We start from the raw sequence: 57,671 nt of genomic DNA, 5'->3' as shown, positions 1-57,671 counted from the left end.
GCAGCGAGGCCGAGGTGGACACCTTCGACCTCAACGAGGACGTGGCGCGCGGCCTCCAGGCCAAGACGTACGGCTTCGCGGTCGACCAGCAGCCCTACCTCCAGGGCTACGAGGCTGTCGACCTCCTGTGGCTCTACCGCTACAACGCGAACGTGCTCGGCGGCGGCAGGCCCGTCCTGACCGGGCCGCAGATCATCACCGAGAAGGACGCGGGCGCGCTGCTCGAGTACACGCAGCGGGGGACGCGATGAGCATCGTCCGTACGGAACGGGGGACCCGATGAGCACAGCGACCGTCGACGAGCGGCTGCTGAGAACGTCCGTGTGGAAGAAGCTCCTGTCCCGGCCCGAACTGGGCGCGGTGATGGGCGCCGTCGCCGTCTTCGTCTTCTTCTCGTTCGCCGCGGACAGCTTCCTGCGCATGTCCTCGCTGAGCACCGTGCTCTACGCGGCCTCCACGCTCGGCATCATGGCGGTGCCGGTGGCGCTCCTGATGATCGGCGGCGAGTTCGACCTGTCGGCGGGCGTCTTGGTGACGTCCTCGGCGCTCGCGTCCTCGATGTTCAGCTACCAGATGACCGCCAACGTCTGGGTGGGCGTCTTCGTCTCGCTCCTGGTCACGCTGGGCATCGGGATCTTCAACGGCTTCATGCTGACCCGGACGCAACTGCCCAGCTTCATCGTGACGCTCGGCACCTTCCTGATGCTGACGGGCCTGAACCTCGGCCTGACCAAGCTGATCAGCGGCACCGTGCAGACCAAGTCGATCGCCGACATGGAGGGCTTCTCCTCGGCGCAGACGGTCTTCGCCTCGGAGATCTCCATCGGCGGGGTCAACTTCAAGATCACGATCCTGTGGTGGCTGGCCCTGGTGGCCCTCGCCACCTGGATCCTGCTCCGCACCCGCTGGGGCAACTGGATCTTCGCGGTGGGCGGCAACGGTGACGCGGCCCGCGCGGTCGGCGTCCCCGTCACGAAGACCCGTATCGGCCTCTACATGGCCGTCGCGTTCGGCGCCTGGATCTCCGGCCAGCACCTGCTGTTCTCCTTCGCACGCGTGCAGTCCGGCGAAGGCGTGGGCAACGAGCTGATCTACATCGTCGCGGCCGTCATCGGCGGCTGCCTGATCACCGGCGGCTACGGCTCCGCGATCGGCTCGGCCTTCGGCGCACTGATCTTCGGCATGGTCAGCAAGGGCATCGTGTTCGCCGAGTGGAACGCCGACTGGTACAAGTTCTTCCTCGGCGCGATGCTGCTGCTCGCCACGCTCCTGAACCACTGGGTACGCAAGCGGGCGGAGGCCACGAAATGAGCGAGGCTCCTGCGGTGACGGAGACGTCTCCGGCCACGGCCGGCAAGGCGCTGGTCGAGCTCGACGACGTCAGCAAGTACTACGGCAACATCCGCGCCCTCGAAGGCGTCTCCTTGGAGGCGCACGCCGGGGAGGTCACCTGCGTCCTCGGCGACAACGGCGCGGGCAAGTCCACCCTCATCAAGATCATCGCGGGTCTGCACCAGCACGATGCGGGCACCTTCCGCATCGAGGGCGAGGAGGTACGCCTCGGCAAGCCCCGCGAGGCCCTGGACCGCGGCATCGCCACGGTCTACCAGGACCTGGCGGTCGTCCCGCTGATGCCGGTCTGGCGCAACTTCTTCCTCGGCTCGGAGCCGACGAAGGGCGCGGGCCCCTTCAAGCGCATGGACGTGGCCTTCATGCGCGAGACCACCCGCGCGGAACTGCTCCGCATGGGCATCGACCTGCGCGACGTGGACCAGCCCATCGGCACGCTCTCGGGCGGTGAGCGCCAGTGCGTGGCGATCGCCCGCGCGGTCTACTTCGGCGCGAAGGTCCTCGTCCTGGACGAGCCCACGGCGGCGCTCGGCGTCAAGCAGTCGGGTGTCGTCCTCAAGTACGTGGCCGCCGCACGCGACGCGGGCCTCGCCGTGGTCCTCATCACGCACAACCCGCACCACGCGTACCTGGTCGGCGACCGCTTCGTCCTCCTCAAGCGCGGCACGATGGCGGGCAGCTACACGAAGGACGCCATCACCCTGGACGAACTGACCCGCCAGATGGCGGGCGGCTCGGAACTCGAAGAACTGAGCCACGAACTGGAACGCGCTCCGAAGCCGTTGCATCTGGGCGGGGAGCGGACGGACGAGTCCTGAGGGTGCGGAGGGGTGCAGGGGCGGTGAGCCCCTGCACCTCCGGGCCCCCACATCCGGGCTCTGGCTTGCGCGGTATTGGGCGCGGCGGCGGTTGCTCGGAGCCCCCGCCCCCCGCACCATTCGTCGCGAGGGTCGCGAGGGTCGCGAGGGTCGCGAGGGTCGCGAGGGTCGCGAGGGTCGCGAGGGTCGCGACGCCGCGGTGACGGGGGTCCAGGGGGCGGAGCCCCCGACGCGAGGCGCGGGCGCGGAGCCGAGGGGCGTGGGGGCCGTCAGGCCCCCACACATACCCACCGCCGCGGAGCGGCGGAGCTCCGGCGGGGGGCAGGGGGCGGAGCCCCCGAACGGTGGCTGAGCCGCGGCCAGGGGCGCGGGGGCCGTCAGGCCCCCACACGTACCCACCGCCGCGGAGCGGCGGAGCTCCGGCGGGGTCCAGGGGCGGAGCCCCGGAATGGGGGCGGTGGGGGCGTCAGCCCCCGACCACAACGCCGCCGCGGAGCGGCGGAGCAGGGTACGGGGCGCGCCCCGGACAGCCCGCCCGCCCGGGCCAACCGTCCAGACGCCCCGCACCCCCATAGAATCGCCCCCGATGAGCACCTACCGCGATCTCGCCCACCGAGGCTCCGCGCGAGCAACCCTCCGCACCGTCGGCACGCGCGAGCGCCGCTCGCACCTCACCGCCCCCCGCGTGCCCACCGTCGGCATCGACATCGGCGGTACGAAGGTGATGGCCGGCGTCGTCGACGCGGACGGCGTCATCCTGGAGAAGCTGCGCACGGAGACCCCGGACAAGTCCAAGAGCCCCAAGGTCGTCGAGGACACCATCTGCGAACTGGTGCTCGACCTCTCCGACCGCCACGACGTGCACGCCGTCGGCATCGGCGCCGCCGGCTGGGTGGACGCGGACCGCAACCGCGTCCTGTTCGCCCCGCACCTCGCCTGGCGCAACGAACCCCTGCGCGAAGCCCTCGAGGGCCGCCTCGCCGTCCCCGTCCTCGTCGACAACGACGCCAACACCGCCGCCTGGGCGGAGTGGCGCTTCGGCGCGGGCCAGGGCGAGGACAACCTCGTCATGATCACCCTCGGCACCGGCATCGGCGGCGCCATGCTGGAGAACGGCCAGGTCAAGCGCGGCAAGTTCGGCGTCGCCGGCGAGTTCGGCCACATGCAGGTGGTCCCCGGCGGACACCGCTGCCCCTGCGGCAACCGCGGCTGCTGGGAGCAGTACAGCTCGGGCAACGCCCTGGTCCGCGAGGCCCGCGAACTGGCCGCGGCCGATTCCCCCGTCGCGTACAACATCGTCGAGCGCGTCGGCGGTCAGATCTCCGACATCACCGGCCCCCTCATCACCGAGCTCGCCCGCGAGGGCGACGCGATGTGCGTGGAACTGCTCCAGGACATCGGCCAGTGGCTCGGCGTCGGCATCGCCAACCTCGCCGCCGCGCTCGACCCCTCCTGCTTCGTCATCGGCGGCGGCGTCAGCGCGGCCGACGACCTCCTGATCGTGCCCGCCCGCGACGCCTTCCGCCGCCAGCTCACCGGCCGCGGCTACCGTCCGGAGGCCCGTATCGCCAAGGCACAGCTCGGACCCGAGGCCGGCATGGTCGGCGCGGCCGACCTGGCCCGCCTCGTCGCCCGCCGCTTCCGCCGGGCCAAGCGCCGCCGCGTCGAGCGCCACGAACGCTACGAGCGCTACGCCCAGGCGATCCGCAACGGCCGCATCCCCCCGCTCGGCGACACACGGGACCTGGACACCGACCCACGGAAGACGGCCGGAACCGCGGAGACCGGCACAGGCGTTACCTCTACGGAAGCACCCGCCCCGCAGACCACCGACACCGCCCCGCGCCCCGCAGACACCGCCGCCCCCGGCAGCGACCCCAGCACCACGCAAGGAAACCCGTAGATGCCGTCCGTGCCCCGCCAGTCCCCGCCGCCGGACGAGCCGCCGCGCCGGCCGGAGGAGGACCGCCGGCACATGATCCGGCGCCGCTGGCTGACCGCGATCATCATCGTGCTCCTGATCGGCGTCCCGGCCGGCTATCTGGCCATCTCAGCCGGCCAGAGCCGCGACAGCGGGCGCGACAAGGAGGCGAGGTACTCGGCGACCGGCCTCACCGAGGGCTGGCCGACGCGTCTGCAGCGGCGGATCTACGAGGTGTGGCTGCCGTGGGACGCCGCCAAGACGGCGTACTACGAGACGAACAACTGGCGCACGAGCCGGCTCTACGTGCAGTTCGAGACGACGCCGTACGGGCTGAAGCGTTTCCTCGCGAAGCTGGACCGCAAGCCCTCCGACCTGGAGGCGGGCGAGATCACGATCAGTGAGCGCGACCAGGGTGTGGCGGGCTGGGACTTCAGCGCCCCCGGCCAGTGGTCGGGCCTGACCCACAAGCAGAAGGACCCGCGCCCGACGCAGGACGTCGTGGTCGACAGCGCGGACCCCGAGCGGCCCCGGGTGTACGTGGTGTCGACCGCGACCCCGTAGACCAGTCCACCGGCCCACCGGCCCACCGGACCGTAGACCGCATGCCCACCGTCCTGCTGCACGGACGACTCGTCAGAGGGGGCGGCCTCCGGCGCCACGGCTTGCGGACACGGCGCTGACCTGCGCGGACCGTCGATTGTCAGTGCCGGTCCGTAAAGTCGTCGGCACATGACCGGACCAGGTCGTGCGGCCCGCGGACCAGACGAGGAGGTGCGCCGCGATCATGCCCGCCGACGCGCTCGCGCGCCTCGCCCCCGTCTTCCTGCCCGCACCGCTGCCCCGCGACGGACGTATGGCCTTCTGGTCACCCGAGGACGCGCCGCTGCCCGCCGGCCTCGCACCGCAGCCGACGGATCTCGCGGTCGTACGGAGAAGGGGTGCCGTAATCCGCACGGTCCAGGTGCCCGCCCTCGCACTCGACCTGGAGCAGGCACTCCCGGCCCTGCTGCACGCCCGCACCGCACCGCGGGCCCACCCCGCTGCCGCCGCCTGGGGCGCTGCCGCCCACTTCGCCCTGCACCTGGTGGCCCGCGGCCGGCTGCTGCCCGGACTCACCGGCGACGACCTCGACGCCTGGCGGGCCGGACCGCTCGAAGCGGAGGACATCCGCCACCTGCGCGCGGTCGCCGCCGCCCTGCCGTACGAGGGCCACGCGAGCCCGCTGCCCGGCAGCAAACCGCTCCAGCTCCCGGCTCCCGAAGCCTTGATGCGGGCCTTCCTCGACGCCGTCGCCGACACCCTGCCCCGCACCCCCGCGGCCGGCCATGCGGTGGGCGCGCCCTTCGCCGCCCGTGCCCCGCAGCGGCTGCCCGAGGCGAGAGACTGGGCGGCGGAAGCGGCAGCCGGCATGGACACCGGGGTGCGCATCTCGTTCCGCCTCGACCTCAGCGGCTACCACCTCTTCGACCGCAGCGAGGACGAGCAGGCCCCGGGCGCCGCTGCGATCGTCCAGGTGCACAGCCTCGCCGACCCCACCCTCGTGATCGACGCGGCGGCGCTGTGGGCGGGCGAGGGCGACGCGGTGTTCGGGCCGCGCGCCCGGGTGGACGCGGCCCTCGCGCTGCGCCGCGCCGCCCGCGTCTGGCCCCCGCTGGAGCGCCTCACGGAGCGGGACACCCCCGACGTACTGGCCCTCACCGAGGAGGAGTTGTACGAGCTGCTCGGCACCGCCGCCGCCCGGCTGACCGCCGCCGGGGTGGGCGTGCACTGGCCGCGCGACCTCGCGCAGGACCTGTCCGCCGCTGCGATCGTCCGCCCGGCACCGGGCTCGGCCACGGACGGCACCGGCTTCTTCGAGGCGGACCAACTCCTCGAATTCCGCTGGCAGCTGGCGCTCGGCGGCGAGCCGCTCAGCGAGGCCGAGATGGACCTGCTCGCGGAGTCCCATCGGCCGGTCGTCCGGCTGCGCGACTGCTGGGTCCTGGTCGACCCCGCGCTCGTCCGCAAGGCACGCAAACGGGAGCTGGGCCTGCTCGACCCGGTGGACGCCCTGTCGGTGGCGCTCACCGGCGAGGCCGAGGTCGACGGCGAGCAGGTCGAGGCCGTGCCCGTCGGCGCGCTCGCCGCCCTGCGCACCCGCCTGACCACCGCCCTGGCCCCGGCCGAACCGCCGCCGGGCCTGCGGGCCACCCTGCGCGACTACCAGCTGCGCGGCCTGACCTGGCTCGACCAGATGACCTCGCTCGGCCTCGGCGGCTGCCTCGCCGACGACATGGGCCTGGGCAAGACCATCACCGTCATCGCCCTGCATCTCAAGCGCGCCCGCAGCGAGCCCACCCTCGTCGTGTGCCCGGCCTCGCTGCTCGGCAACTGGCAGCGCGAGATCGAGAAGTTCGCCCCGGGCGTCCCCGTGCGCCGCTACCACGGCACGGGCCGCACCCTCGACGACCTCGAAGGCGGCTTCGTCCTCACCACCTACGGCACGATGCGCAGCGCGGCGCCCCGCCTCGCCCAGCAGGCCTGGGGCATGGTCGTGGCCGACGAGGCGCAGCACGTGAAGAACCCGGTGTCGGCCACCGCCAAGGCGCTGCGCACCATCCCCGCACCCGCCCGCGTGGCCCTCACCGGCACACCGGTGGAGAACAATCTCTCGGAGCTCTGGGCCCTTCTCGACTGGACGACGCCCGGGCTGCTCGGACCGCTCAAGGCGTTCCGTTCGCGGCACGCGCGCGCGGTCGAGGGAGGCGAACACCCGGACGCCGCCGAGCGGTTGGCGCGCCTGGTGCGGCCCTTCCTGCTGCGCCGCAAGAAGTCCGACCCCGGCATCGTGCCCGAGCTGCCCCCGAAGACCGAGACCGACCACCCCGTGCCCCTCACGCGCGAGCAGGCCGGGCTCTACGAGGCGGTTGTCCGCGAGTCCATGGCGGCGATCGAGGCAGCGGAGGGCATCGCCCGGCGCGGCCTCGTCCTCAAACTCCTCGGCGCCCTCAAACAGATCTGCAACCACCCGGCGCAGTACCTCAAGGAGGGCGGCGGCACGGAGCTCGGCGGGGTGCGGCTCGAGGGGCGCTCGGGCAAACTCGCCCTGCTCGACGAGCTGGTGGACACGATCCTCGCGGAGGACGGTTCGGTCCTCGTCTTCACGCAGTACGTGGGGATGGCCCGGCTCATCGCCGCACACCTCGCCACCCGCGCCGTACCGGTCGAGATCCTGCACGGCGGCACCCCGGTCGCGGAGCGCGAGAAGCTCGTCGACCGCTTCCAGGCAGGCGCGACCCCGGTGCTGGTCCTGTCCCTGAAGGCGGCGGGCACGGGGCTCAACCTCACCCGGGCCGGCCATGTCATCCACTTCGACCGCTGGTGGAACCCGGCGGTGGAGGAGCAGGCCACCGACCGCGCGTACCGCATCGGCCAGACCCAGCCCGTCCAGGTGCACCGCCTGATCACCGAGGGCACGGTGGAGGACCGTATCGCCGACATGCTCGCCGCGAAGCGGGAGTTGGCCGAGGCGATCCTGGGCTCCGGAGAGTCCGCCCTGACCGAACTCACGGACCGCGACCTGGCCGACCTGGTGTCGCTGAGGAGGTCGGCATGAGCAGCACACCGAAGGGCAGCCCAGCAGACCGAGCCCGCGAGGCGCTGCGAGCGGCGCGCGCGGAGCGGGAACGGGAGCGGGCGGCGGGGAGGACGGCCTCGGTCGGGTCGGGTTCGGATGCGGCCTCGGTCGGGTCGGGCGCGGATGGGGAGCCGAGCACCGCGGCTCCGGGCTCGGCACCCGGGCACGGCTCGGCGTCCGGCGCGTCGCCGGACTCCGGTACGTCGTCGGAGGCCGGTACGTCGGCTGATGCGTCGAACTCCGGTACACCGTCCGCGGATGCGGCGTCGAGCTCCGACGGTTCGGCCGAGGAGTCGGACCCCACACCCCAGCCCGCGCGCCAAGCAGGGGCGCCGGAGACGTCGGCCACGAGCCGGGACGCGACCGCACGTCCCGCGGACGCGGCACGGGCCGCGCTGCGTGCGGCACGGTCGGCCGCGACGGTGGTGCCCTCAAGTGCCCCTGCTCCCGAGGGCGTTGACGATGCGACTGACCCTTCGCTGAAGAACTCCGATGCCGACGATGAGTCGGCGCAGGAGCGCCGCGCGAAAGGGGCGCCTCCGCAGGATGAGTCCCCCCAGGGACGGCGTGAAGGCCACGAGGCCGATGAAGCCCGCGCGGCCTTGCGGGCGGCGCGGGCGGCGGCGCGCCAGGAGGAGCGTTCGACGCGCCCGAGCCGGACCGGGCAGACGTCCCGCCGGGCCAAGCCCCAACGGGACCGGCCTCAGGGGGAGTCGGCGCGCGCGGACGGGACCGGCACGCGCCGTCCCCGTGCCGCAGCCGCGGATCTTGCCGGGCTCCTGCAGAGCATCGGGCGCGGGGGCACAGGCGACGCCCCGGCTCTGGGCGCCAGGGGCGACGCATCAGGCGAGGCGCGTACGCATGGGGTCGAGCGTCCGCGTGCGGGCGCACCCGTGGAATCAGGTGCGGGCGCCCCCGAGGGGCCATGTGCGGGTTCGCTTGAGAGGCTCCGCGCGGACGCTCCCCAGCCGCCTCGCACGGACTCGCCCGAGACGCCCCGTGCCGGCGCACCCGAGACGCTTCGCACGGACGCCGCGAAGTCGCCCTCTACGGACTCGGAAGAGACGCCTTGCGCGGGCCTGTCCGGGGCATCTCCTGCGGACTTCAGCAGCCCGGCCCGCCGCAAGGCGGCCGGGCGGGGCGAGCTCGGCGGTGTCGACGCTTCCGCGGTCAGGGCGCCCGATACCTCCGCGGTCACGGCGCCCGATACCTCCGCGGTCAGGGCGATCGATACCTCCTCGAGCAGAGCGATCGATGCCTCCGCGAGCAGGGCAGCCGACACCTCCCGTAGGTTCGAGCGCGACCTGCGTCGTACGTTCTCCGCGCTGCCCCAACGCCCCACCCGCGAGGGAGAGTTCGCGGACACCTGGTGGGGCAACGCCTGGGTGCGGGCCCTCGAAGAGGTCGCCGCGGATCCGGCGCGGCTCAAGCGGGGGCGTGGGTACGCGGATCAGGGGCATGTCGAGGCGATCACCGTGACGCCCGGCAATGTGCTCGCGTATGTGCAGGGCAGCCGCCAGCGCCCGTACCGGACGCGGATCAGGCTGCGCACGCTGGACGACGCGGACTGGGAACGGTTCCTGGACGCCGCCGCCGACCACCCGGGGCACCTCGCGGCGCTGCTCGACCGCGAGCTGCCGCAAGGCCTCGTGGATCTCGGCGTTGACCTGCTGCCCGGCCCGGGCGACCTCCAACCCGACTGTTCCTGCCCGGACTTCGGCCACCCGTGCAAGCACGCCGCCGCCCTCTGCTACCAGACGGCACGCCTCCTCGACGCGGACCCGTTCGTGCTCCTGCTGCTCCGCGGCCGGGGCGAGCACGGGCTGCTCGACACCCTCGCGCGCCGCAACGCCCATCGCGCCGCCCGCGCGGAACCGGCCGCGCCGCCGATGCCGGGCGTCCGCGCGGCGCAGGCCATGGAAGCGCGGGCGCAAGCGCTCCCGCCGCTGCCCGCACCCCTGCCGAGGCCCGCGCAGCCCGGCCCGCCGCCCGCCTACCCGGCGGCGCCCGGGGGGCCCGACCCCCTGGCCCTCGATCAGTTGGCGACCGACGCGGCCGCCCGCGCCCACGCACTCCTGGGCACCGGCGAGGACCCGCTCGCCGGACTCACGCTCTGGCAGGACGCGGTGCGCATCGCCGCCTCCCAGCCGGGATCCGGGCTCACCGGCCAGACCCGCGCGCTGTATGCGCGGCTTGCCGAGGCGACGGGCCGTTCGACCACCGACCTCGCGCGCGCCGTGGCCGCCTGGCGGCAGGGCGGCCTCGACGGACTCGCCGTCCTGGAGGAGACCTGGAATCCTCCGGCCGGCCCCTTCGACCAGGCGCGCCCGGCGCTCCTCGCGGCCGAACACCCGCCGTTCCGCCCCTCGCACAACCGCCTCACCCACCCCGGCGGCCACCTCCAGCTGCGCTACGGCAGGGACGGCTACTGGTACCCGTACGAGTCGGAGCCCGGCCGTGACGACTGGTGGCCCCGCGGCACGAGAGACCTCGACCCCGTGGGCGCGCTGACCGGCTGACGCAAGCGAGCACTGCACAACCCCAGCCCCCAGGCCGCCCGCCCCGCCCTACCGCAACCGCGTCACCACCAGCAAATACTCCTTGCGGTGCAGCGGGTTGTGGTCCGTGCGCGGGCGCGCGGGTGGCTCGCCCGTCACCGGGCGGTAGCCCGCGAACGACGACTCCACCACCCCTTCGCCGCGGGTCAGCCCCGGCAGCAGCTGACCCAGGCGGTGCAGGCTCGCCGCCGGGATCTCGGCCTCCACCGAGCACACCGCACCCCGGATCTCCGGCGTCCCTGGCACGGCACGCAGCCGTCCCAGCAGGGAGAGCACCGGGCTCAGGGCGTCCGCGGGAAGGTCGAGGCGGACGTGGTGCACCGGTTCCTCGACCCGCGTGCCCGCCCCCCGGAGCGCGTCCATCAGGACCAGCGGGGTGAGCTGCCGGAAGTCCCGCGCCGTACTCGACATGCTCTTGTCGAAGGTCGCATGCGCGTGGCTCTGCCGCGGCCAGTACCCCGAGTGCGTCATCGTCACCTTGCAGTCCAGGACCCGCCAGCCGCGCAGCCCTTGGCCGAGCGTTTCGTGCACCGTCTCCTCGACGGCCTTGAAGAACGCGTACGGCATGGAACCGAGTTCGACCTCCAGGCCGAAGGCCACGCCGCTGCCCGGGGGAGCGGGTTCGACGCGCAGCCCCACCGTGCCGAGGAAGGGCGGCAGGTCCTTCTCGTAGCCGTGCCCCACGCCGACCGGGCGTTCCACACAGATCGTGGTGGTCTCGCGGAAGGCGACGTCGAGGCCGAACTCCTCGGCGAGCGTGGTCTGGATGACCTCCTTCTGCACCTCGCCGTAGAGCGACAGGTACACCTCGCCGCGCACGTCGTCCTGGCGCAGGCCGATCAGCGGGTCCTGCTCGGCGAGTTGGGCCAGTGCGAGGTGCAGCGCGCCGCGGTCCGTCTCCGTGCCGGGGACCACCACCGTCTCCAGGGTGGGCGGCGCGAAGTGCGCGTCCGGGGAGTCCTTGCGGGCCTCGCCCACCCAGTCCCCGATCCGTACCTCGCCGAGCCCCCACACCTTCGCGATCTCGCCGGCCCGCACCTCGGAACGCCGTTCGACCGCGCCTTCGTGGAAGACCTCGACCGCGGTCACCTTGCTCTCGTACGGCCCGTGCCCGGGCTCCCGGTCCGCACCCCGCTCGCCCACGAGCCGCCCGCTCGCGTACGCCGATCCGTCCGGCCCACCGGGCACCCGCCCCACCGGCACCCGCTCCCGCACCCGCAACGCACCGGAGAACATCCGCACATACGCGATCTTCTCGCCCGCCCCACCGCGCTCCACCTTGAACACCGTGCCGGACAGCGGCCCGCGTCCGCCGCCCTCCCGCACACGCGGCAGCAACGTGCGGATGCCGTCCATGAGAGGGGACACGCCGGCGCCCGTCACCGCCGAACCGAAGAACACCGGGTGCACCAGGCACGCCCGCGTCTGCTCGGACAGGCCTCGGATGAGCCGCCGGTACGGCACGGACGCGCCCTCGACGTAGGCCCCGAGCAGTTCGTCGTCCTGCTCGGCGAGCACCTCGGCCAGGCGCCGGCGGAAGCCGTCGTCCCCGGGTCCGTGGGGGAGTGCGCGCGCCTGACGGGTGCCGATGCCGTGCACCGTTCCCATCGCGGGCGCGGCCGGGGTCAGGCGCTGGGTGATCTGGCGCAAGGTGGCGTCGAAGCGCGCACCACCACGGTCGATCTTGTTCACGAAGATCAGCGTCGGGATGCCGAGCCGGCGCAGCGTGCGCAGCAGGATCCGCGTCTGCGCCTGGACCCCTTCGACGGCCGACACGACGAGCACCGCGCCGTCGAGCACGCCGAGCGCCCGCTCCACCTCGGCGATGAAGTCGGGATGGCCGGGGGTGTCGATGAGATTGACGGTCACCCGGTCCCCGGGCGGACCGATCGGGAACGAGACCACCGCCGACTTGATGGTGATCCCGCGACGGCGCTCCAGAGCGAGCGAATCCGTCTGTGTGCTGCCTTCGTCGACGCTCCCGGGAGCGTCGATCACACCGGCGGCGTGCAGCAGCCGCTCGGTCAGACTGGTCTTACCTGCGTCGACATGGGCCAGAATGCCCAGATTCAGCGACGGGGTGTGGGAGAGCACGAAGCGTCATGTCCTTCGAGGAGAGGGTCGGGGTCAGCGAGCGGGACATGGACGTCTGGCGCATTTTCCGATTCCTCCTCGTATCGCCGCTTCGTCGCGGCGTTCGGCGGGTGTGAGTACAGCAGCGGGTCCGGGGGCGGGGCAAGCGATTAATTCCCGGCCCGGGGAGGTGCTGCTTCGCTACGGGGAGGACCGCTCCGCCGGCGGCGAGCCCGGCCGTGGCCTGGCAGTTCATCGAACGCTCGCCGCCGTGCGCCCCAAGTGGCCGCTGTCGCCTGCCCGTTGAGACGGCGTTCGTGGCCGAAAAACCTCGGCGCAACCGTCTTGACGCACCCCCGTAACGACTCTACTTTCCTTGGTCATACGTAGAAGCAGCCGCCCGAGTGCCGTCCGCATCAGCGCTCATACGTATGAGCACCTCCTTCAGCGCCCCGCACAGCGATCACGAAGAGCAGGAGTCAGCCATGCCCACCAGACGAGACTTCCTAGTGCGCGCCACCGCGGCGGCCCTCGCCGTCCCGCTCGGGGCGAGCGCCTGCACGGCGGGGACCGGTGCGGGCGCGGCCGGCACCGGCGGGGGCAAGGCCGTGGACACGCTCGTGTTCGGCAAGACCGACGCGGGGACCACCTTCGTCCGCAACTACAACATGTTCACGCCCGCCACCCAGAAGACCCCGCACGGCGAGCTGATCTACGAGTCGCTGCTCCGGGTCGACTACAGCGACGGCGCGAAGGTGAAGCCGTGGCTGGCCGAGAGCGCCGAGTTCGACGAGGCGGGCACCACGCTCACCGTGCAGCTGCGCGACGACGTGACCTTCTCCGACGGCAAGCCCCTGACCGCCGACGACGTCGTCTTCTCCCTCGGCGTCCCGCTGAAGGACCCGTCGTTCAACACCGGCGGCATCACGTACGAGAAGGTCGAGAAGCAGGACGAGCGGACCGTCACCGTCCGCTGGCCGCGCCCCGCGTTCAGCGAGTCCAGCCAACTCGCCTCCATCCAGGTCCCGATCGTCCCCAAGCACATATGGGAGGGCAAGGACCTCAAGAGCTGGACCAACCCCGACCCGGTCGGCACCGGCCCCTTCACGCTGGAGCGCTTCGCGGCACAGCAGCTCACCCTGAAGGCGCGCGAGGACTACTGGGGCGGCGCGTTCGAGCTGAAGACGCTGAAGATCGTCCCGACCAGCCCGGACACCGTGAAGGCGCAGCTGCTGCGCGGCGAGGTCGACTGGACGCTCCAGGCCTGGAACGGGGCCGAGAAGGAGTACGTCGCGAAGGACCCCAAGCACCACCTGTACGAGAAGTACGCGACGGGCGGCGCCTATTCGCTGTTCTTCAACACCGCGCGGGCACCCTTCGACGACGTCCACGTGCGGCGCGCGCTCGCCCTGACCATCCCGCGCAAGGACATCGTCACGACCCTCCAGCGCCCGGGGACCGAGGCGGGACCGACCGGCCTGGTCGACGAGATCTTCGCGGATGTGATCCTGCCCGAGTACCGGGGCAAGGTGCAGCAGGTGGACGTGGCGGCCGCGCTCAGGGAACTGGAGCAGAGCGGCTACGAGATCAAGGGCGGCAAGCTCGTCAAGGACGGGAAGTCGTACACGCCGAAGATCTCGTTCAACCAGGACTTCGGCTGGGACGCCTACGCCAACCTCATGATCCGCAGCTGGCAGAAGCACCTCGGACTCACCGTGAAGTCCACGGGCGCTCCCGGCGCCAACCTCTTCGAGCAGCAGCAGACCGGCGACTTCGACCTCACGATCTCCACCACGGGCGGCGCCGGAGTCGCCGGCCTCTACAGCGCGCTCAGCAGCCGTGCGTACCGGCCGCTCGGCGAGAAGGCGGCCACCAACTTCGGCCGCTGGAAGGACGGGAGGACCGAGGCCGCGATCGCCCGCATGCAGGGCACGAACGATCCGGCCGTGATCGAGAGCGCGGCGCACGAGCTGCAGAGGATCGTCGCCGAGCAGGTGCCGTTCTCGCCGATCTACAACAGCTACTGGTTCGTCGCCGTCAACGCCAAGCGCTGGACCGGCTGGCCCACCCCGGAGAACTTCACCGCCGTCCCCATGCTCGGCCTCGGCCCCGATGCCACACGCACCCTCCAGTCCCTGAAGCGGGCGGCCAAGTGACCACCATGACCCTGGAGAAGACGGATCCGGCGCCCCCTGCGCGCCGGGCCCGTGCTCCTCGCCGCTGGGGGTTCCTGGGGCGCCGCCTCGGCTTCTACCTGGCCGCCGCCTGGTCGGCGCTCACCCTGAACTTCTTCCTGCCCCGCCTGATGCCGGGCGACCCGTCCGCCGCGATCGTGGAGAAGCTCCAGCGCGCCAGCGGCCAGCAGCTCTCCCCGAGCGCCCTGGAGTCCATCCAGAAGATCTTCGGCGACCCGGGCGCCAACCTGGGCCGCCAATACCTCGACTACCTGGGCCAGTTGGCGCGCTTCGACCTCGGCGTCTCGGTGAGCAACTACCCCGTGCCGGTCAGCGAACTGGTCTGGCAGGGCCTGCCCTGGACGCTGCTCCTGGTCGGTTCGACCACCGTGGTCGCGTTCGTCCTCGGCACCGGCATCGGTGCGGTGGCGGGCTGGAAGGCGGGCGGCCGCTTCGACACCGTCGTCAGCCCGCTCACCACCTTCGTCTCCGCGGTCCCGTACTTCTGGATGGCGCTGCTCGGCCTGTGGCTGTTCGCCTTCGTCCTCGGCTGGTTCCCGCTCTCCGGCGGATACGACGCCGACCTGGCCGTCGGCTTCTCGCCGGCCTTCCTCCTGAGCGTCCTGCACTACGGGGCGCTGCCGGCCGCGACCATCGTCTTCTCCGCGTTCGGCGGCTGGCTGCTCGGCATGCGCAACATGACGGTCACCACCGTCCGCGAGGACTACGTGCTGCTCGCCCAGGCCAAGGGCCTCTCCCACCGCCGGGTGCTGCTGCGGTACGCGGCCCGCAACGCCGTGCTGCCGAACTTCACCGGCTTCGCGCTCGCCCTCGGTCACGTGGTCGGCGGCGCCCTGCTCACCGAGGTGGTCTTCAACTACCCCGGCATCGGCTATCTGCTCTACACCTCGCTCCAGCAGCGCGACTACCCGGTGATGCAAGGGGTGTTCTTCCTGATCATGCTCACCGTGCTGCTCGCCAACCTGCTGGCCGACTCGGTGTACGCCCTGCTCGACCCCCGTATCAGAGAAGGAGGGTGACGGCCTTGAGCACCGGGTTCCTCGCGAGCTGGAAGGTCCGCACCGGCCTCGCCGTCCTGACCTTCTTCATGCTGCTCGCCCTCCTCGGCCCTTGGCTGACGGAACTGCTCGGACTCGATCCGCGCGCCAACGACACCAGCGCCATCGCCCAGCCGCCCGGCGGCGAACACCTCCTGGGCACCGACCAGTTCGGGCAGGACGTGCTCGCCCAGGTCGTCGCGGGCGCCCGCGGTTCGATGTACGTGGGCCTGGTCGGCGCGCTGGTCGGCACGGCCATGGCGATCCTGGTCGGAGTGCCCGCCGGCTACTACGGCGGGCGCGTCGACGGCGCGCTGAACTTCCTGACCAACCTCTTCCTCGTCCTGCCGGTGCTGCCGCTCATCCTGATCGTGGCCGGCTACCTCCAGGGCACGGGCCTGACCACCATCGCCCTGATCATCGGCTTCTTCGGCTGGTCGGGCGGCGCCCGCACGCTGCGCGCCCAGGCGCTCAGCATCGCCCACCGCGACTTCGTCCGGGCGATGCGCATGCTCGGCGAGAAGGGCCGCCGCCTGGTCTTCTTCGAGGTGCTGCCACACCTGACCGGCCTGATCGCCTCCATGTTCCTGCACGCGATGATCGGCGCCGTGATGGCCGAGGCGGGGCTCGCCTTCCTCGGCATCTCCGACTCCTCGGCGATCAGCTGGGGCACGATGATCCAGTCCGCCCAGCAGCAGAGCGCCGTACTGCGCGGCCTGTGGTGGTGGTTCGTGCCGCCCGGCCTGTGCATCGCCCTGATCGGCACCGCGGCCGCGCTGGTCAACTTCGGCGTCGACGAACTCGCCAACCCCAAGCTCCGGGCGGCCCGCCCTGTATCGGTGCGGCGTGCCAAGCGCCTGGCCCGGGCCGCCGCCACGACCGGAGGAGGCTCCCGATGACCGTACGAACCGCGGGCCAGGAGAAGCGCTCGCAGACGACCGCGGGGACCACCGTCCTGGACGTGCGCGGCCTCACCGTCGAGTACGCCACGGGCGGCGCCCCCGTCCGCGCCTGCTCCGATGTCTCCTTCACCCTGCGCCGGGGCGAAATCCTCGGTGTGGCGGGCGAGTCGGGCTCCGGCAAGTCCACCCTCATCACCGCCCTCACCCGGCTCCAGCGCCCGCCCGCCGTCACCACCGCCGGGAAGATCCTCTTCCACGGCCGCGACAACGCACCGCCCGTCGACCTGGCCGCGCTCGACGGCCGGCAGCTGCGCCGCTACCGCTGGTCGGCCCTGTCGATCGTCCTTCAGTCCGCGATGGACGCGCTCAACCCGGTGATGCCGATCGGCGCCCAGTTCGCGGACGTGCTGCGGGCCCGCGACCGTACGCTCGACAAGAAGCGGGCCTGGGCGCGCGCCGCCGAACTCCTCGCCCTCGTCGGCATCTCCGCCGACCGGGTCCGCGCCTACCCGCACCAGCTCTCCGGTGGCATGCGCCAGCGCGCCGCCATCGCCCTCGCGCTGGCCTGCGGACCGGAACTCGTGGTGATGGACGAGCCGACCACGGCCGTGGACGTGGTGATGCAGCGCCAGATCCTCGCCCAAGTCCTCAGGCTGCGCCGCGAGTTGGACTTCGCGGTCGTCTTCGTCACGCACGATCTGTCGCTGCTCCTGGAGCTCGCCGACCGGATCGCCATCATGTACGCCGGGCGCATCGTCGAGGTGGGCGAGGCGGCCACGCTCTACCGCGATCCGCGGCACCCGTACACCCAGGGCCTGCGCGACTCCTTCCCGCCGCTGCACGCCCCGCTGCGCACCCTGCACGGCATCCCCGGCACCCCGCCCGACCTGCGCAACCCGCCCCCGGGCTGCCCGTTCCACCCGCGCTGCGGGCAGCGCACCGCAGGCTGCGACGAGCGGCTGCCGGCCCTGCTGCCGGTGGCGGCCGGGCCCGGGCACGAAGTGGCGTGCCTGCTCGGTGAGCAGCGGAACCACGGCCTCTCCGAGCAACGGGGCCAGGCGCTCGGTGAACAGCGCCCCCACGACGAGACAGAAGGAGGCGGAGTCCGATGAGCGACCTCCTGCACGGGGTGACGGGCGAGGAGGCGGGCGAGGAGGTGTCCGTGACCGATCGGCACGGCGCACCCTCGCCCGACGAGGGGTACGTCCTCGAAGCCCGCGACGTCTCCAAGCACTTCACCGTCCGCGGCACCCTCGGCCGCACCTCCGTCGTACGGGCCGTGGAGCACGCGACCGTACGGCTCAAGCCCGGCCGGATCCTCGCGCTTGTGGGGGAGAGCGGCAGTGGCAAGACCACGCTGGCCAGGATGCTTGCCCGGTTCCACGAGCCGACCGAGGGCGAGATCCTGCTGCGCGGCGAGCCCGTGCGCGGCAGCCGGCGCGAGCGGCGGGCCTACCACTCCGAGGTGCAGCTGATCTTCCAGGACCCCTTCGGCTCCCTGAACCCGCTGCACCGCGTCCGCTACAACCTCGACCGCGCCCTGCGCCTGCACCAGCCGCAGCTCGACCGGGCCGGACGGGACCGCCGCATCACCGAACTCCTGGAACGCGTGAGCCTCACGCCGGCCGCCGAGTTCGCCGCCAAGTTCCCGCACGAACTCTCCGGCGGACAGCGCCAGCGCGTGGTCATCGCCCGCGCACTCGCCGTGGAACCCAAGGTGCTGCTCGGCGACGAACCCATCTCCATGCTCGACGTGTCCATCCGCCTGGAGATGCTCAACCTCCTTCAGCGGCTGCGCGCCGAGGACGGGCTCGCGCTCCTCTACATCACGCACGACATCGCCAGCGCCCGCTATCTCTGCGACGAGATCGCCGTGATGTACGCGGGACAGATGGTGGAATCCGGCCCCAAGGAGGAGGTGATCGCGGCGCCGCAGCACCCGTACACCAAACTGCTCATAGAGTCGTCGCCGGACCCCGAGCGCGGGGTGGAGGACCGGGAGGCGCTGTTCGCGGGCGCCGACGAACTCGGCGAACCGCCCAGCCTGATCGATCCTCCGGCCGGCTGCCGGTTCCATCCGCGCTGCCCCTTCGCGATGCAGGAGTGCCGCGAACAGGAGCCGCCGCGCACGGAGTTGGGCGGCGGGCACTGGGCCAAGTGCTGGCTGCACACCAAGGGCCGGGCCGGGGAACTGGCCGCGACCACCCATGCCGAGGCGACCGCCGCCCGGCGCAGGACACCCGAGGGGGCATCGTGACAGCACGACGGCGCGGCAAGGCGCCCAGCCAGGCGGACGTGGCGCGCCTGGCCGGGGTCTCCCAGTCGGCGGTCTCCCGGGTGATCAGCGGGAACGCGGCGACGGCCCGGATCCCCGAGGACACCCGGCAGCGCATCTTCCAGGCGGTACGGGAGCTCGGCTACGTCGCCAACCCCGCAGCCCGCGCGATGCGCGGCAAGCGCACCAACCTCCTCGGCGTGCACACCTTCGAGCGGGTCTTCCCGCACGCACGCGAGGACTTCTACTTCGAGTTCCTGCTCGGCATCGAGGAACGGGCCGAGGAGACCGGCTTCGACCTGGTCCTCTTCACCTCGACCGGCTCCGGCGGCAGCGGCGAACGCGGCGAGCGCAAGATCTACAAGGACGGCACCAACCGGCTCAACATGGCCGACGGCAGCATCCTGCTCGGTGTCTCCACCGACCGCGGCGAGCTGGCCCGGCTCTGGTACGAGGGCTACCCGTTCGTGCACATCGGCCGCCGTGAGGTGCCCGGCGCGGAGATCCCGCAGGTCGTCCCCGACTACCGCGGGGCGAGCGGGGCAATCGTGGACCGGCTCGCGGAGCTCGGCCACCGCCGTCTCGGATACGTGCGCGAGTGGCTGGAGATGGAACCGTACGAGGACCGGCGCGCCGGCTACGCGGAGGCGGTGGAGCGCCTCGGCCTCACCGATGAGTCCCCGGGCTTCCGCGGCGCCCACGGCATCGAGGCCGACTGGCTGGACGAGGTGGCGGGCGGTGCGGCCACCGCGATCGTGGTGGAGAGCGTGCGGCTCGCGGAGTCCCTGCGCGACCAACTGGCCGCCCGGGGACGGAAGATCCCCGACGACGTGTCCGTGGCCGTGCTCGAAGCGGCACCCGCCGACCTGTCCGGCCAGTGGGACTCGCTGGTGATCCCGCGCACCGAGATCGGCCGGATCGCCGTGGACCGTTTGCAGGCCATGCTCGACGACCCCGACCAGCGCACCGGAAGCCTCCTCGTGCCCTGCCCGCTGATCCCGGGCACGACGGTGGCTGCCGTGGGCGACTAGCAGCCCGCACACCCCATCCCGGCGCCATCAGGGCGCGCCGCCCACGCGAGCGGCGCCGTCCGCCGCTCCCGCCTGCCCCGGAACGGCGTACGGCCCGTCCGCCCTGCCCCGTCTCGCCCCCGTACGTCCGATGAGACCTCCCCGAACGGCAGTCCCACGCCCCCGTACGCCCGATGCGACCTCCCCGAACGGCAGTCCGGCAGCACCGGCAGAAGGAACCAAGCCCCATGAGAGAAATGCGTACCGAGCTCCTCGTCGTCGGCGGCGGGCTCGGCGGTGTGGCCGCGGCGCTCACCGCTGCCCGCCTCGGCCGCACCGTGGTCCTCACCGAGACCACCGACTGGCTCGGCGGCCAGCTCACCGCCCAGGCCGTGCCGCCCGACGAGCATCCCTGGATCGAAGGGTCCGCCGCACCGCCGGGCTACGCGGAACTGCGCCGCCGCGTGCGCGCGTACTACCGCCGCAACTACCCCCTGCTGCCGGCCGCCGCCGAGGATCCGCGGCTCGACCCCGGACTCGGAATCGTCAGCCGCATGTGCCACGAACCGCGCGTGGCGGTGGCCGTCATCGAGGAGATGCTCGCGCCCTGGCGGTCCTCCGGCGCGATCACCGTCCTCACCGGTTACGAGCCCGTCGCCGCGCACACCGACGGCGACCGCATCGAGGCGGTCACGCTGGCCGGCCGGGACGGGCACGAGCTCACCGTGCACGCCGCCTACGTGGCCGACGCCACCGAACTCGGGGACCTCCTCGAACTGGCCGGTGTGGAGCACGTGTTCGGCGCCGAGGGGCGGGACGAGACCGGGGAGCCGCACGCGCCCGAGACCGCCGACCCCCTCGACCAGCAGGCCGTGTCCTGGTGCTTCGCCCTGGAGCACCGGCCCGGCGAGGACCACACGATCGACCGGCCGGCCGCCTACGGCCACTGGAGCAGCGCCGTCGCCCCCTTCTGGCCCGGACCCCAGCTCTCCTTCACGGACGTCGTGCCGATCACGCTGGAGGAGCGGACCTGGAAGCTCATGGACGCGGACCGGGAGGCGGGGGAGCACTTCGACCTCTGGCAGTTCCGCCGCGTCCTCGCCCGCGAGCAGTTCGCCGCCGGTGCCTTCGCCTCCGACATCACCGTCGTCAACTGGCCCCAGATCGACTACTGGGAGGCGCCGCTCCTCGGCGTCGGACCCGAGCAGCGCGCGGCCGCCCTCGACGCCGCCCGCGGGCTCTCCCTCTCCTTCCTGCACTGGCTTCAGACCGAGGCGCCCCGCCCCGACGGCGGGACGGGCTGGCCTGGACTGCGGCTCCGCCCCGATGTCACGGGCACGCCGGACGGCCTCGCGAAGGCGCCGTACATCCGCGAATCCCGCCGTATCAAGGCCGAGTTCACCGTCCTCGAACAGCACGTGGGCGTCGCGGCGCGGCCGCCGGGCGCGGGCTGCGAGGTCTTCCACGACAGCGTCGGCCTCGGCAGCTACCGGATCGATCTGCACCCGAGCACCGCGGGCCGCAGTTACGTGGACATCGAGTCGTATCCGTTCCAGATCCCGCTCGGCGCGCTGATCCCCGTACGCGTCGACAACCTGCTGCCCGCCAACAAGAACATCGGCACCACGCACATCACCAACGGCTGTTACCGCCTGCACCCCGTCGAGTGGGCCATCGGCGAGGCGGTCGGCGCGCTCGCCGGCCACTGCCTCGACCGGGCCCTGCCGCCCCGCAAGGTCCGCTCGGACCCCACGCAACTCTCCGACTACCAGCGGCTGTTGAGCCACACCCTCGGCATCCGGCTCGCCTGGCCCGAGGAGATCCGCAGCCGCCCGCACCACTACTGACAGGCTCACCGCGCCCACGCCCGCAGCCCCGCGCCGAGCTCCCGCGCCCGCGCCCGCAGCCGCGCCGAGCTCCCGCGCCCCCGGCACCTGACCCCGGGGGCGCGGGCCCGATCCGCACACGAGAGGACCCGCCATGAGCGGCCACGACCACCAGAACTCCGTCCGGAACGACCACGATCACGAGTCCCGTATCGCGGACCTCCTCGCCCAGATGACCGTCGAGGAGAAGCTCGGCCAGCTCCAGCAGCTCGCCTGGGCCTGGGACACCGGGCCCGGCGGCGGCGACACCGCGGCCGCCGAGGCGGCGGCCCGCAAGGGGCTGCTCGGCTCGGTGCTCAACGTCGTCGGGGCCGAGGCGAGCAACGCCCTCCAGCGCATCGCCGTGGAGGAGTCGCGCCTGGGCATCCCGCTCGTGTTCGGGCTCGACGTGATCCACGGCTACCACACCACGTTCCCGATCCCGCTGGCCCAGGCCGCCGCCTTCGATCCCGCCGTGACGGCGGCCGATGCCGAGGTGTCCGCCCGCGAGGCCCGCTCGAACGGCATCCACTGGACGTTCTCGCCGATGATGGACGTCACCCACGAGCCCCGCTGGGGCCGCATCGCCGAGAGCATCGGCGAGGACCCGTATCTGACCTCCGCGTACGCGGCGGCGAAGGTGCGGGGCTACCAGGGCGATGACCTCGCCGCCTCCGACCGTCTCGCCGCCTGCGCCAAGCACTTCGCCGCGTACGGGGGAGCGGAGGGCGGCCGGGACTACAACACCGTGGACGTCTCGGAGCAGCGGCTGCGCAACCTGTACCTGCCCCCGTTCAAGGCGGCCGTGGACGCGGGCGCGGCCACCGTCATGGCCGCCTTCAACACCATCAGCGGGGTACCGGCGCACGCCAACTCCCATACGCTCAGCGGGATCCTGAAGGAGTCCTGGGGCTTCGACGGCGTGGTCGTCAGCGACTGGACCGGGGTCCAGGAGCTGATCGCGCACGGCAGCGCGGCCGACGAGGCCGAGGCGGCTCGACGCTCCCTGACCGCCGGGGTCGACATGGAGATGGTCTCCACCACCTTCGTCGACCACGGCCGCGAGCTGCTCGCGTCGGGCGCGCTGACCGAGGAGCGGCTCGACGACGCGGTGGCGCGGGTGCTGCGTCTGAAGCTGCGCCTGGGGCTTTTCGAGCGCCCGTACGTCGAGGAGTCCGCGGCCATCACCGGGCCGACCCTTGCGGCACGGGCCGCGGCCCGCGAGGCGGCCGGGCGCTGCATGGTGCTCCTGCGGAACGAGGCGGGCACCCTGCCGTTCGATCCCGCCGCCCTGCGCTCCCTCGCCGTGGTCGGGCCCTTCGCCGACTCCGGTGATCTGCTGGGGACTTGGACGCTGCCGGGCGCCCCCGAAGCGGTCACCGTCCTCGCCGGACTGCGCGAGGCGCTGCCGGACACGGAGATCACCCACGCCGAGGGCGCCTCCGCTGAGGGCACGGACCCCTCCGGCATCGCGGCGGCCGTGGCCGCGGCCGAAGCCGCCGACGCCGTGGTCCTCGTGGTGGGCGAGGCGCCCGCGCTCAGCGGGGAGGCCGCCGTGCGCAGCGAACTCGGCCTGCCCGGCGCCCAGGAACGCCTCGTCGCCGAGGTCGCCGCGACCGGCACCCCCTGCGTGGTGCTGCTCGTCGCCGGGCGGCCCCTGACCATCGGCGCCTGGGCGGATCAAGTGCAGGCGGTCGTCATGGCCTGGCACCCCGGCATCGAGGCGGGTACCGCCGTGGCGGACGTCCTCACGGGCGCCGTCGTGCCCGGCGGCAAGCTGCCCGTCACCTTCCCGCGCTCCGTCGGCCAGGTCCCGCTCTACTACAACCACGAGCGCACCGGCCGCCCTTACGACCCCGCGGCACCCGAGGTGAAGTACGTGTCGCGCTATCTCGACGTCGAGGACGGGCCCGCCTACCCCTTCGGTTACGGCCTGAGCTACACCACCTTCGAGACGGGCGCACCCCGCCTCGACCACGAGCGGATCACCGCGGCCGCACTGGAGGCGGGCGCGACGGTCGAGGTGACCGTCCCCGTCCGCAACACCGGTGACCGTACGGCCGACGAAGTGGTCCAGCTGTACGTCCAGGACCCCGCCGCGAGCATCGCCCAACCGGTGCGCAGGCTGCGGGGGTTCAGCCGGGTGCGGCTCGCGCCGGGCGAGGAGCGGCAGGTCCGCTTCACGCTCGGCGCCGAGGACCTCGGCTTCTGGACGGAGGACCCGGCCGGTGTGTTCCTCGTCGAGCCGGGCGAGATCCACCTGCACACCGGCACCAGTTCCCGTACGACCGCAACGCGCACCCTCCTGATCACCTGAGCCGTCGGCCGCGGGTGCGCGCGTCGTCGCGCACCCGCGGAAGGGAGAAGCATGAGAGCGAAACTCTGTGCGTTCCTCGCGGTCCCCGCACTTCTGGGACCGCTGCTCGCGGGCGCCGCCACCGGCACCGCGCACGCCGCCACCACCACGTACTACGTGTCGCCGTGGGGCAGCGACAGCAACAGCGGCACCTCACCGGACCAGGCATGGAAGACACCGGCCAAGGTGAACGCCACGAAGTTCCCGCAGGGCAGCACCGTCGCCTTCCAGGGCGGGGAGTGGTTCTCCGGCTGCCTCACCTTCAACACCGCCAACGTGCCGGCGTCCTCGGCCACCACCCCCTTCAAGGTCACCTCGTACGGCACCGGCAAGGCCACCCTCAAGTCCACCTGCACCGGGGACTATTCGGCCGCCGTCACCGCCGACAACGTCAGCGGCTTCCAGCTGACCGGCCTGAAACTGGTCAACGGCGGGACGACCGCCGCCGGCGTCCTGCTCCAGAACCAGACCTCCACCACCGCGACGAAGTCCCTGCTCGTCGCCGACTCCGACATCTCCGGCTTCGCCACCCCCAGCGGCTCCACCAGCACCTTCGGCGGGCAGATCATGGTGCTCGGCTACGCGGTCAACGGCAACTCAGGACCGCTGGACGACGTGCAGATCCGCAACAACGCGCTGCACGGCTCCAGCCCGACCTCCACCGCGGGGCCCGGCATCTACGGCTGGGGCAGCGGCGTCAACATCACCAACGTCCGCGTCGAGGGCAACTCCGTCTACAACCTCGGCATGGCACCCCAGACCACCAGCGCCGGCATCAGCGCCAACGGCTGGAACGGCGCGGTCATCCAGCGCAACGTCGTCCACGACATCGGGGCGCACGTCACCTCCTGCGGTGGCACCAGCGGGATCATGACGTACACCTCGAACAACGTGGCCATCCGGCACAACGAGGTCTACAACGTGCGCCCCCTGCCGGGCCTCACCGCCGGCTGCGACTGGGACGGCATCGACCTCGACGGCGGCACCACCAACTCGCTCGTCGAGTACAACTACACGCACGACAACGCGGGCAGCGGCTTCCTCGCCTACACCGCGACCGCGGCGGGCCGGGTCTGGGGCCCCAACACCTACCGCTACAACATCTCCGAGAACGACGACGCGGCCAAGGCCCAGGGCGGCCTCTTCGACGTCGTGCCGATCGCCCCCAAGAACGCCTTGTCGATCTACGGCAACACCCTGTACACGGACAACGCCCAGACCACGAAGGACACGTCGAGCGCCTGCTTCCACTTCGGCTACGCCGCGGGCAGCTGGGGCGCGGGCTCGCAGATCAAGAACAACGTCTGCCACATGGCCAACAAGGACAAGTACGGCCGCACCGGCCAGCTCTTCTACAACCCCAACGGCCACACCGGCATGACGCTCGCGAACAACCTGTACTACGGCGCGAACACCGCCGGCTGGCGCTGGGGCGGCACCACCTACCCCGACTTCGCCGCATGGAAGGCGGCCGGGCACGCGACCGGCGAGGTGTGGGGTGATCCGCTGTTCACCGCACCGGGCGGCGGTGGCACCTGCGCCTGGTCCCCGGCCTCGGGCACGGGACCGCAGCCGTGCCCGTCCGCGTACACGCTGAAGACCGGCTCCCCGGCGATCGGCGCGGGGGCGGCGGTGTCCGGCCGCGGCGGGCGTGACTACTACGGCACCACCCTCCCGAACAGCCCGCACATCGGCGCCGACGCAGGGTAACCGGCACCGGTCGCGCAGCCGATTCCCGGCCCCCCCGCCGCGTAACGCCCTCCTCGACGGGCACCCGGCGGGGGGCCGGTCCTTTCGCCGGGCCGGATCCCGTACGGATAGACCGGAACGCCTCCCGAGAGGATCCGCACCATGCGCGCACTGACCTGGCAGGGCAAGAGGGACGTCCGGGTGGAGACCGTGCCCGACCCGAAGATCGAGGATCCGACGGACATCGTCGTCCGGATCACGTCCACCGGAATCTGCGGCTCGGACCTGCACCTGTACGAGGTCCTCGGCCCCTATCTCGACCCCGGGGACATCCTCGGCCACGAGCCCATGGGTCTCGTGGAGGAGGTGGGCCCTGAGGTGACCACGCTTTCGCCCGGCGACCGTGTGGTCGTTCCGTTCAACGTCTCGTGCGGCGACTGCTACATGTGCGGCCAGGGGCTCCAGTCCCAGTGCGAGACCACCCAGGTCCGCGAGCGCGGCACCGGCGCCTCGCTGTTCGGCTACACGAAGCTGTACGGCCAAGTGCCGGGCGGGCAGGCCGAGTTCATGCGGGTGCCGTTCGGTGACCGGCTGCCGGTCAAGGTGCCGCACGGGCCGCGCGACGACCGCTACGTCTACCTCTCCGACGTCCTGCCCACCGCCTGGCAGGCCGTCGAGTACGCGGCGATCCCGCCGGGCGGCTCGGTGACCGTGCTCGGGCTCGGGCCGATCGGCGCGATGGCGGCCCGCATCGCCAAGCACCGGGGCGCGGGCCTGGTCGTGGGCGTCGACCTCGTGAACGAACGCCTCACGCGCGCGGCCGCCGACGGCGTGAAGTGCCTCGACCTGCGCCGGCACGGCAAGGACATCGGGGCCGCGATCCGCGAGCTCACCGACGGACGCGGCACCGACGCCGTGATCGACGCGGTCGGCATGGAGGCGCACGGTGCGCCCGTGGCGCAGGTGGCCCACCGGGCCGTGGGCCTGCTGCCCGACGCACTCGCCGAACGCTTCATGGAGACCGCGGGCCTGGACCGGCTCGCCGCCCTGCGCGCGGCCATCGACATCGTGCGCCGCGGCGGCACGATCTCCGTGGTCGGCGTGTACGGCGGCGCGGCCGACCCGCTGCCGATGCTCACCCTGTTCGACAAGCAGATCCAGCTCCGTATGGGCCAGGCCAACGTCAGGCGCTGGGTGGATGACATCCTGCCGCTGCTCACCGACGAGGACCCGCTGGGCGTGGACGAGTTCGCCACGCACCGGCTGCCGCTGGAGGAGGGGCCGCAGGCCTACAGGACCTTCCAGGAGAAGCAGGACGGAATGATCAAGACGCTGCTTGTGCCGTGAGGGCGAGGCGGTCGCCCTGAGGCGGGGTGGGGGTCCCCTCACCGCCTCCGGGCCGCCGCGACCGCGGCCCGCACCGGACCCCTGGCCCGCAGGGCCGCGCGGGCGGCGTTCGCCCCCGGTGCCCCGTGCACCCCGCCGCCCGGGTGGGCGGAGGCGGACGCCAGGTACAGGCCGCGGACCGGGGTGCCCGGGCGCCCGGTGCCGGGTACCGGGCGGAAGACGAGCTGCTGGTGCAGGGCCGCGGTGCCGCCGTTGATCGCTCCGCCGTGCAGATTGGCGTCGGCCGCCTGGAGCGTGGGCGGCGCCAGGACGCGGCGGGCGCGGATCCGGCCGCGGAAGCCGGGCGCGTACCGCTCGACCTGCTCCTCCATGCGCTCGGCCATCGCCTCCTGCTCGCCCTTGTCCCAGCGGCCGGTGATCCGCCCGGAGCCCGCGTCCCCGCGGATCTCCTGCGGTACGTGGGTGTAGGCCCAGGCGGACTCCGTGCCGGCGGGGGAGCGGGTCGCGTCCGCGGTGGTCATCTGGCCGAAGAGCAGGAAGGGGCGGTCGGGTACGTGTCCGGTGGCGAGCTGGGCCGCGTACCGCGTCAACGCGTCCACGCCGTCGGCGAGATGGACGGTCCCCGCGCCGGCGGCCTGCGGTGCGGTCCACGGGACGGGGCCGTCCAGGGCCCAGTCGACCTTGAACGTGGCGAAGTCCCAGGCGAAGCGCCGCAGATCCGCCAGGATGCGGGACGGCAGGTGCTCGGGGGCGACCAGCTCCCCGTAGAGCTGCGGAGCGGTGACGTCGGCGAGCACGGCGTGGCGGGCGCGTACCGCCTCGCCGTCGGCGGTACGGACGCCGAGCGCCCGGCCGCCGCGCACGACCACCTCCGTGACCCTGCGCCCGCACTCCACGCGTCCGCCGCGCGCCCGCAGGCGCGCGACCAGGGCCCGCGTCAGCGCTCCTGCGCCCCCGACCGGCACCGGAAAGCCGTGGTGCCGGCCGAGCATGCACAGCAGCCAGCCGTATCCGCCGCTGCCCGCGGCCTCCGGAGCCAGGTCGGCGTGCAGCGCGTTGCCGGCGAGCAGCACCCGGCCGCCCTCGCCGGCGAACCGCTCCTCGCCCAACCGCCGTACGGGAAGCAGCAGTTCGCGTATGAAGCGGAGCCCGCCCGCGGCCGGCAGCCGTGCCGCGAGCGCGGCGGCGGACCGCACCGGCGGGAACGGCGTGAACAGGGCGTCGAGCACCGGACCGCCCACCCGCTCCCACTCCCGGCACAGCTCCCGCCACGCCTGGCCGTCGCCCGGCGCGAACCCGTCCAGGTTCGCCGCGGTCACCCCGAGGTCCCGGTCCAGGACCGCGCAGCTCCCGTCGGGCAGCGGATGGGCCAGGACATGCGGGGCGTGGCTCCAGCGCAGTCCGTACCGGTCGAGCCCCAGCGAGCCGATCACCGGCGAGGCGGCGGCCAGCGGATAGAACGCGCTGAACACGTCACTGATGTAGTCGGGGTGCACGGCACGGTCGCTGCGCACCGCCCCGCCCGGCTCGTCCTGCGCCTCCAGGACGGTGACCTGCCAGCCCGCGTCGGCGAGCAGGTTGGCGGCGACCAGGCCGTTGGGGCCGCTGCCGACGACGACCGCGTCAGGCATCGGCCGCCGCCGCGTCAGGGCCCGGTGCGGGCCTGCTCCGCTCCGCACCCGGCGCGTCCCGTACGGCAGAGGACGAGTCCGACTCCGCGGAGCCGTCCTCCACGACCTGGGCGAGCCGGCTCAGCAGGCGCCGGTGCCGCAGGTGCAGCAGGGTGTCCAGGGCGCTGTTGTGCAGCAGTCCGCCCACGCCGCGCAGCGGGTGCTCATCCATGATCACCAGCGTGTGCTCGCCCCAGGGGCGGATGTCGAAGGCGATGCGCGCGCTGCCCAACGGGCCGCTGTGGGCTTCCAGTTCGAGGGCGCCCGGGGGTTCGTGGCGGCGGACGACCGTATGACCCTCGAAGGTGCGGGGCCCCAGGCGCACGGTGTAACGCAGGGTGGAGCCGACCTTGGGCCAGTCGCCCTCGCCCGGCAGCGTCGTGTGCGTGCCGACGACCCAGTCGCGGTAGCGCGTCTCGTCGCCGAGCACCTCCCACAGGGCCTCGGGGGATCGGCGGATGAGCTGATGACGTACGGCCACGGTTGCCTCCGGGCGCTCGGCCGGTCGCCGGTCGACCGGGAAGGACCGGAACGCCTCCGCTCCGGATCACTGCACGCCTGCCGAGTGACCGCCTGCGCTCGCCCTACACCCCGATACGGGTCACGCGGTGTGGCGCAGGGGGGTTCAGGGCACTCGGCTGCTCCAGGGTGTGCCGCGAGCGCGCCGGGGACGCCGAGCCGAGCAGCGGAAGGAGCCGGTCCTCATGGTGGCCGAACAGGAACAGGTCGTCGTGATCACCGGAGCGTCGAGCGGGGTGGGCCGGGCGTGCGCCCACGAATTCGCCGCCCGGGGACGCTCCCTCGTACTCGCCGCACGGCGGGCCGACGCGCTGGAGGAGCTCGCCGAGGAATGCCGCGACCGGCACGGCGTCCGCGTCCTCGTCGTCCCCACGGACGTGTCCGACGCCGAGGCCGTGGACGGGCTGGCCCGGCAGGCGGTCACCGTGTTCGGCCGGATCGACACCTGGCTCAACAGCGCCGCCGTGGCCGCCTTCGGGCCGCTGGCCGAGGTGCCGCCCGAAGTCTTCCGGCAGGTCGTCGACACGAACGTGCTCGGCTGCGTCAACGGCTCCCGCGCCGCCCTGCGCGTCATGCGCGGCCAGGGGCACGGCACGGTGATCAACGTGTCCTCCGTGGTGGGCGCCGCCGTCGTGCCGTACAACACCCCGTACGTCCTGTCCAAGGCCGCGGTCCGCGCCCTGGGCGGCTGTCTGCGCCAGGAGCTGCGGCTCGCCGGGCAGCGCGGCATCCACGTCTGCACCCTGCTCCCCGCCACCATGGACACCCCCTTCTTCGGCAGCGCGGCCAACTACTCGGGCCGCGCGGTGACCCCCATGGCGCCCGTCTACACCGCGCGCCGCGCCGCGAAGACCGTCGTACGCCTCGCCCGCCGCCCGCGCCGGGAGGCCTACGTGGGGCCCGCGGGCCGCGTGCTCGGCATACAGGCGAAGGCCACGCCCGCCCTCGTCGAGCGGCTGCTCGCGCACCAGATGGACCGCTCCCACTTCTCCCGTGCCCGCACCGCGCCGCCCACCGCGGGCAACGTCCTGCGGCCGCCCGGCGATCCGGGGGCCGAGACGGGCGGCTGGCACGGCCGCAGGCGTACGGCGGTGCGTCGCGCCGGGGCCGCGGCGCTGGCCTCGGGCCTGACAGCCGCGGGAGTGCTCGCCCGCAGGACGACACGAAGGGCGTCGAGGACGACCTGGAGGAGGGGTGCCGCCTGAACGTCCCGCGCCGGTCCCGTGGCACGCGCGCCGGGACCGCGCAGCCGTCCCGTATCAGCCCCCCACCCCTCAGGAGCACTGGTTCCACCATGGCCATCACCTTCGAAGGCCCCCCGCTGCCGCGCTCCCGCGGCGTCCTGTCCGCCTGCGTCCTCGACTCGCTGCGCGGCCCCGGCTCGCGCTGCGCCACCGACCTCGTGCACCGCGCCGACCCGTACGGCGACGACCTCCAGCTCGCCCTCTACCTCTGCTACGAACTCCACTACCGGGGGTTCGCGGGCGTCGACGACACCACCGAGTGGGATCCCGAACTCCTCGCCTTCCGGCAGCAGTTGGAGCGCCGCTTTCTCGTCGCCCTGCGCGCGGACGCGGCCCGCAACCGCAGCGTGGACGAGGCGCTCGCCGGGCTCCTCGCCGAGCCGGCCGACGGCGAGGGCGTCACCCATCACCTGGGCGAGAAGGGCGAGTTGTGGCAGCTGCGCGAGTACGCGGTGCACCGCTCGCTCTACCACCTCAAGGAGGCGGACCCGCACGCCTGGGTGCTGCCCCGGCTGCGCGGCCGGGCCAAGGCGGGCATGGCCGCCGTGGAGTTCGACGAATACGGCGGCGGGCGGGCCGACCGCGTCCACGCCGAACTCTTCGCGCGCCTGATGGCCGACCTCGGCCTGGACACCGCCTACGGCCGCTACGTGGACGCCGCCTGCGCCGAGGCCCTCGCCACCGTCAACGTCATGTCGCTGTTCGGCCTGCACCGGCGCCTGCGCGGCGCCCTGGCCGGGCAGTTCGCCGTCACCGAGATCACCTCCTCGCCGGGCTCGCGCCGGCTGGCCCGGGCCATGGCGCGCACGGGCGCCGGAGCCGACGCCGAACAGTTCTACGCCGAGCACGTCGAGGCGGACGCCGTGCACGAGCAAGTGGTGCGCCACGACGTCATCGAGGGACTCCTCGAAGAGGAGCCGCAGCTCGCCCCGGACATCGTGTTCGGCATCGACGCGACCACGTTCCTGGAGGACCGCTTCGGCGCGCACCTGCTCGCGCACTGGGAGGCCGGCCACACCTCGCTGCGCGAACCGCTGGAGCAGACGGCCCCGGGGATCCCCAAGTGAGCCTGAACGTCCGCAGGTTGCCGGGTGTGTACGCGCCCCAGGCCGACAGTGCACTCCTCGCCGCGGCCCTCGCACGCGAGAGCCTGCCCGACAGGGCGCGGGTCCTCGACGTGTGCACCGGCACCGGGGCCCTGGCCCTGGCCGCCGCCCGGCGCGGTGCCCGCGTCACCGCCGTGGACGTCTCGCGCAAGGCCGTGCTCAACACCCGCCTGAACGCCTGGCTCGCCGGACTCCCGGTGCGCGTCCTGCGCGGCGACCTGCTGAGCCCGGCCGCGCAAGGCACGTACGACCTGATCCTCGCCAACCCGCCCTACGTACCGGCGCCCGACACCGACCTGCCCGCCCGCGGACCGGCGCGTGCCTGGGACGCGGGGCCGGACGGCCGGACGGTCCTCGACCGGCTGTGCCGGCAGGCCCCGCCGCTCCTGAACCCCGGCGGTGTGCTGCTCATGGTGCACAGCGCGCTCAACGACCCGGAGCTGACCCTGTCGGTCCTGCGCGCCACCGGGCTCAAGGCGACCACGGTGGAGCGGTCCTTCATCCCGTTCGGGCCCGTACTGCGGGGCAGACGCGCCTACTTGAGGTCCGGCGGCTTCGTCGGGCCCGACGAGCACGAGGAAGAGCTGGTGGTCATCCGTGCCGAACGAACGTCCTGAGACCGCGCCTTCGCAGGGCGCGGAAGACCCGTGCCGCGTAGCCGTCCAGCGCGACGGCCCCTTCCTGGTCGACGGCCCGGTCGAGGTCACCCTGGAGGACGGCTCCACCGTCCGCTCCGACCGCTTCCGGGTCGCCCTGTGCACCTGCCGCCGCAGCCGCCGCTACCCATGGTGCGACGCCAGCCACCGCAGGCGCGTACGTGAGTGAGGCGGGCCGGCCCTACTCGCCGGAGGGGGCCTACTCGCCGGAGACGTCCCGCTGCGGCAGCGGCCGCGTGGCCGGGCCCTGGAGCACCGAGCCGTCCGGCGCGAACCGCGAGCCGTGGCAGGGGCACTCCCAGGCCGTCTCCGCCTGGTTGAAGGCGACCAGGCAGCCCAGGTGCGTACAGCGCGCCGACACCGCCTGCGCGGTGCCGTCCTTGTCGCGGTAGACCGCGCACCGGCTGCCGCCGATCCGTACCACCGCACCCGTGCCCGGGGCGATCTCGGCCACCGAGTCGACGTGCGTGGTGGCCATGCGGTCGCCCACGAAGTGCCGTGCCACATCGGCCTGTTGGCGCAGCAGCGAGGGTGCCTCGCGTACGGTGCTCCACAGCCGGCGCGGATCGTACAGACCGGTCCACGGCGGCTCCTCGCCGTGCAGCAGCCGGGTCAGGAGCTGGCCGGCGAGGACGCCGCCGCTCATGCCCCAGCCGCCGAAGCCGGTGGCGACGTATGTGTGCTTCGCGCCCGGGTGGTAGCGGCCGATCATCGGGACCGTGTCGCTCACGTCGTTGTCCTGCGCCGCCCAGCGGTAGGCGGTCTCCCCGACGGGAAAGTGGGTGCGCATCCACGCGTCGAGCCGTGCGAAGCCCGCGGTGGCGTCGCCGTCGCCCGGTGTGAAGCTCTCGCCGGTCACGATCAGGAGCCGGCCGCCGTCCCCCTCGGGGTAGGGCGCCGTGCGCACCGACCGCTTGCTGCCGTCCTCGGTGAGATACATGCCACCGGGGTCCGCGCCCTCGGGCAGCGGGGCGGCGACGACCAGTTCGCGGCGCGGGGACAGGCGCGCGAAGAGCAGGGCGCGGTCGAAGACCGGGTAGTGCGTGGCGACCACGACGTCCCGCGCGGTCACCGTGTACCCGGCCTCGGTCGTGACCCGGCACGGGGAGCCCTCGTGCAGCCGGGTCACCCGGGACCGCTCGTGGATCACGCTGCCGCGTGCGGCCAGGTCCGTGGCCAGGGCGAGCAGGTAGGCCCGCGGGTGGAACTGGGCCTGGCCCTCCGCGCAGACGGCGGCCGCGACCTCGAAGGGCAGCGCGGTCTCCACCGTGTAGTGCACGTCGAGACCGGCCCCGTGCGCCGCGCTCGCCTCCGCCTTCAGCGCGTCGCGGTTCCCGGGGTCCGTCGTGTACGTGAACGCGGGACGCCGCTCCCAGGCGCAGTCCACGCCCAGCTCGGCGGCGACGGCGGCGATGCGCTCCACGGCGCCCTGCTGGGAACGCGCGTACAGGCGCGTGGCCTGCTCGCCGCGCGTGCGCAGGATCCGCTCGTAGACCAGGCCGTGCAGGGCCGAGGCCTTCGCGGTGGTGTGGCCGGTGACCCCGGCGGCGATGCGGTCCGCCTCAAGGACCACCACGTGCAGACCGGTGCGGGCCAGCTCCCACGCGGTGCTGAGCCCGGCGATCCCGCCGCCGACGACCACGACGTCCGCCTCGGTGTCCTCCGTCAGCGGCGGCAGCGCCGTCGACGGACTCGAGGCCATCCAATACGACTCGTCGCGGCCGGGCAGCAGCTCTGCCGCGGAGGAGGGGGAGGTGCGGTGTGTGCCCATGCGGACTGAGTGCCTCGATTGGCGCAGAAGATGCGTGCGGGCGGGTACGGGTCCGGGGTGGTGGTACGGGGGCGGGGTATGTGGCGGTGCGGTCCGGTGGGCTGGAGGGCCTGGTGGCGGGGCTCGGTGCTCGGAGACGCGTGGTGGATGGCGGGATCCGGTCCTCGGCGGCGCACCCGGCCGACTCGGGGTCCTCGGCAGCATGAGCGGTCGGCCCGGCCTGCCGTCCAGCGGGATCCCACGTTCCGCAGCCGGACGGAGCCCACTCCGGACCATCGAGGGCGCGGGCCCGCCGGGGCGCTGCCGCGGTGGTGGGGGCCGAGTCGCCATGCGCCACCAAAGCCCCCGCCCGCCGCGCGCGCCGGCCGGGGCCCGCGTCCGGCCAGTCGCGCCGTGGGCGGTCGGCGGTCCGCGTCGACTGCTCGTACCGCCGAGGCCCCGAGTCGGCCGGGCGCGCCGCGATGGCCTCCGTCCCGCCGCGCGCCGGCCGGGGCCCGCGTCCGGCGACCGCGCCGTCCGGCCTGCCGCCCGTCGCTCCCGGCCTGCCGCACATGGCTTCCAGGCTGCGGGGTACTGCGGGAAGCCTGATGATGATCCGCCGAAACGGCGCCGCCCAGTGGCTGCGGCGCACTGTGACCCGGGCCGGCCATGAGCGGCACACCGTCCTCCTGATCGGCAAGGGCGCCCTCGCGGCGACGCTCGCGTGGGCCGTGGCCCACGATCTGCTACAGGCCCGCTCGCCGGCGTTCGCGCCGTTCTCGGCCGTCATCGTGCTCCAGACCACGGTCTACCAGTCGGTCATGCACGCGCTCCGGTACGTGGGCGCCGTGGTCGTGGGCGTCTCCGTGCAGGCGGCCCTGACGGTCACGACCGGCACCGGGCTCGTGACGTTCGCGCTGGTCGCCCTCGTCACCCTCGGCATCGGGCGCTGGGCGAAGCTCGGCCCGCAGGGCTCCCAGGTCCCCACGGCCGCGTTCTTCGCCTTCAGCACCTACGTCGCCGTGGCGGGAGCGGGCGACCGTGCGGCCGACCTCGGCGAGGTCGTGCTCCTGGTCCTCATCGGCTCCGCGGTGGCGCTTGCCGTGCACGTCGTGCTCGTACCGCCGATGCGCAACCGCAGCGCCGAGACGGGCATCGGCATCCTCGCCCGCACCCTGGCCGAACTGCTCGACGACGTCGCGCGCGCCCTGCGCGAGGGCGGGCCGGACGGGAGCGGCTCCGGCCTCGGGCGGCTGCGCGTGGACCACACCGACGTCCTGATCGCACAGGCCCGCGCCGAGCTGCGCACAGCACAGGACAGCATCCCCTTGAACCCCCGCCGCCACCTGCGCGGACACCGCGAACACACCAGCTTCGACGGCTACGCGACCGTCCTCGACGCCTTGGAGCGCACCCTCTACCAGGTGGCCTCGCTGCACCGCAGCCTCGAAGGGCGGAACGAGGAGCAGGAGCGGTACGAGGACGAAGCGTTCCTGCGGGCGTACGCGCGCTGCCTCGACCGCATCCGGGAGTTCGCCCAGGTCCTCGGCGAGGTGGACGAGGACCGGCTGCCCGCGCAGGCCGCCGAGCTGACCCGCCTGACGGACGAGGCCGCCGGACTGCGCCGTGACCTCGCCGACGAGGCCGTACGGCGCAGCCTGCCACTGGCCGATCCCGCCTGCCCGTACGGCGTCCTGATCGTGGAGGCCACCCGCCTGTGCGAGGAGTGCCGCCGTGCCTCCGACGCGCTGCAACGGTGGGCGCGCAGCTGACGCGCCGCAGCCTCTCGAACCGCCGAACGCGCCGCGAGCCTCACGAATCGCCGAAAGCGACCTCGTCCGCGTCGACCACCCGGGCCCCCATGTTCCGCTCCATCATCCGCAGCGCGGCCTCGGCCAGGTCCTCGTGGATGTGGGCCACGGCGTCCTTCGGGACGGTGACCCGGAGGTGGCGGATGTGCGCGTCCAGGGCGGAGTACAGGACGCACTGCTCGGTGACCTGGCCGCACAGCACCACGTGCCCGATGTCCTGCTGGTCGAGGAGATAGCTCAGCGGGGTCTCGTAGAAGATCGAATGCCGCGCCTTGACCACGAATTGCGAGTTCTCGTCCGGTGCGAGCGGCCGCACCAGCCCGGCGTGCGGACCCTCCAGGGCCGTCTGGAGGATCTCGCCGTGGTGCGAGCGCCACATGCCGAAGTTGTCGTTGGCGTAGATCACGGGGACGTCCTGCTCCCGGGCGCGCTCGATGAGCTTCAGAAGCGCCGGCAGCGCGGCCTCGGCGGACGGCAGGAGAAGCTCGGCATCGTCGTGGTCGTACGTGTTGATCATGTCGATGACGATGAGCGCTGCTCGGGTCACGGTGCTTCTCCTGCCGTACGGATCACCTGGCCGGTGACGTGGCCGACCGGCCGCGCGTCAGCAGCGCGCCCAGCGCGATCATGCCAAGCCCGAGTCCGAAATGCAGCCAATCGTCCGCTGTGTTGACCGGGACGAAGTTGGCGCTGTCCCCATGGCCGACGAACAGCCCGTACAGCCACAGGACGAGATAGACGGCGCCGCCGACCAGCAGATACGAGCGCGCCCCTGAGGCGGTGCGGGACAGCATGACCCCCGCGACCCCGAACAGCAGATGGACGAGGTTGTGCAGGACGGACACCTGGAAGACGCCGAGGAGTTCCGCACCGGACTCGTGCGAGGCGAACTTCATGGTGTCGTAGTCCGTGGTGACCCCGGGCACGAACCCGAGCACCCCGACCAGCAGGAACACCGCACCGACGAGCAGCGCCGCGTGCTGGACGGGGGAGCGGGCCCCTGCGGCGCGTGTGGACGAAGACATCACGGTCGGTCCTTTCTCAGGGCACCCGGCGGGCGCCCGGGCCCCGCGAGTACCCCGCCGGCCGGTCACGAGTCCGCCGCACCACCCGCGATCCGCGGCTCCCGCCGATGCCGGATCCGGCGGCATGGGGACCCGGGCGGCGGGTACCCGGCGCTCTCCTTCCGTCCGCAGGCCGAGGAGGCCCGCATGACCTTCAACCCCCTGGAGCAGCGCGGAATCCCGCTGGACCGCCAGTTGCGCACCTGGCGCGAACTGGACGTCGAGCCCATCGACCCCGACCACTGCGACCCGTACACCCGCTGCCGGATCATCACGATGAACGGGATCGAGACCGAGGCGGTGATGTTCAGCCACCAGTTCGCGCGACACTGCCCCGACCCGGAGGTCAAGCGGCAGCTCGCGCAGGTCCGCTACATCGAGCAACAGCAGCAGAAGGCCGTCAACTGGCTGCTGCCCGGCCTGGCCTCGGTCCTGGAGACGACCATCGCCTACGAGCAGGTGGCGGTGGACCTGACCGCGTGGATCGCGCGCTCCGAGCCCGATCCGTATCTGAAGCAGGCCTACGAGTTCGGCGTCCTGGAGGACTTCGACCACCTGTACCGGTACGCGAACCTCTACGAGATGATCGAGCACCGCAAGGCGGACACGATCGTGGAGGGCCTCACCGAGGTCATGCCCGGGCGGCCCACCAAGTTCCACCACCGCCACCCCGAGGACAACGTCCGCGATCCCTACGACCGCGCGGCCGCGAGCCCGCTGTCCAAGCTGCACGCCCTGACCGTGATGTCGGCCGAGCAGCAGACCATGAACTTCTACATGAACGTCGGCCCCCAGTACATGGAGCCGATCGCCCGCCAGCTCTACCAGGAGATCGCCCTCGTCGAGGAGGAGCACGTCACCCACTACGAGTCGCTGGTCGACCCGGGGGAGACCTGGTGGGAGCAGCTCGTGAACCACGAGTACAACGAGTGCTACCTCTACCACTCGTTCATGGAGCAGGAGCCGGACCCGCGCGTGAAGGCGATCTGGGAGCTCCACCTGAACATGGAGCTCGAACACCTGCGGATCGCCTGTGAGTTGATGCGCCGGCACGACGGGCGCGAACCGCAGGAGATCCTCGCCCCCGAGCTGCCGCCGGTGCTCACCTTCGAGCCGAACCACGGAGTCATCCGCGACCTGCTCGACACGCAGATCGACCTGACCACGCTCGGCGCCGGATACGTACGGGACGCGCACGAGCGGTTCCAGCGGCTCCAGGAGCAGATCCACGGCGGCGAGGAGCCGCCCAGCGAGCGCGTGATGGCGCAGCACCGGGAGCAGTTCGGCGGCGAGTACCGGTGGCAGCCCTCGGGCGAGCACCCCGACGCCGCCTCCCGCGAGCGGAAGGAGTGAGCGGTGGCCGAAGACGTGGTGGCCCTGCTGATGCGGCAGCACGGAGACATCCGCAACCTCTTCGACGAGGTGGAGAAGACCTCGGGCGAGGCCCGCACTGAGGCCTTCCGGCGCCTGGTGCACCTGCTCGCGGTGCACGAGACCGCCGAGGAGGAGGTGCTGCACCCGATGGCCAGGACCGCCCACCCGGGGGCGGAGAAGGTGATCGAGCAGCGGCTCGCCGAGGAGAAGGGGGCGAAGGAAATCCTGTCACGCCTGGAGGACATGGACACCGACGACCCCAAGTTCCTGCCCGAACTGCTCAGGCTGCGCACCGAGGTGATGCACCACGCGCGGGCCGAGGAGCGCTACGAGTTCCCGCATGTGCGCAGGACCTCCGGCGCCGCGCAGCTGGCCACGATGGCCAAGGCCCTGCGGGCCGCGGAGGCCACGGCGCCCACGCACCCCCACCCGGGGGTCGAGACCGGCACCAGGAACGCCCTGCTCGGTCCGGTCGCGGCGATCGTGGACCGCACCCGCGACGCGGTCCGCAAGGTCATGGGACGTTGACGGGCCACGGCAGGTCCCGCCTCGGCGGGGCCTTCGCCGGGGTCGGCCTCGCGGCCTTCGTCGACGAGGTGGTGTTCCACCAGCTCCTGCACTGGCACCACTTCTACGACAAGGCGTCGAGCGAGGCCGGCCTGGTCTCCGACGGGATCTTCCATGCGTTCGGCTGGGCGGCCATGGTCGCCGGAGTGTTCCTCTTCGCCGACCTGCGGCGCCGCGGAAGTCTGGTGAAACCGGCCTGGTGGTCCGGCTTCTGCCTGGGGCTCGGCGGCTTCCAGCTGTACGACGGCACCTTCCAGCACAAGGCCTTGGAGCTCCACCAGATCCGCTACGACGTGGACCTGACCCCGTACGACTGGACGTGGAACTCCGTCGCGGTGCTGTTCCTGCTCGTCGGGGTGGTGCTCCTGGTCCGGACGCGAAGGCGCCGGTGACCGCCGCCGTGTGCGTGGCCGTGGCCGCGTGCTGCCTCGGCTACGTGGCGGCGGCGGTCCGGCTGCGCGCGCGAGGGGACGCCTGGCCCCTCGCGCGCCCGCTCGCGTTCTGCGCGGGCGGCGCGCTGACCGTGACCGGGCTCACCGCACCCTGGAACGGACTGCCGCTCGCCCCGCTGCGTGAACTGCCGCCCTTCACCGGCCATATGGCCGCGCATCTCGCCCTCGGGATGGCGGCGCCCCTGCTGTTCGTCGTGGCCCGGCCGGTCACGCTCGCCCTGCGCACCCTTCCTCTCGGCCCGCGGCGGGCGCTGCTCGCCCTCGTCCGCTCGCGCCCGGCGGCCCTGCTCCTGTGGCCGCCGTTCGCCGCCCTCGCTCACACCGTGAGCTTGTGGGTGCTGTACCGGACGCCGACCGCCGCGCACCTGCACCACCGGTCTGAGGCGCAGCTGCTCGTCTCGCTCCATCTGCTGCTGTCCGGCATCCTGTTCACCCTCGCCGTCCTCGCCGTGGAGCCGATGCGGCACCGCGCCGGCACCGGTCTGCGCGCGGCCGCGCTGCTCGCCGCCTCCGCCACCCACGGCGTCCTGGCCAAGTCCCTCTACGCCACGGGCCCGCCCGGCACCTCCTACGCCCCGGCCGACCTGCGCACGGGCTCCCAACTCATGTACTACGGCGGGGACATCGTCGGGATCGCGCTCGCGGTGCTGCTGGCGCACCAGTGGTACGCGTCCGGCGGACGCGCCCTGCGCCGCCGCGCACGACGGCACGGCGCTGCCGGTGCGCGCGCCACCGGGTCCCGCGTCACTGGAAGCCGCACCGCGCCAGGCCGGATCACCCCCTCTCAAGCCCCAGCCCTTCGCCCCGCCCGGGATTGACCCCTTACGGCCCGGGGTACGCGGCACTCTCCACCGACCGGCACGGAGAGGCAGGGCAGCGCGGCCATGAGTGTGATCGAGGGCTCGGTCGACGTCGGGGTGCCGGTCGGCACCGCGTACAACCAGTGGACGCAGTTCGAGACGTTCCCCCGGTTCATGGACGGCGTGCAGCGCGTCGACAAGCCGCAGGTGACCCTGTCGCACTGGGTGGCCCGGATCGCCGGTGTCACCCGGGAGTTCGACGCCAAGGTCGAGGAGCAGCGGCCCGACGAGCTCATCTCCTGGCGCAGCCTCGACGAGCCGGAGCATGCAGGCACGGTGTCGTTCGAGCCGCTGGACGACCACCGCTGCCGGGTCACGTACCGCCTCGAGTTCAGCCCGCAGGGCGCGCTGGAGCGGGCCGGGGACCTCCTCGGCCTGGTCCGGCGGCAGGTGCACGGCAGCCTGCGCGGCTTCAAGGAGTACATCGAGGGCCAGGGCAAGGAGACCGGTGCGTGGCGGGGCACCGTCAGCGGCGGCCACGTGATCCCGCACGCCGAGCACCGTCCGCGGCCGGTCCCGCACTGGCCCACCGGCTGAGGCGCACCGGCCATGTACGCGGGGCATGTACGCAGCCCACGCACGCAGCCCGTGGACGCGGTTGAGCGACGCCCCGCCGAGCCCCGCCTGACGCCACACCACCGAACGAAAGGCCGACCCGTGTCAGAGGCACCGACCGGATCCCGGGAGTCGTCGACCACCGACCCCGGCCCTGAACACGCGCGGATCACCCCGCCGAAGACCTGGGCGGCAGGCGTCCCCGCGGTCGCCCAGGCGATCGGGTACTCCCTGGCAGAGACCTCGCCGCGGAACACGGCCCGCAACCTGCTCGACCTGAACCAGACCAAGGGCTTCGACTGCCCCGGCTGCGCCTGGCCGGACCCCGAGCCGGGGGAGCGGGCCGTCAACGAGTACTGCGAGAACGGCGCGAAGCACACCAACGACGACGCCACCACCCGCCGTATCACGCCCGAGTTCTTCGCCCGCCACCCCGTCTCCGAACTGGCCCGAGCCTCCGACCGCTGGCTCAACCAGCAGGGCCGTCTGACCCACCCCATGGTCAAGCGCCCCGGCTCCGACCACTACGAGCCCGTCGACTGGCACGAGGCGCTGGGCATCCTGGCCCGCGAACTGCGCTCGCTCGACAGCCCCGACGAAGCGGTCTTCTACACCTCGGGCCGCGCCGGCAACGAACCCGCTTTCGTCCTCCAGCTGTTCGCCCGCGCCCTCGGCACCAACAACCTGCCCGACTGCTCCAACCTGTGCCACGAGTCCAGCGGCACCGCACTCCACGAGACGCTGGGCATCGGCAAGGGCGATGTGAGCCTGGCCGATCTGCACCACGCCGACCTCGTCCTGACCCTCGGCCAGAACCCGGGCAGCAACCACCCGCGCATGCTGTCCGCCCTGGAGGAGACCAAGCGCAGGGGCGGCACGATCGTGGCCGTCAACCCGCTGCCCGAAGCGGGCCTGATGCGCTTCAAGAACCCGCAGAAGCCCCGCGGCGTGGTCGGCCGCGGCACCAACATCGCCGACCAGTTTCTTCAGATCCGCCTGGGCGGCGACCTCGCCCTGTTCCAAGCCCTCAACCTGCTGCTGCTCGAAGCGGAGGAGGCGGCTCCCGGCACCGTCGTGGACCGCGCGTTCGTCGAGGCCCGTACCGAGGGCTTCGAGAAGTTCGCCGACCATCTGCGCCGTACGGTCTCCTGGCCCGAGGTCCTCGCGGCCACCGGTCTGACCCGCGCGCAGATCGAGGAACTGCGCGACCGCGTGCTCGCCAGCGAACGCACCGTCGTGTGCTGGGCGATGGGCCTCACCCAGCAGAAGCACGCCGTGCCCACCATTCGCGAGGTGGTCAACTTCCTTCTCCTGCGCGGCAGTGTCGGCCGCCCCGGCACCGGCGTCTGCCCGGTGCGCGGGCACAGCAACGTGCAGGGCGACCGCACCATGGGCATCTGGGAGAAGATGCCGCAGAGCTTCCTCGACGCCCTGGAGGAGGAGTTCGGCTTCAAGCCGCCCGCCGACCACGGTCTGGACACGGTCGACTCGATCCGCGCCATGAAGGAGGGCCGGATCAAGGTCTTCCTCGGGCTCGCGGGCAATTTCGTACGGGCCACCCCCGACAGCGAGGTCACCGCGGAGGCCGTGCGCCGCTGCCGCCTGACCGCGCACATCTCCACCAAGCTCAACCGCTCCCACACGGTCTGCGGCGAGACCGCCCTGATCCTGCCGACTCTCGGCCGCAGTGAACGCGACTGCCAGAGCGGCGGCGAGCAGTTCCTCACCGTCGAGGACTCCATGAGCCAGGTGCACGCCTCCCGCGGGCACCTCGAACCGGCGTCCAAGCACCTCCTCAGCGAGGTCGCGATCCTCACCCGGCTCGCCCGCCGCACGCTCGGCGACCAAGTGGCCGTCCCCTGGGAGGAGTTCGAGGCCGACTACGGGCACATCCGGGAGCGGATCGCGCGCATCGTGCCGGGCTTCCACAACTTCAACGCGCGGGTCACCAAACCCGGCGGCTTCGGCCTGCCCAACCCGGTCAACGACGGTGTGTTCCCCACGCCCAGCGGCAAGGCGCAGTTCACCTGCAACGCGTTCACGGCCCTGAGCGCCCCCGCGGGCCACCTCCTGCTCCAGACCCTGCGCTCCCACGACCAGTGGAACACCGTCCCGTACACCATGAACGACCGTTACCGGGGCATCCACGGCTCGCGCCGTGTGATCCTGGTCAACCCGCACGACCTGCGCGAACTCGGCCTGTCGGACGGCGACTTGGTCGATGTGGCCAGCGTGTGGCGGGACGGGATCGAGCGGCGCGCGGAGGGCTTCCGGGTGGTGCCGTACTCCACACCGCCGGGTTGCGCGGCCGCGTACTACCCGGAGACCAATGTGCTCGTGCCGCTGGACAGCACGGCCGAGGGCAGCAACACCCCCACGTCCAAAGGCATCGTGGTCCGCCTGGAGCCCCGGCCAGCGGACGCCGGCCCGCCCCGGGAAGCGCGTGCGTCGGACCGGGAAGCGCCTGCGTCCGACCGGTCGCGCCCGGAAGGGCGGTAAGCGCGGTGGACGACCCGGCACGCGGCATCGACACGGCGATCCGGGTGGGCACCTGCTCGTGGACCGACCCGGCCCTGGTCTCCTCGGGCTGGTACCCGAGCGGCAGCCGGGACGCCGAGGGCCGGCTGCGGTTCTACGCGACGCGCTTCCCCGTAGTCGAGAGCGACTCGGCGTACTACGCCCTGCCGAGCGCGCGCAACTCCCGCCTGTGGGTGGAACGCACCCCGCCCGGATTCACCTTCGACATCAAGGCGTTCGCGCCTTTCACCGGACACTCCGTCGCCGTGCGCGCCCTGCCCGCCGACCTGCGGCCCGCGGGACCGCCCGGGCGCCGGCTGCGCGCCGGCGACCTGCCCGCCGACGTCATGGACGAGCTGTGGCGGCGCTTCGACGAGGGCATCGCACCGCTGCGCGCCGCGGGCCGGCTCGGCTGTGTGCTGTTCCAGTTCCCGCCCTGGTATGCGCCGAGCGCCGAGGCGCCCGACCGCATCCTGCGCTGCGCCGAGGCGATCCGCGCCCCCATCGCCGTGGAGGTCCGCCACCCCGGCTGGTACGCCCCCGAACCCCTCGTCTCCCTCACCGACTTCCTCGCCCGCCACCACATCCCGTTCGTCGGGGTCGACGCCCCCGGACTCCTGCCCGCCGTCCGCGCCACCTCGCCCGAGCTCTCGGTCGTCCGCTTCCACGGCCGCAGCCCGCACTGGGGCCACGGCTCGAAGGAGGACCGCTACCGGCACACGTACGAGCGCCGCGAACTGGAGGAGTGGGTGCCGCGCATCCGCGTCCTGGCCAAGGAGAGCGCCTCGGTGCACGTGCTGTTCAACAACTGCTGCGCCGACGCCTCGGTGCAGGCGGCCCAGGCCATGAGCGAACTCCTGGCCGCCTGAACCGATGGCACCGGACCGCGTCCTCAGGGAAGCGGCGTCCCGCCGGTGGCGTTGAGGATCTCGGCCGTGATGAACGAGGCCTCCTGCGAGGCGAGGAACACATACGCGGGCGCCATCTCCGCGGGCTGCGCCGGCCGCCCCAGCGGCGCCTGCTTGCCGAACTCCACGGTGTCGGGGAGCGTCGCGGGGATCAGCGGGGTCCACACCGGCCCGGGCGCGACCGCGTTCACGCGGATCCCCTGCTCCACCAGCATCTGCGCGAGCCCCTGCGTGAACGTCACGATGGCGCCCTTCGTCATCGCGTAGTCGAGCAGGTGCGGGCTGGGCTTGTAGGCCTGTACGGACGTGGAGTTGATGATGCTGCCGCCCTCGGCGAAATGCGGCAGGGCCAGCTTGCACAGCCAGAACATCCCGTACAGGTTCGTGCGGACCACCCGGTCGAACTGCTCGGTGGTGATCGCCCCGATGCCGTCCGGCTGCGACATCTGATACGCCGCATTGTTCACCAGGACGTCGATGCGCCCGAACTCCGCCACCGCGCGCTCGACCAGAGCGCGGCAGTTCTCCTCCTCGCGGATGTCGCAGGGCACGGCCACGGCCTGCTGCCCGGCCTCCCGGATCCAGCGGGCGGTCTCCTCGGCCTCGTTCTTCTCGCTGTCGAGATGGGTGAACAGCACATCGGCGCCCTCGCGCGCGTACGCGATGCACACCGCACGTCCGATCCCCGAGTCGCCGCCGGTCACCACGGCCTTGCGGCCCGCGAGCCGGCCGCTGCCGCGATAGGACTCCTCGCCGTGGTCCGGCGGCGGGTCCATCGGCCCCGTCCAGCCCGGATGCGGCTGGTCCTGCGCGGGGAACTCGGGCTGCGGGTGCTGCTCGGCGGGGTGCTGCTGCTCGTGCATGGGGGGTTCCTCCGTCGTCGGTGCACGGGGCGAGCAGACGTGTTCCCCGTGGGACGGGACCAAACGTGTTCTCGGTGGGACGGGACCAAACGTGTTCTCGGCGCGACGGGACCAAAGTGTTATTGGTGGGTCGGGCCGACGCGGGGCCGGGCCAGCGGCCCTCCGCGTGCATGGGACCGATCCCCCTGGGGAGCCGGTTCCCATGACGGAACTCGGCCTGCCCGCCCACATCCGCGCCTGCCTCTTCGACCTGGACGGGGTGATCACCAGCACGGCCACGCTGCACACCGCCGCGTGGCGGGAGACCTTCGATGCGTTCCTGCGCCGGCGCGACGGGGCCGGGTTCCGGCCCTTCGACCCGGTCGGCGACTACGCCGCGTACGTGGACGGCCGCCCGCGCGCCGACGGAGTCCGCACCTTCCTGGCCTCGCGCGGCATCGAACTCCCCGAAGGCGAACCGGACGACCCGCCCGAGCGCGCCACGGTGCACGGCCTCGGCAACGCCAAGAACGCCCTGCTGCTGCGGAAGATCGAGCAGGAGGGCGTCGAGACCTACCCGGGCTCGGTCCGCTACGTCGACGCCGTCCGCGCGGCCGGGCTGCGCACCGCCGTGGTCTCCGCGAGCGCCAACTGCGCGGCGGTGCTGCGCTCCGTCGGCATGACGGACCGCTTCGACGTACGGATCGACGGCGTCGTGGCCGAGGAACGCGCCCTGCCGGGCAAGCCGCACCCGGACACCTTCCTGGCGGCGGCCCAGGACCTGGGCGTCTCACCGCACGAGGCGGCCGTCTTCGAGGACGCCCTCGCGGGCATGGACGCCGCCCGCACCGGAGGCTTCGGCTACGCGATCGGCGTGGACCGCATCGGCCAGGCGGACGCCCTGCGGGAACACGGCGCCGACACAGTCGTACGCGACCTCGCGGGACTGCTGGACGGGCGTGCCGAAGGCACCTGACATGGTGCGTCAGGCGTGCGCGACGTAGTCGTACCACTCGGTGAGTTCGTCGGACAGTTCCCTGTCGTCGTAGAGCTTGAAGTACACGGCTTTGCCCTCTTCGAGGTCGTCGTCCTCGTCCATCTCCACGACGTTCATGTCGAGCACGTCGGACGTCCCCGACACCCAGTAGACGGCGTTCTTCCTGATGCCGTTCTCCCACCAGTGCGCGGCGACGTAGATGGTGTCGCCGTCGTTCTTGCCGTCGTAGATGTACAGCAGCTCGTCGGACGGGTGGAATTCGACCTGTGCCACGGCGGTGCCGTTGTTCTTCACCACGAGCTTCAGCGCCTCGCCGCCTTCGTCGTACTTGAAGTTGGTGTAGTCCAGGCCGCTGCTGTCCGAGCAGGGGCAGTTGCTGGTGTCGGGCTCCCATGCTGAGAAACGCAGGTTCGAGTTGGTGTACGCACCCGCCGCGGGCGCAGAGAGCCCCGTGAATGCGAACGCCATCCCCATTGCCGCTACCACTGCCGCACCCTTTGCTCTCTTGCGCATGCTTGTCTCCCTCTCGACAGGGTCCTGTGTTCGCATTCGCTCGTTCCGACCGCGCCGATGCTAATGGATCTGGTCTGCAAGTTGACCCGGCAACTATTCCGAATTCTCTGGGTAGTTGGGGCCGTCGGGGGCGACAGCGGGGCACGGAGCCCAGGACGCCGATCCGGGGCTGAGCGTCCCGAAGACTCGAACGCCCGGTCGCGGGCGGTGCGGATGCGCCCAGGAGCGCGTGCGGCAGATGTACTACACGGTCCTGATCGTGAATCTGCTGAACCGCGGCTCTTTCCCCATCGCTCACCCGGCCCGTTCGCGGACTCTGCCATGCAAGGAAACCCGCGCAACCCGACACCGAACCGAATCGCGTCATGTTCGTGATGGAAACAACTCTGCCCTCCTGCTCGTGGCGCTCGCCACGAGCAGTCCTGGTGGGCGCGGACACGGCCAAGTAGCCGGCGCCGACGATGTCCAGCGCGAGCCCGGCCCCACAGCGCGGGCAGCCTGCCCGGTCCGTCGGTCGGCCTACAGGCGGACCGCGTCGGCTACCCCGCGAAGAAGCCGGCCCCACCTCTGTGAAGAACCTGTGCTCCGGTCGGCACAGACCTGCGCGGGTCTCGCGAGCAGCCCCACCCCACAACCGGGGCTCCGCGCGGGATGTGGCAGCGTGTTGCGGGTGAGTGAGACGACGCCTGAAACCCTGCAGTACCGGCTCGACGGCCCGGACGACGCCCCTGTCCTGATCCTCGGCCCCTCCCTGGGGACGACCTGGCACATGTGGGACCGCCAGATACCCGAGCTCGCCGGGACCTGGCGTGTCCTGCGGTTCGATCTGCCCGGGCACGGCGGTGCGCCCGCGCACCCTGTCGACTCCGTGCAGGGCCTCGCCGACCGGCTGCTCGCCACGCTCGACGAGCTCGGCATCCAGCGGTTCGGATACGCGGGCTGCGCGCTCGGCGGTGCGATCGGCGCCGACCTCGCGCTGCGCCACCCCCAGCGCGTCGCCTCCCTCGCCCTGATCGCCGCCTCGCCCCGCTTCGGCACGGCCGACGAGTTCCGGCAGCGCGGCGTGGTCGTCCGTACGAACGGGCTCGACCCGGTCTCGCGCACCTCGCCCGACCGCTGGTTCACGCCCGGCTTCGCCGCCGCCCAGCCCGCGATCACCGAGTGGGCCGTGCAGATGGTGCGCACCACGGACCCCGGCTGCTACATCGCGGCCTGCGAGGCACTCGCCTCCTTCGACATCCGCGCCGAGCTCGGCCGGATCGGCGTGCCCACCCTGGTCCTGGTCGGCTCCGAGGACCAGGTGACCGGCCCCGCCGAGGCCCGCACCCTCGTCGCCGGCATACCGGACGCGCGGCTCGCGGTCGTGCCGGGCGCCTCGCACCTCGCGCCGGTCGAGCAGCCGGCCGCCGTCACCGACCTGCTCGTGCACCACTTCTCGACGGCGTGGACCGAGGCGCACGTGGCGCTCTCCGCTCCCGCGCCCGTCCCGGTCCTCGGGGCCCCGGCGAGCGGCGCCCGCGGCCCGATCGCCGAGATCGCCCCGGTCGAAGGGCCGGAGCAGGGCGCGGGCGGGCGTCCGGATCCGTACGAGATCGGGATGAAGGTGCGGCGCGAGGTGCTCGGCGACGCGCACGTGGACCGGGCGCTCGAAGGCAGCGACGCCTTCTCGGAGGACTTCCAGGAACTGATCACGCGCTACGCGTGGGGCGAGGTGTGGGCGCGGCCCGGGCTCGACCGCCGCATGCGCAGCGCGGTCACGCTGACCGCTCTGGTCGCCGCGGGCCACCTGGAGGAGCTGGCCTTCCACACCCGCGCCGCCCTGCGCAACGGGCTCACGCCGGACGAGCTCAAGGAGATCCTGCTCCAGACCGCCGTGTACTGCGGCGTCCCGGCGGCCAACGCGGCCTTCCGCGTGGCCCGCACCGTGATCCGCGAGGAGACCACCCCGCGCGAGTGAGCGCCTCGCGGGCCGGGGTGCCTGGGGGCGCGCCCGCAGGCACCCCGGCCCGCCCCAGGCTCAGAGCCCCGTGCCGTCCCCGGGCGCGAGCCGCAGGTGCTCCGCGCCGCTCAGGTTCGTCAGATGCGTGTCGTAGACCGGGCGGGCCAGATCGGTGAGCAGGGCGTCGTGCACGTCGATGGTGCGCCGCGGCTTGACCTCGCGTACGTAGTCGATGACCTCGGAGACCTTGCTCCAGGGGGCCATCACGGGCAGCAGCAGCGTGTCGACCGGGTGGCCCGGCACGGTGAGCGCGTCGCCGGGGTGGAAGACCGAACCGTCCACGAGGAAGCCGATGTTGGTGATCCGCGGCAGGTCCGGGTGGATCACGGCGTGCAGCTCGCCGTGCACCTGGACGTCGAAGCCCGCCGCGGTGAAGGTGTCCCCGTGCCCGACGGTGTGCACCCGGCCCGGGAAAGCGGCCGAGATCTGCTCGGCGACCGAGCGCAGCGTCCACACCTCGGCGGCGGGGTTCGCCTCCAGGGCGGCGCGCAGCCGGTCCTCGGCGAAGTGGTCGGGGTGCTCGTGCGTGACGAGGATCGCGTCGGCCCCGACGGCCGCGTCGGCCTCACCGAACAGCCCGGGGTCGACGACGAGCGAGCGGCCGTCCTTCTCCAGGCGTACGCATGCATGGGTTTTCTTGGTGAGCTCCATACGACCCATCTTGCTCCGGTACGGACCCGGCTTCGACCCCGGGGCTCGTCACCCCGGCGGGGACGGCGCTGTCAGTCCCCACCGGTAGATTGGCGGCATGCGTATCGCCACCTGGAACGTGAACTCCGTGACCGCCCGTCTGCCCCGCCTCCTGGCCTGGCTGGAGAACAGCGGCACGGACGTGCTGTGCATCCAGGAGACCAAGTGCGCCGCCGAGCAGTTCCCCGCCGACGAGCTGCGCGAGCTCGGCTACGAGTCCGCGGTGAACGCCAACGGGCGGTGGAACGGTGTGGCGCTCGTCTCCCGCGTAGGCCTCGACGACGTGGTCAAGGGCCTGCCCGGCGACCCGGGCTACGACGGCGTCGAGGAGCCCCGCGCCATCTCGGCCACCTGCGGCGGCGCCCGCGTGTGGTCGGTGTACGTGCCGAACGGGCGCGAGCCCGACCACGCGCACTACGCGTACAAGCTGCAGTGGTTCGAGGCCCTGAAGGCCGCCGTCGCGAGCGACGCCCAGGGCTCGCGTCCCTTCGCGGTGCTCGGCGACTACAACGTGGCACCGACCGACGAGGACGTCTGGGACATCAGCCTCTTCGAGGGCGCGACCCACGTCACCCCGGCCGAGCGCGCCGCGCTCGCCGCCCTGCGCGAGGCGGGGCTCAACGACATCGTGCCGCGCCCGCTCAAGTACGACGTGCCGTTCACGTACTGGGACTACCGCCAGCTCGGCTTCCCGAAGAACCGCGGCATGCGCATCGACCTCGTGTACGGGAACGCGGCCTTCCAGAAGGCCGTCACCGACGCCTACGTGGACCGCGAGGAGCGCAAGGGCAAGGGCGCGTCGGACCACGCGCCCGTCGTCGTCGATCTGGACGTCTGACGCCCGTCCGCACAGCTGCGGGGCCCGCACCGCCCAGCCGGTATGGGCCCCGTCCCTGCGCGCCGCCGCCCTACAGCACCTTCGGATCCACCGACTCCGCGAGCGCGGCCAGCCCCGCGTCCCCGGGATGCAGGTGATCACCGCTGTCGTAGGCGGGCAGCAGCCGCGCCGGATGCGACGGATCGCGCAGCACGGCGTCGAAGTCGAGCACCGCGTCGTACACCCCGCTGGTGCGGATCCACGCGTTGACCGCCTGCCGCTCCGCGTCCGCGGCCGCCGTGCACAGCGCCTCGCCCTCGCACGGCGCGATCGTCGCGGCCACCACCCGCAGCCCGCGCTCCTTCGCGCGTGCGGCGATCTCCGCGAGGCCCGCCGTGACCTGCCCGGCCTTCGCGCCCCACCGCACGTCGTTGACGCCCTCGAAGACCACGAGGGTACGGACCCGCGTCTGCGCGAGCACATCCCGCTCCAGCCGGTGCAGCGCACTCACCCCGCCCGTGTCCGTGGACACCCCGTCGCCCGGATACCGGTCGGTGAGGACGCGGTTGGCCGAGACGCCGTGGTTCAGGACCCCGTACGCCGGCACCTCGTCCTGGTCGAGCAGGCGCCGCGCGAGCACATTCGTCCAGCGCCGGTCCGCGTCCGGCGTGGACTTCACCCCGTCCGTGATCGAGTCCCCGAGCACCGCCACGGACGGCGCCGAGCCGCCCACGTCCACCCCGGTGAGGAAGGGCCAGGTGCTGATCGTCGAGGTGTACGCGGCCGCCTCCGCGTCCCCGGTGTGGTCACCGGCCTCGCTCACGTACGACTGCTGGAGCGCATGCTGGTGCATGGGCGCCGCGCGCACCGTGCCGGACAGCTGGAACGAGACGAGCAGACTGCTGTCGGCGGGCACGTCGAAGTCCACCGTGTCGCTGAACACCTGGGCGCCGGCGGGGATTTCCACCCCCGCCTCACCGCCGAAGGTCAGGGGCACCGGCTTCGCACGCGCTGCCGCCTCGGCCTCCTGCACCGCGACACTCGCCGCCCCGATCCGCACCGGCGAGCCGGCGAAGGTGTTCGCCAGCCTGATCCGCATCCGCGGCCCGCCCGCCGAGGTGTGCACCACGAGCCGCAGCGTGCGGTCCGTCCACGGCCCGACCGCCGTGTAGCCGCCCGTGGACGCCGACCAGGTGCCGGTCAGGCCGCGCGCCGACTCCCGTACGGAGACGGCGAACACATGCAGATCGGCCGCGCCCGGATCGCGCGGCAGCCGCACCGAGGCGACCTCGCGCCCCGGGGCCAGCGGCACGGAGACCACGTACAGCCTTGCCTTCTCGGCGAGTTGGCCGTCCGGGGTGTTCACATGGGGCAGGGCCACGGACTTGGTGGCGAGCGGCCCCGTGCGCCAGTCGGGCGCGGTCAGCTCGTACGAGGACGTGGAGCCGTCGCGATAGCGCACGTGTCCCGTCCCGCTCGCCTCGCCACTCGTCCCCGCGACGAGGAAGGACAGGGCCCCGCCGCGGCCGCGCACCCTTACGTTCTGACCGTCGGCGCGCACGTTGTCGCGCTCGCCCGGCGCGGAGCGCGGCAGCCGCAGCCGGGTGGCGTCCACGGTCAGGGAGCGGCCGGGGGTCCAGCCCGCGGCCGCGAGGTCCTGGGCCGACAGTGAGGCGCCCGCACCGTCGAAGTCCGCGGCGCCGGGCGCCGTGTCGTCGCTGATCGCACGGTTGTCGAAGAGCCGCTCCAACGGCGCCGCGGGCCGCGGTCCGGCGTCGGCCGCGACGGCGCCGGGGGCAGTCCCCGCCACCAGCGCGAGCGCGACCGCTCCACCCCAGAAACCTCGGCGCACGAAGACTCCTTCCGTTGACGGCATGACGACCGGTGCGCCCCGAAGCCAAGGCGGTGGCAGGAACGCGTCAATGACCTTGGTCTGAACTCGCCCTGAATTCAAGGAGGAACGACCACGGAACGAGCACATGTGCGAGTGCCAAGATCGGCCCGCGCGCCCTGTGGTGCCCCGCCGCCACGGATGCGAGGCTTGGCTTATGAACATCCCTTTTGTCGATCGATGGCGCAGGAAGCACGCGGCCGACAGTAGCGATGCGCCCCTCGCGGCCGCCTTCGAGGAGGACCCCGAGGGCGTGGCCGAGCTGCTCTCCGAATGCGCCCTGCTGCGCTCGCAGGCTGAGAGCGTCGGACTCGAACTCGACGACACCCCGGCCTCTTTGGAGGCGCTCGACCAGCTGCTCCCGCGCTGGCGCGACGACCCGGAGCTGCTGCCATGGCTGGGCAACGACGCCGGTCTCTACCTGGGTACGGTCGTGGTGCGCACGGTGCCGGGCGCCACGTGGCACGTGTGGCCCGGCGGCCACCCGGTGGTCCGGCTCGCCTCCGGCCGCGAGATCCAGGTCGTCGAAGCGGGCCTGGACTGGGCGGTGGGCGGCGCCCCCGAGCTGTCCCAGGTGTACGCGGAGGCCTCGGAGGCCTGACCCGCGCCGCGGCGGCGCACCCCCAACACCCCATTGAGCAAAATACGGTTAATGCCCGAATCATGCGTGTCGCCTGTTAAGTCCCATATTGCGGTGGATAGTTTGCGCGGACTGAACAGCTGAGAGTGGGCAGGTCCGTACATGGCCGTCGATCCGTTGATCGAGCTGCGTGACGTCAACAAGTACTACGGGCAGCTGCATGTCCTCCAGGACATCCAGCTCACCGTCGGACGCGGGGAGGTGGTGGTGGTCATCGGGCCGTCCGGCTCGGGCAAATCGACGCTGTGCCGGACGATCAACCGGCTCGAGACCATCCAGTCGGGCACCATCACCCTCGACGGGCAGCCGCTGCCGGAGGAGGGCAAGGCCCTCGCCAAGCTGCGGGCCGAGGTGGGGATGGTCTTCCAGTCCTTCAACCTCTTCGCGCACAAGACGGTCCTGCAGAACGTCTCGCTGGCCCAGGTCAAGGTGCGCGGCCGCAAGAAGGACGAGGCCGACAAGCGCTCGCGTGAACTGCTCGCCCGCGTAGGGCTCGAGGCGCACGCGGAGAAGTACCCGGCGCAGCTCTCCGGCGGTCAGCAGCAGCGCGTGGCCATCGCCCGCGCCCTCGCCATGGACCCCAAGGTGATGCTCTTCGACGAGCCCACCTCGGCCCTCGACCCCGAGATGATCAACGAGGTGCTCGAGGTCATGCAGTCCCTCGCCCGCGAGGGCATGACGATGGTCGTCGTCACCCACGAGATGGGCTTCGCGCGCTCGGCCGCCAACCGCGTCGTGTTCATGGCCGACGGGAAGATCATCGAAGACCGCGCTCCGGAGGAGTTCTTCAACAACCCCGAGAGCGACCGCGCCAAGGACTTCCTGTCCAAGATCCTGAAGCACTGACGGGGGACGGGAAGAACCAGATGCGTACCACACGTGTGCTCGCGGCCCTGCTGCTGGCCGCCCTCGCGGCCGCCGGCTGCGGCAAGGAGGGCTCCCCGCCCACCAAGGGCCCCAAGCCCGAGGACCTGCCCAAGTACCAGGTGGCCACCGACTTCCAGCTGCCCGACTCCGGCACCTGGAACAAGGCCAAGCGCCGCGGGCGCCTGGTCGTCGGCGCCAAGGAGGACCAGCCCTACCTCGGCGAGAAGGACCCGGCCAGCGGCGTCTACTCGGGCTTCGACATCGAGATCGCCAAGATGATCGGCGCCTCGCTCGGCTTCGACCCGAACAAGATCGAGTTCCGCACGATCGCCTCGGCCAACCGCGAAACCGCCCTCCAGAACGGCCAGATCGACTACTACGTGGGCACCTACACGATCAACGACAACCGCAAGAAGCTCGTCGGCTTCGGCGGCCCGTACTACATGGCCGGCCAGGGGCTGCTCGTCCGCAAGGACGAGGAGGACATCAGCGGCCCCCAGGACCTCGACGGCAAGAAGGTCTGCTCGGCCGCCGGTTCGACCCCGTACCAGCGCATCCAGGCCGACTACCCGAAGGCGGTCCTCGTCGCGTACGACACGTACTCGATCTGCGTGGACAACCTGCTCACCTACCAGGTCGACGCCGTCACCACCGACGACGCGATCCTCCAGGGCTACGCGGCCAAGCTGCCCGAGGAGATGAAGCTGGTCGGCAAGCCCTTCTCCGAGGAGCCGTACGGCATCGGCGTCCCGCGCGGGGACAACGCGCTGCGGTTCGCCATCGACGACGCCCTGGCGGCGCGCGAGAAGGACGGCACCTGGAAGAAGGCGTACGACGCGACGCTCGGCCTGTCCGGAGTGCCCGCGCCCACGCCCCCGCCCATCGACCGCTACCCGGCGAGCTGAGGGGGCCGGCATGAACGTACTGACGGAGAACTTCTCCACCTACGGCGAGGGCTTCCTCGGCACGGTCGAACTGACCGTCTACGCCTCGGTCCTGGCCCTCGTGCTCGGCTTCATCATGGCGTCCTTCCGGGTCGCGCCCGTGGGCTCCTTCCGGGTCTTCGGCACGGTCTGGGTCACCGTCCTGCGCAACACCCCGCTGACGCTGCTGTTCTTCGCGGTGCTGCTCGGCCTGCCGCGCTTCGGACTCGTGCTGCCCTTCAAGGTGTTCGCGGTGCTGGCGCTCGGCTGCTACACCTCGGCGTTCATCTGCGAGGCGCTGCGCTCGGGCATCAACACCGTGCCCAAGGGGCAGGGCGAGGCGGCCCGCAGCCTCGGGATGAGCTTCGGACAGACGCTGTCGCAGGTGATCCTGCCGCAGGCCTTCCGCTCGGTGATCCCGCCGGTGGGCTCCAACCTGATCGCGCTCGCCAAGAACTCCGCGATCGCCGGCGCCTTCAGCGTCACCGAACTGCTCGGCACGTATCGCACGCTCAACGAGCTGGGCTACAGCATCATCTGGACCTTCGTCTGGATCGCCGTCGGCTACCTGATCATCACTCTCACCATCAGCGCGCTCTTCAACGTCCTTGAAAAGCGCTGGGGGGTCGCCCGATGAAAGCCCTCGACCACAGCTCCACCGCCCTCTACGACATCCCGGGCCCCAAGGCCGAACGGCGCCACATGCTCTACGGCGTCCTGTCCACGGTGCTCATCGCGGCGGTCGTCGGCTGGATCCTCTATCTCCTGTTCGACACCGACCAGTTCACCGCGGCCAAGTGGAACCCCTTCACGTACAAGGGAATCCAGGAGCTCCTGCTCAAGGGCCTCGGCAACACGCTCAAGGCCTTCGCGATCGCCGCGGTGCTCTCGCTGGTCCTCGGTGCGATCCTCGCCGTCGGGCGGCTCTCGGACCACAAGCCGGTGCGCTGGCTGGCCACGCTGATCGTGGAGTTCTTCCGGGCCATGCCGGTCCTGGTGATGATCTTCTTCGTGTTCGTGGCCCTGAAGGTCCAGCCGCTGCCCGCGCTCGTCACCGGTCTGACGCTCTACAACGGCTCGGTGCTCGCCGAGGTGTTCCGCTCGGGCGTCAACTCGGTGGAGCGCGGGCAGCGCGAGGCCGCGTACGCCCTCGGGATGCGCAAGACGCAGGTGATGAGCTACGTGCTCGGGCCGCAGGCGCTGCGCGCCATGCTGCCCGCCATCATCAGCCAGCTCGTGGTGGCCCTCAAGGACACCTCGCTCGGCTACCTCATCACCTACGAGGAGTTCCTCCACGCGGGCAAGCTGATCGCGTCGAATCTCGACTACGATCTGCCGTTCATCCCCGTGGTGATGGTGATCTCGCCGATCTACATCGGGATGTGCATGCTCCTGTCCTGGTTCGCCACCTGGGTGTCCAGACGACAGCAGCGCAACCCGAAGGTCGAGGCCGTGGATGTCGCACCGGCCGAACCAGGGACGCTGCTGCCGGGGAGGCAGTAGCACGGAGCACCCCACCCGGCAGCAGCCGGAGATCACTTCTCGCGCAGCGGCACCGATACGAACGACGGGTCGGCCGCGGGAGAGGAGAAGGTCAGCTGCGCGCCGGTCGGGTTGTGCTCGATGTAGAGCGGGTCGACCGTGTCGATCACCAACGCGAGCTTGTGTCCGGCAGGCACGTCGTAGGCCGTGGAGAACAACTCCAGGTCCACGCCGAACGCCTGCCCCGGAGCCTTGTCGTGGAAGGTGTACGGCGCGTGGGAGACCAGCTTGCCGACGCCGAGCGGCCCCACGTCGTAGAGATACGCGACGAGGGTGCCGCTCGGCTTCGTGCTGGTGACGGTGGTGTGCAGCTTCGTGGTGCCGCGGATCTGCTGCGCGCTGTCGTACCGCCCCGACTGCCAGACGGCCGCGAAGGTGCGCGGGAGCAGCGGGATGGAAGCGGTCGGCGGGGTCTTGAGGAACTGGTCGAGGGCGTTGGAGAGCAGCACGATGCCGCCGTTGGCGCCCGAGTCCACGTTCGCGAGCAGCTTCTCGGTGTCGTTGAGCGGGATCCGCGTGGTCGCCGGGCCCACCGACTTCCAGTCCGCGTAGCCCTCGTAGCCGCCGGAAGTACGGGACTTGAGCTGGACCGGCTGTTCGCGGTCGATGTCGTTGTCCACGCCCTTGAGGTGGTGGTCGAACCAGCGCTGGGTGTTGGTCCAGACGTCGTTGGGCAGCCCGAGCAGACCGGTGGCCTCGGCCGTCGCGTGGTCGCCGGGGCGCAGTTCCAGGCGCTTGGGGGTGTCGAGCTGTGCGAAGAACTTCGCGTACTGGTTGGGCGGGAAGATCGTGTCGCCCCACGCGTTCGCCAGCATGATCGCGGGCTTGTTGGCGTTGAGCTGGTCGAGGTACGTGGCGGGGGAGCGCTTGCGTCCCCAGTCGATCATCTCCTGTTCCTTGGCCAGGTTCGAGCCGAGGAAGTCCTTCATGATCTGCTGGAGTTCGGGGCTCGGGCGGCCTGTGAGGAAGCCGGCGCCGGTGAGCAGGCCGGCGGCCATGGAGTGCTGGGTGCGGCCCGAGTAGATCGATTCGATCAGGTCGGCCCAGCCGCTGATCGCGCCGACCGCCTTCACGCGCTTGTCGTGGGCGGCGGCGAGCAGTGAGATGCCGGCGCCGTAGGAGACGCCCGCCATGCCGATCTTGTCGGGGTCGGCGGCGGTGTTGGCGATGGTCCAGTCGATGACGCGGGAGGCGTCGGCGATGTCCGGAGGGCCGGCCACCTCGATGTTCCCGCCGGACTGCCAGAAGCCGCGGGAGTTGTAACTCACCACGACATAGCCGGAGTCGGCGAGCTTCTGGGCCTGCGCGATGTACTCGATCTGCGGCACGGCCCAGCTGGTGGGCAGCACGATCGCCGGGAACTTCTGGCCGGGCTGGGCGCCGGACGGGCTGAAGACGTTGCCCTTGAGTACGGTGCCGCCGTCGCCGGGGATGTCGACGAACCGTACATCCGCCGCCTGCGCGGCCTGTGTCGCGGGCGCCGCGGCCGCCGTGGCGGGGGCCAGACCGAAGGCGGCGCCCGCGACGAGGGCCGCGGAGAGCGAGCTGATCGAGGTGGTGCGCAGGGCTCTGCGGGGAAGTCCCACGGGTCACTCCTCACTCGTGTCAGTGCAAAGTGACCTGACGGTAACGTCAGTTCATTACCGGAGGTAACCCGTCGGTAAGTTACGCGATGGTAAAGATCAGTAGGATCCCGGAGGGTTGAAGATCGGTGAGCTACCGGGGGTTGAAGATCAGTGGGTCCCCGGGGTGAGCGCGCTGAGCTTCTGCCAGGCGGTCCAGCTCATGTTCCACTCCGCGTAGCCGTTGCCCAGCTTCGCCTGGCCCTTCGAGCCCGGGCCCGTGACCTCCACCAGGTCGCCCGGCTGCACCTGCGCGTACA

Annotated in this window: 48 protein-coding genes and 1 pseudogene (2 of these 49 cut by a window edge); 37 read left to right on the top strand and 12 right to left on the bottom strand. The window is 72.2% G+C overall.

The genetic code is table 11. The features are described from left to right. From BLT97_RS05530 to BLT97_RS39065, 7 genes and pseudogenes are all read left to right on the top strand, one after another. Positions 1-251, top strand: the 3' portion of a protein-coding gene (locus BLT97_RS05530) for a sugar ABC transporter substrate-binding protein (protein ID WP_093607473.1). 766 nt of this gene lie to the left of the window's left edge; only the last 251 of its 1,017 coding nucleotides appear in the window; the start codon falls outside the window, past its left edge; its stop codon occupies positions 249-251. A 28-nt stretch (positions 252-279) separates the two neighbouring features. Then, positions 280-1,311, top strand: a complete 1,032-nt coding sequence (locus BLT97_RS05525; RefSeq protein ID WP_093607472.1) for an ABC transporter permease — start codon at positions 280-282, stop codon at positions 1,309-1,311. Continuing rightward, the gene (locus tag BLT97_RS05520) at positions 1,308-2,168 is read left to right on the top strand and encodes an ATP-binding cassette domain-containing protein (protein ID WP_093607471.1); all 861 of its coding nucleotides are present in this window, start codon (positions 1,308-1,310) and stop codon (positions 2,166-2,168) included. The genes BLT97_RS05525 and BLT97_RS05520 overlap by 4 nt, the downstream gene beginning before the upstream one ends. Positions 2,169-2,754: 586 nt before the next feature. After that, positions 2,755-3,882, top strand: a pseudogene (locus BLT97_RS05515) (ROK family glucokinase); the annotation flags it as partial. 189 nt (positions 3,883-4,071) lie between these two features. Further along, positions 4,072-4,653 (top strand): sugar kinase, encoded by a 582-nt coding sequence (locus BLT97_RS05510; RefSeq protein WP_093607470.1) that lies wholly within the window; start codon positions 4,072-4,074, stop codon positions 4,651-4,653. Between the two features lie 223 nt (positions 4,654-4,876). Further along, positions 4,877-7,687 (top strand): DEAD/DEAH box helicase, encoded by a 2,811-nt coding sequence (locus tag BLT97_RS05505; RefSeq protein WP_093607469.1) that lies wholly within the window; start codon positions 4,877-4,879, stop codon positions 7,685-7,687. 416 nt (positions 7,688-8,103) lie between these two features. Beyond that, positions 8,104-10,227 carry an SWIM zinc finger family protein gene (locus BLT97_RS39065; protein WP_245769186.1) on the top strand — a complete coding sequence of 708 codons (2,124 nt, stop codon included), beginning with the start codon at positions 8,104-8,106 and terminating at the stop codon, positions 10,225-10,227. A 48-nt stretch (positions 10,228-10,275) separates the two neighbouring features. Here the strand turns inward: BLT97_RS39065 and BLT97_RS05495 are convergent, their stop codons facing one another. Then, on the bottom strand, positions 10,276-12,360 hold the full coding sequence (locus BLT97_RS05495; RefSeq protein ID WP_245769142.1) for an elongation factor G: 2,085 nt from the start codon (positions 12,358-12,360) through the stop codon (positions 10,276-10,278). 464 nt (positions 12,361-12,824) lie between these two features. On the opposite strand from BLT97_RS05495, the gene BLT97_RS05490 reads away from it, so the two are divergent. The 10 genes from BLT97_RS05490 (at position 12,825) to BLT97_RS05445 (ending at position 27,015) form a co-directional block, all read left to right on the top strand. Next, the gene (locus BLT97_RS05490; RefSeq protein ID WP_245769141.1) at positions 12,825-14,495 is read left to right on the top strand and encodes an ABC transporter substrate-binding protein; all 1,671 of its coding nucleotides are present in this window, start codon (positions 12,825-12,827) and stop codon (positions 14,493-14,495) included. 5 nt (positions 14,496-14,500) lie between these two features. Beyond that, entirely contained in the window at positions 14,501-15,553 is a 1,053-nt protein-coding gene (locus BLT97_RS05485; protein ID WP_245769185.1) for an ABC transporter permease, read from the top strand. A 5-nt stretch (positions 15,554-15,558) separates the two neighbouring features. Beyond that, complete coding sequence (locus BLT97_RS05480; RefSeq protein WP_218137283.1) at positions 15,559-16,470, top strand: ABC transporter permease; 912 nt, start codon at positions 15,559-15,561, stop codon at positions 16,468-16,470. Further along, positions 16,467-17,585: an ABC transporter ATP-binding protein gene (locus tag BLT97_RS05475; protein ID WP_093607467.1), complete on the top strand. Its 1,119-nt coding sequence runs from the start codon at positions 16,467-16,469 to the stop codon at positions 17,583-17,585. Before BLT97_RS05480 ends, BLT97_RS05475 begins: the two co-directional genes overlap by 4 nt. Then, on the top strand, positions 17,582-18,730 hold the full coding sequence (locus tag BLT97_RS05470; protein ID WP_245769140.1) for an ABC transporter ATP-binding protein: 1,149 nt from the start codon (positions 17,582-17,584) through the stop codon (positions 18,728-18,730). The genes BLT97_RS05475 and BLT97_RS05470 overlap by 4 nt, the downstream gene beginning before the upstream one ends. Then, entirely contained in the window at positions 18,727-19,779 is a 1,053-nt protein-coding gene (locus BLT97_RS05465) for a LacI family DNA-binding transcriptional regulator (RefSeq protein ID WP_245769139.1), read from the top strand. Before BLT97_RS05470 ends, BLT97_RS05465 begins: the two co-directional genes overlap by 4 nt. 236 nt (positions 19,780-20,015) lie before the next feature. Continuing rightward, a complete protein-coding gene (locus tag BLT97_RS05460) occupies positions 20,016-21,605 on the top strand; it encodes an FAD-dependent oxidoreductase (protein ID WP_093607466.1) in 1,590 nt (529 codons plus the stop codon). Between the two features lie 133 nt (positions 21,606-21,738). Further along, complete coding sequence (gene bglX, locus BLT97_RS05455; protein ID WP_093607465.1) at positions 21,739-23,940, top strand: beta-glucosidase BglX; 2,202 nt, start codon at positions 21,739-21,741, stop codon at positions 23,938-23,940. Positions 23,941-23,991: 51 nt separating this feature from the next. Next, positions 23,992-25,689, top strand: a complete 1,698-nt coding sequence (locus BLT97_RS05450; RefSeq protein WP_093607464.1) for a right-handed parallel beta-helix repeat-containing protein — start codon at positions 23,992-23,994, stop codon at positions 25,687-25,689. 141 nt (positions 25,690-25,830) lie between these two features. Beyond that, positions 25,831-27,015, top strand: a complete 1,185-nt coding sequence (locus tag BLT97_RS05445; RefSeq protein WP_093607463.1) for a zinc-dependent alcohol dehydrogenase — start codon at positions 25,831-25,833, stop codon at positions 27,013-27,015. A gap of 38 nt (positions 27,016-27,053) precedes the next feature. On the opposite strand, the gene BLT97_RS05440 is transcribed toward BLT97_RS05445, so the two are convergent. Together BLT97_RS05440 and BLT97_RS05435 are read right to left on the bottom strand one after the other, a co-directional pair. Then, positions 27,054-28,646 (bottom strand): phytoene desaturase family protein, encoded by a 1,593-nt coding sequence (locus BLT97_RS05440; RefSeq protein ID WP_093607788.1) that lies wholly within the window; start codon positions 28,644-28,646, stop codon positions 27,054-27,056. Further along, positions 28,639-29,166, bottom strand: a complete 528-nt coding sequence (locus tag BLT97_RS05435; RefSeq protein ID WP_093607462.1) for an SRPBCC family protein — start codon at positions 29,164-29,166, stop codon at positions 28,639-28,641. The genes BLT97_RS05440 and BLT97_RS05435 overlap by 8 nt, the downstream gene beginning before the upstream one ends. Positions 29,167-29,389: 223 nt before the next feature. Here BLT97_RS05435 and BLT97_RS05430 point away from each other — a divergent pair, with 223 nt between their 5' ends. The 4 genes from BLT97_RS05430 to BLT97_RS05415 all read left to right on the top strand — a co-directional run bounded on the left by BLT97_RS05430 (position 29,390) and on the right by BLT97_RS05415 (position 32,379). Next, positions 29,390-30,409, top strand: a complete 1,020-nt coding sequence (locus BLT97_RS05430; protein ID WP_093607461.1) for an SDR family NAD(P)-dependent oxidoreductase — start codon at positions 29,390-29,392, stop codon at positions 30,407-30,409. An 89-nt stretch (positions 30,410-30,498) separates the two neighbouring features. Further along, positions 30,499-31,515 (top strand): iron-containing redox enzyme family protein, encoded by a 1,017-nt coding sequence (locus BLT97_RS05425; RefSeq protein ID WP_093607460.1) that lies wholly within the window; start codon positions 30,499-30,501, stop codon positions 31,513-31,515. Further along, positions 31,512-32,171, top strand: a complete 660-nt coding sequence (locus BLT97_RS05420) for a HemK2/MTQ2 family protein methyltransferase (RefSeq protein ID WP_425442645.1) — start codon at positions 31,512-31,514, stop codon at positions 32,169-32,171. Before BLT97_RS05425 ends, BLT97_RS05420 begins: the two co-directional genes overlap by 4 nt. Beyond that, entirely contained in the window at positions 32,152-32,379 is a 228-nt protein-coding gene (locus tag BLT97_RS05415; protein ID WP_093607459.1) for a CDGSH iron-sulfur domain-containing protein, read from the top strand. Before BLT97_RS05420 ends, BLT97_RS05415 begins: the two co-directional genes overlap by 20 nt. Positions 32,380-32,409: 30 nt before the next feature. On the opposite strand, the gene BLT97_RS05410 is transcribed toward BLT97_RS05415, so the two are convergent. Continuing rightward, the gene (locus BLT97_RS05410; RefSeq protein ID WP_093607458.1) at positions 32,410-33,981 is read right to left on the bottom strand and encodes an FAD-dependent oxidoreductase; all 1,572 of its coding nucleotides are present in this window, start codon (positions 33,979-33,981) and stop codon (positions 32,410-32,412) included. A gap of 587 nt (positions 33,982-34,568) precedes the next feature. Between BLT97_RS05410 and BLT97_RS05405 the strand changes: the two genes are divergently transcribed. After that, positions 34,569-35,732, top strand: coding sequence for an aromatic acid exporter family protein (locus tag BLT97_RS05405; protein WP_245769138.1), 1,164 nt, complete (start codon positions 34,569-34,571; stop codon positions 35,730-35,732). A 40-nt stretch (positions 35,733-35,772) separates the two neighbouring features. On the opposite strand, the gene BLT97_RS05400 is transcribed toward BLT97_RS05405, so the two are convergent. Continuing rightward, the gene (locus tag BLT97_RS05400) at positions 35,773-36,318 is read right to left on the bottom strand and encodes a cysteine hydrolase family protein (protein ID WP_093607457.1); all 546 of its coding nucleotides are present in this window, start codon (positions 36,316-36,318) and stop codon (positions 35,773-35,775) included. 22 nt (positions 36,319-36,340) lie between these two features. Then, positions 36,341-36,796 carry a DUF4383 domain-containing protein gene (locus tag BLT97_RS05395; protein WP_093607456.1) on the bottom strand — a complete coding sequence of 152 codons (456 nt, stop codon included), beginning with the start codon at positions 36,794-36,796 and terminating at the stop codon, positions 36,341-36,343. A gap of 186 nt (positions 36,797-36,982) precedes the next feature. Here BLT97_RS05395 and BLT97_RS05390 point away from each other — a divergent pair, with 186 nt between their 5' ends. From BLT97_RS05390 to BLT97_RS05360, 7 genes are all read left to right on the top strand, one after another. Next, entirely contained in the window at positions 36,983-38,188 is a 1,206-nt protein-coding gene (locus BLT97_RS05390; protein ID WP_093607455.1) for a hypothetical protein, read from the top strand. A 30-nt stretch (positions 38,189-38,218) separates the two neighbouring features. Next, positions 38,219-38,737: a hemerythrin domain-containing protein gene (locus tag BLT97_RS05385; protein ID WP_093607785.1), complete on the top strand. Its 519-nt coding sequence runs from the start codon at positions 38,219-38,221 to the stop codon at positions 38,735-38,737. Continuing rightward, positions 38,734-39,168 (top strand): DUF2243 domain-containing protein, encoded by a 435-nt coding sequence (locus BLT97_RS05380; RefSeq protein ID WP_093607454.1) that lies wholly within the window; start codon positions 38,734-38,736, stop codon positions 39,166-39,168. Before BLT97_RS05385 ends, BLT97_RS05380 begins: the two co-directional genes overlap by 4 nt. After that, a complete protein-coding gene (locus BLT97_RS05375; protein ID WP_245769137.1) occupies positions 39,165-40,046 on the top strand; it encodes a cytochrome c oxidase assembly protein in 882 nt (293 codons plus the stop codon). Before BLT97_RS05380 ends, BLT97_RS05375 begins: the two co-directional genes overlap by 4 nt. 66 nt (positions 40,047-40,112) lie before the next feature. Beyond that, positions 40,113-40,625 (top strand): SRPBCC family protein, encoded by a 513-nt coding sequence (locus BLT97_RS05370; protein WP_093607452.1) that lies wholly within the window; start codon positions 40,113-40,115, stop codon positions 40,623-40,625. A gap of 186 nt (positions 40,626-40,811) precedes the next feature. Beyond that, complete coding sequence (locus tag BLT97_RS05365) at positions 40,812-43,142, top strand: FdhF/YdeP family oxidoreductase (protein ID WP_245769184.1); 2,331 nt, start codon at positions 40,812-40,814, stop codon at positions 43,140-43,142. A gap of 5 nt (positions 43,143-43,147) precedes the next feature. After that, a complete protein-coding gene (locus BLT97_RS05360; RefSeq protein ID WP_245769136.1) occupies positions 43,148-44,029 on the top strand; it encodes a DUF72 domain-containing protein in 882 nt (293 codons plus the stop codon). A gap of 23 nt (positions 44,030-44,052) precedes the next feature. Here BLT97_RS05360 and BLT97_RS05355 read toward each other — a convergent pair whose 3' ends face one another. Continuing rightward, positions 44,053-44,931: an SDR family oxidoreductase gene (locus BLT97_RS05355; protein WP_093607450.1), complete on the bottom strand. Its 879-nt coding sequence runs from the start codon at positions 44,929-44,931 to the stop codon at positions 44,053-44,055. A gap of 202 nt (positions 44,932-45,133) precedes the next feature. Between BLT97_RS05355 and BLT97_RS05350 the strand changes: the two genes are divergently transcribed. Further along, positions 45,134-45,886 carry an HAD family hydrolase gene (locus BLT97_RS05350; RefSeq protein ID WP_093607449.1) on the top strand — a complete coding sequence of 251 codons (753 nt, stop codon included), beginning with the start codon at positions 45,134-45,136 and terminating at the stop codon, positions 45,884-45,886. A 9-nt stretch (positions 45,887-45,895) separates the two neighbouring features. Here the strand turns inward: BLT97_RS05350 and BLT97_RS05345 are convergent, their stop codons facing one another. Then, on the bottom strand, positions 45,896-46,420 hold the full coding sequence (locus BLT97_RS05345) for a hypothetical protein (RefSeq protein ID WP_093607448.1): 525 nt from the start codon (positions 46,418-46,420) through the stop codon (positions 45,896-45,898). Positions 46,421-47,090: 670 nt separating this feature from the next. Between BLT97_RS05345 and pcaDC the strand changes: the two genes are divergently transcribed. Further along, positions 47,091-48,377 (top strand): bifunctional 3-oxoadipate enol-lactonase/4-carboxymuconolactone decarboxylase PcaDC, encoded by a 1,287-nt coding sequence (gene pcaDC, locus BLT97_RS05340; protein ID WP_093607783.1) that lies wholly within the window; start codon positions 47,091-47,093, stop codon positions 48,375-48,377. Positions 48,378-48,437: 60 nt separating this feature from the next. Here pcaDC and BLT97_RS05335 read toward each other — a convergent pair whose 3' ends face one another. Continuing rightward, positions 48,438-49,070, bottom strand: coding sequence for an MBL fold metallo-hydrolase (locus BLT97_RS05335; protein ID WP_093607447.1), 633 nt, complete (start codon positions 49,068-49,070; stop codon positions 48,438-48,440). Between the two features lie 97 nt (positions 49,071-49,167). Here BLT97_RS05335 and BLT97_RS05330 point away from each other — a divergent pair, with 97 nt between their 5' ends. Beyond that, a complete protein-coding gene (locus BLT97_RS05330) occupies positions 49,168-49,947 on the top strand; it encodes an exodeoxyribonuclease III (protein WP_093607446.1) in 780 nt (259 codons plus the stop codon). 70 nt (positions 49,948-50,017) lie between these two features. Here BLT97_RS05330 and BLT97_RS05325 read toward each other — a convergent pair whose 3' ends face one another. Next, positions 50,018-51,802 carry an SGNH/GDSL hydrolase family protein gene (locus tag BLT97_RS05325; RefSeq protein ID WP_093607445.1) on the bottom strand — a complete coding sequence of 595 codons (1,785 nt, stop codon included), beginning with the start codon at positions 51,800-51,802 and terminating at the stop codon, positions 50,018-50,020. A 172-nt stretch (positions 51,803-51,974) separates the two neighbouring features. On the opposite strand from BLT97_RS05325, the gene BLT97_RS05320 reads away from it, so the two are divergent. The 5 genes from BLT97_RS05320 to BLT97_RS05300 all read left to right on the top strand — a co-directional run bounded on the left by BLT97_RS05320 (position 51,975) and on the right by BLT97_RS05300 (position 55,750). Continuing rightward, positions 51,975-52,418, top strand: a complete 444-nt coding sequence (locus BLT97_RS05320) for a DUF6278 family protein (protein WP_093607444.1) — start codon at positions 51,975-51,977, stop codon at positions 52,416-52,418. Between the two features lie 141 nt (positions 52,419-52,559). Then, positions 52,560-53,303, top strand: a complete 744-nt coding sequence (locus BLT97_RS05315; RefSeq protein WP_093607443.1) for an amino acid ABC transporter ATP-binding protein — start codon at positions 52,560-52,562, stop codon at positions 53,301-53,303. A gap of 20 nt (positions 53,304-53,323) precedes the next feature. Further along, a complete protein-coding gene (locus tag BLT97_RS05310; RefSeq protein WP_093607442.1) occupies positions 53,324-54,229 on the top strand; it encodes a glutamate ABC transporter substrate-binding protein in 906 nt (301 codons plus the stop codon). Between the two features lie 10 nt (positions 54,230-54,239). Beyond that, a complete protein-coding gene (locus BLT97_RS05305; protein ID WP_093607441.1) occupies positions 54,240-54,884 on the top strand; it encodes an amino acid ABC transporter permease in 645 nt (214 codons plus the stop codon). Then, entirely contained in the window at positions 54,881-55,750 is an 870-nt protein-coding gene (locus BLT97_RS05300; protein ID WP_093607440.1) for an amino acid ABC transporter permease, read from the top strand. The genes BLT97_RS05305 and BLT97_RS05300 overlap by 4 nt, the downstream gene beginning before the upstream one ends. A 32-nt stretch (positions 55,751-55,782) precedes the next feature. Here the strand turns inward: BLT97_RS05300 and BLT97_RS05295 are convergent, their stop codons facing one another. Both BLT97_RS05295 and BLT97_RS05290 read right to left on the bottom strand, forming a co-directional pair. Further along, a complete protein-coding gene (locus tag BLT97_RS05295; protein WP_093607439.1) occupies positions 55,783-57,375 on the bottom strand; it encodes a CocE/NonD family hydrolase in 1,593 nt (530 codons plus the stop codon). Between the two features lie 147 nt (positions 57,376-57,522). Continuing rightward, positions 57,523-57,671: the 3' end of a L,D-transpeptidase gene (locus BLT97_RS05290; protein ID WP_425442644.1), read on the bottom strand. Its footprint extends 1,051 nt past the window's final position; only the last 149 of its 1,200 coding nucleotides appear in the window; the start codon falls outside the window, past its right edge — the gene reads right to left on this strand; it ends in the stop codon at positions 57,523-57,525.

The organism is Streptomyces indicus (assembly GCF_900100315.1).
Classification (GTDB): domain Bacteria; phylum Actinomycetota; class Actinomycetes; order Streptomycetales; family Streptomycetaceae; genus Streptomyces; species Streptomyces indicus.
The sequence above is the reverse complement of the archived record's forward strand: the minus strand, read 5'-3'. Positions and strand labels throughout refer to the sequence as shown.

Coding starts and splice junctions, on each gene's coding strand:
- BLT97_RS05525 (WP_093607472.1), top strand. CDS start 280: ATGAGCACAGCGACCGTCGACGAGCGGCTGCTGAGAACGTCCGTGTGG.
- BLT97_RS05520 (WP_093607471.1), top strand. CDS start 1,308: ATGAGCGAGGCTCCTGCGGTGACGGAGACGTCTCCGGCCACGGCCGGC.
- BLT97_RS05510 (WP_093607470.1), top strand. CDS start 4,072: ATGCCGTCCGTGCCCCGCCAGTCCCCGCCGCCGGACGAGCCGCCGCGC.
- BLT97_RS05505 (WP_093607469.1), top strand. CDS start 4,877: ATGCCCGCCGACGCGCTCGCGCGCCTCGCCCCCGTCTTCCTGCCCGCA.
- BLT97_RS05490 (WP_245769141.1), top strand. CDS start 12,825: ATGCCCACCAGACGAGACTTCCTAGTGCGCGCCACCGCGGCGGCCCTC.
- BLT97_RS05485 (WP_245769185.1), top strand. CDS start 14,501: ATGACCCTGGAGAAGACGGATCCGGCGCCCCCTGCGCGCCGGGCCCGT.
- BLT97_RS05475 (WP_093607467.1), top strand. CDS start 16,467: ATGACCGTACGAACCGCGGGCCAGGAGAAGCGCTCGCAGACGACCGCG.
- BLT97_RS05470 (WP_245769140.1), top strand. CDS start 17,582: ATGAGCGACCTCCTGCACGGGGTGACGGGCGAGGAGGCGGGCGAGGAG.
- BLT97_RS05460 (WP_093607466.1), top strand. CDS start 20,016: ATGCGTACCGAGCTCCTCGTCGTCGGCGGCGGGCTCGGCGGTGTGGCC.
- bglX (WP_093607465.1), top strand. CDS start 21,739: ATGAGCGGCCACGACCACCAGAACTCCGTCCGGAACGACCACGATCAC.
- BLT97_RS05450 (WP_093607464.1), top strand. CDS start 23,992: ATGAGAGCGAAACTCTGTGCGTTCCTCGCGGTCCCCGCACTTCTGGGA.
- BLT97_RS05445 (WP_093607463.1), top strand. CDS start 25,831: ATGCGCGCACTGACCTGGCAGGGCAAGAGGGACGTCCGGGTGGAGACC.
- BLT97_RS05440 (WP_093607788.1), bottom strand. CDS start 28,646: ATGCCTGACGCGGTCGTCGTCGGCAGCGGCCCCAACGGCCTGGTCGCC.
- BLT97_RS05430 (WP_093607461.1), top strand. CDS start 29,390: ATGGTGGCCGAACAGGAACAGGTCGTCGTGATCACCGGAGCGTCGAGC.
- BLT97_RS05425 (WP_093607460.1), top strand. CDS start 30,499: ATGGCCATCACCTTCGAAGGCCCCCCGCTGCCGCGCTCCCGCGGCGTC.
- BLT97_RS05410 (WP_093607458.1), bottom strand. CDS start 33,981: ATGGGCACACACCGCACCTCCCCCTCCTCCGCGGCAGAGCTGCTGCCC.
- BLT97_RS05405 (WP_245769138.1), top strand. CDS start 34,569: ATGATGATCCGCCGAAACGGCGCCGCCCAGTGGCTGCGGCGCACTGTG.
- BLT97_RS05395 (WP_093607456.1), bottom strand. CDS start 36,796: ATGTCTTCGTCCACACGCGCCGCAGGGGCCCGCTCCCCCGTCCAGCAC.
- BLT97_RS05390 (WP_093607455.1), top strand. CDS start 36,983: ATGACCTTCAACCCCCTGGAGCAGCGCGGAATCCCGCTGGACCGCCAG.
- BLT97_RS05385 (WP_093607785.1), top strand. CDS start 38,219: ATGCGGCAGCACGGAGACATCCGCAACCTCTTCGACGAGGTGGAGAAG.
- BLT97_RS05370 (WP_093607452.1), top strand. CDS start 40,113: ATGAGTGTGATCGAGGGCTCGGTCGACGTCGGGGTGCCGGTCGGCACC.
- BLT97_RS05355 (WP_093607450.1), bottom strand. CDS start 44,931: ATGCACGAGCAGCAGCACCCCGCCGAGCAGCACCCGCAGCCCGAGTTC.
- BLT97_RS05350 (WP_093607449.1), top strand. CDS start 45,134: ATGACGGAACTCGGCCTGCCCGCCCACATCCGCGCCTGCCTCTTCGAC.
- BLT97_RS05345 (WP_093607448.1), bottom strand. CDS start 46,420: ATGCGCAAGAGAGCAAAGGGTGCGGCAGTGGTAGCGGCAATGGGGATG.
- BLT97_RS05335 (WP_093607447.1), bottom strand. CDS start 49,070: ATGGAGCTCACCAAGAAAACCCATGCATGCGTACGCCTGGAGAAGGAC.
- BLT97_RS05330 (WP_093607446.1), top strand. CDS start 49,168: ATGCGTATCGCCACCTGGAACGTGAACTCCGTGACCGCCCGTCTGCCC.
- BLT97_RS05325 (WP_093607445.1), bottom strand. CDS start 51,802: ATGCCGTCAACGGAAGGAGTCTTCGTGCGCCGAGGTTTCTGGGGTGGA.
- BLT97_RS05320 (WP_093607444.1), top strand. CDS start 51,975: ATGAACATCCCTTTTGTCGATCGATGGCGCAGGAAGCACGCGGCCGAC.
- BLT97_RS05315 (WP_093607443.1), top strand. CDS start 52,560: ATGGCCGTCGATCCGTTGATCGAGCTGCGTGACGTCAACAAGTACTAC.
- BLT97_RS05310 (WP_093607442.1), top strand. CDS start 53,324: ATGCGTACCACACGTGTGCTCGCGGCCCTGCTGCTGGCCGCCCTCGCG.
- BLT97_RS05305 (WP_093607441.1), top strand. CDS start 54,240: ATGAACGTACTGACGGAGAACTTCTCCACCTACGGCGAGGGCTTCCTC.
- BLT97_RS05300 (WP_093607440.1), top strand. CDS start 54,881: ATGAAAGCCCTCGACCACAGCTCCACCGCCCTCTACGACATCCCGGGC.